General features: G+C 60.4%; 55 protein-coding genes (1 of these 55 only partly in view). 17 read left to right on the top strand and 38 right to left on the bottom strand.

Going from position 1 to position 56,412, the window contains the following annotated elements; translation table 11 throughout:
* The 3 genes from htpG to H096_RS08310 form a co-directional block, all read right to left on the bottom strand.
* Window positions 1-1,904, bottom strand: partial view of a molecular chaperone HtpG gene (htpG, locus tag H096_RS08320; protein ID WP_033897702.1) — the 5' portion only. The gene continues 1 nt to the left of window position 1, outside the view; 1,904 of the gene's 1,905 nt are visible here — the first part of the coding sequence; it begins with the start codon at window positions 1,902-1,904; only part of the stop codon is in view: it crosses the left edge, with 2 bases visible at window positions 1-2.
* A gap of 89 nt (window positions 1,905-1,993) precedes the next feature.
* On the bottom strand, window positions 1,994-2,446 hold the full coding sequence (locus H096_RS08315) for a PaaI family thioesterase (RefSeq protein WP_033897636.1): 453 nt from the start codon (window positions 2,444-2,446) through the stop codon (window positions 1,994-1,996).
* A complete protein-coding gene (locus H096_RS08310; RefSeq protein ID WP_033897635.1) occupies window positions 2,443-2,919 on the bottom strand; it encodes a PaaI family thioesterase in 477 nt (158 codons plus the stop codon). Before H096_RS08310 ends, H096_RS08315 begins: the two co-directional genes overlap by 4 nt.
* A 156-nt stretch (window positions 2,920-3,075) precedes the next feature.
* Here H096_RS08310 and H096_RS08305 point away from each other — a divergent pair, with 156 nt between their 5' ends.
* Window positions 3,076-3,327, top strand: coding sequence for a hypothetical protein (locus H096_RS08305; RefSeq protein ID WP_010211724.1), 252 nt, complete (start codon window positions 3,076-3,078; stop codon window positions 3,325-3,327).
* Between the two features lie 91 nt (window positions 3,328-3,418).
* Here H096_RS08305 and H096_RS08300 read toward each other — a convergent pair whose 3' ends face one another.
* From H096_RS08300 to sdhC, 11 genes are all read right to left on the bottom strand, one after another.
* Window positions 3,419-4,156 carry a DUF599 family protein gene (locus tag H096_RS08300; RefSeq protein ID WP_033897634.1) on the bottom strand — a complete coding sequence of 246 codons (738 nt, stop codon included), beginning with the start codon at window positions 4,154-4,156 and terminating at the stop codon, window positions 3,419-3,421.
* A 144-nt stretch (window positions 4,157-4,300) separates the two neighbouring features.
* The gene (gene brnQ / locus H096_RS08295) at window positions 4,301-5,614 is read right to left on the bottom strand and encodes a branched-chain amino acid transport system II carrier protein (protein WP_033897633.1); all 1,314 of its coding nucleotides are present in this window, start codon (window positions 5,612-5,614) and stop codon (window positions 4,301-4,303) included.
* 309 nt (window positions 5,615-5,923) lie between these two features.
* The gene (gene sucD / locus H096_RS08290) at window positions 5,924-6,805 is read right to left on the bottom strand and encodes a succinate--CoA ligase subunit alpha (protein ID WP_010166265.1); all 882 of its coding nucleotides are present in this window, start codon (window positions 6,803-6,805) and stop codon (window positions 5,924-5,926) included.
* Complete coding sequence (sucC, locus tag H096_RS08285) at window positions 6,805-7,971, bottom strand: ADP-forming succinate--CoA ligase subunit beta (protein ID WP_003210567.1); 1,167 nt, start codon at window positions 7,969-7,971, stop codon at window positions 6,805-6,807. Before sucC ends, sucD begins: the two co-directional genes overlap by 1 nt.
* Before the next feature lie 204 nt (window positions 7,972-8,175).
* Entirely contained in the window at window positions 8,176-9,612 is a 1,437-nt protein-coding gene (gene lpdA, locus H096_RS08280) for a dihydrolipoyl dehydrogenase (RefSeq protein ID WP_033897632.1), read from the bottom strand.
* Between the two features lie 99 nt (window positions 9,613-9,711).
* The gene (gene odhB, locus H096_RS08275; protein ID WP_016979561.1) at window positions 9,712-10,932 is read right to left on the bottom strand and encodes a 2-oxoglutarate dehydrogenase complex dihydrolipoyllysine-residue succinyltransferase; all 1,221 of its coding nucleotides are present in this window, start codon (window positions 10,930-10,932) and stop codon (window positions 9,712-9,714) included.
* A gap of 44 nt (window positions 10,933-10,976) precedes the next feature.
* Entirely contained in the window at window positions 10,977-13,808 is a 2,832-nt protein-coding gene (locus H096_RS08270) for a 2-oxoglutarate dehydrogenase E1 component (RefSeq protein WP_016979562.1), read from the bottom strand.
* Window positions 13,809-14,070: 262 nt separating this feature from the next.
* Window positions 14,071-14,775 (bottom strand): succinate dehydrogenase iron-sulfur subunit, encoded by a 705-nt coding sequence (locus H096_RS08265; RefSeq protein WP_003172807.1) that lies wholly within the window; start codon window positions 14,773-14,775, stop codon window positions 14,071-14,073.
* A gap of 11 nt (window positions 14,776-14,786) precedes the next feature.
* Window positions 14,787-16,559: a succinate dehydrogenase flavoprotein subunit gene (sdhA, locus tag H096_RS08260; protein WP_016979563.1), complete on the bottom strand. Its 1,773-nt coding sequence runs from the start codon at window positions 16,557-16,559 to the stop codon at window positions 14,787-14,789.
* Between the two features lie 3 nt (window positions 16,560-16,562).
* Window positions 16,563-16,931 carry a succinate dehydrogenase, hydrophobic membrane anchor protein gene (sdhD, locus tag H096_RS08255; RefSeq protein ID WP_016974690.1) on the bottom strand — a complete coding sequence of 123 codons (369 nt, stop codon included), beginning with the start codon at window positions 16,929-16,931 and terminating at the stop codon, window positions 16,563-16,565.
* Complete coding sequence (gene sdhC / locus H096_RS08250) at window positions 16,925-17,299, bottom strand: succinate dehydrogenase, cytochrome b556 subunit (protein ID WP_016979564.1); 375 nt, start codon at window positions 17,297-17,299, stop codon at window positions 16,925-16,927. Before sdhC ends, sdhD begins: the two co-directional genes overlap by 7 nt.
* A 364-nt stretch (window positions 17,300-17,663) precedes the next feature.
* On the opposite strand from sdhC, the gene gltA reads away from it, so the two are divergent.
* Window positions 17,664-18,953, top strand: coding sequence for a citrate synthase (gene gltA / locus H096_RS08245; protein ID WP_003210575.1), 1,290 nt, complete (start codon window positions 17,664-17,666; stop codon window positions 18,951-18,953).
* 156 nt (window positions 18,954-19,109) lie between these two features.
* On the opposite strand, the gene H096_RS08240 is transcribed toward gltA, so the two are convergent.
* From H096_RS08240 to H096_RS08230, 3 genes are all read right to left on the bottom strand, one after another.
* Window positions 19,110-20,768: a cation acetate symporter gene (locus tag H096_RS08240; RefSeq protein ID WP_028615711.1), complete on the bottom strand. Its 1,659-nt coding sequence runs from the start codon at window positions 20,766-20,768 to the stop codon at window positions 19,110-19,112.
* Window positions 20,765-21,076, bottom strand: a complete 312-nt coding sequence (locus H096_RS08235; RefSeq protein ID WP_016972153.1) for a DUF485 domain-containing protein — start codon at window positions 21,074-21,076, stop codon at window positions 20,765-20,767. The genes H096_RS08240 and H096_RS08235 overlap by 4 nt, the downstream gene beginning before the upstream one ends.
* Window positions 21,077-21,293: 217 nt before the next feature.
* Entirely contained in the window at window positions 21,294-22,145 is an 852-nt protein-coding gene (locus H096_RS08230) for a glycine betaine ABC transporter substrate-binding protein (RefSeq protein WP_025857941.1), read from the bottom strand.
* A gap of 332 nt (window positions 22,146-22,477) precedes the next feature.
* Here H096_RS08230 and H096_RS08225 point away from each other — a divergent pair, with 332 nt between their 5' ends.
* Window positions 22,478-24,031 carry a glycosyl hydrolase family 17 protein gene (locus H096_RS08225; protein WP_033897631.1) on the top strand — a complete coding sequence of 518 codons (1,554 nt, stop codon included), beginning with the start codon at window positions 22,478-22,480 and terminating at the stop codon, window positions 24,029-24,031.
* Between the two features lie 114 nt (window positions 24,032-24,145).
* Here H096_RS08225 and H096_RS08220 read toward each other — a convergent pair whose 3' ends face one another.
* On the bottom strand, window positions 24,146-24,514 hold the full coding sequence (locus H096_RS08220) for a hypothetical protein (protein ID WP_033897630.1): 369 nt from the start codon (window positions 24,512-24,514) through the stop codon (window positions 24,146-24,148).
* Window positions 24,515-24,750: 236 nt separating this feature from the next.
* On the opposite strand from H096_RS08220, the gene H096_RS08215 reads away from it, so the two are divergent.
* Both H096_RS08215 and H096_RS08210 read left to right on the top strand, forming a co-directional pair.
* Window positions 24,751-26,049 carry a serine/threonine protein kinase gene (locus H096_RS08215; protein WP_033897629.1) on the top strand — a complete coding sequence of 433 codons (1,299 nt, stop codon included), beginning with the start codon at window positions 24,751-24,753 and terminating at the stop codon, window positions 26,047-26,049.
* Complete coding sequence (locus tag H096_RS08210) at window positions 26,042-26,830, top strand: VacJ family lipoprotein (protein WP_033897628.1); 789 nt, start codon at window positions 26,042-26,044, stop codon at window positions 26,828-26,830. Before H096_RS08215 ends, H096_RS08210 begins: the two co-directional genes overlap by 8 nt.
* Window positions 26,831-26,882: 52 nt before the next feature.
* On the opposite strand, the gene H096_RS08205 is transcribed toward H096_RS08210, so the two are convergent.
* Complete coding sequence (locus H096_RS08205; RefSeq protein ID WP_033897627.1) at window positions 26,883-27,797, bottom strand: DUF808 domain-containing protein; 915 nt, start codon at window positions 27,795-27,797, stop codon at window positions 26,883-26,885.
* 134 nt (window positions 27,798-27,931) lie between these two features.
* Here H096_RS08205 and H096_RS08200 point away from each other — a divergent pair, with 134 nt between their 5' ends.
* Window positions 27,932-28,540 (top strand): TetR/AcrR family transcriptional regulator, encoded by a 609-nt coding sequence (locus tag H096_RS08200; protein ID WP_033897626.1) that lies wholly within the window; start codon window positions 27,932-27,934, stop codon window positions 28,538-28,540.
* Between the two features lie 128 nt (window positions 28,541-28,668).
* On the opposite strand, the gene H096_RS08195 is transcribed toward H096_RS08200, so the two are convergent.
* Window positions 28,669-29,109, bottom strand: coding sequence for a heme-binding protein (locus tag H096_RS08195; protein ID WP_033897625.1), 441 nt, complete (start codon window positions 29,107-29,109; stop codon window positions 28,669-28,671).
* Between the two features lie 256 nt (window positions 29,110-29,365).
* On the opposite strand from H096_RS08195, the gene gcl reads away from it, so the two are divergent.
* The 8 genes from gcl (at window position 29,366) to H096_RS08155 (ending at window position 38,688) form a co-directional block, all read left to right on the top strand.
* Window positions 29,366-31,141, top strand: coding sequence for a glyoxylate carboligase (gene gcl / locus H096_RS08190; protein ID WP_033897624.1), 1,776 nt, complete (start codon window positions 29,366-29,368; stop codon window positions 31,139-31,141).
* A gap of 10 nt (window positions 31,142-31,151) precedes the next feature.
* Complete coding sequence (hyi, locus tag H096_RS08185; protein WP_033897623.1) at window positions 31,152-31,934, top strand: hydroxypyruvate isomerase; 783 nt, start codon at window positions 31,152-31,154, stop codon at window positions 31,932-31,934.
* A 15-nt stretch (window positions 31,935-31,949) separates the two neighbouring features.
* On the top strand, window positions 31,950-32,840 hold the full coding sequence (locus H096_RS08180) for a 2-hydroxy-3-oxopropionate reductase (RefSeq protein WP_033897622.1): 891 nt from the start codon (window positions 31,950-31,952) through the stop codon (window positions 32,838-32,840).
* 191 nt (window positions 32,841-33,031) lie between these two features.
* Window positions 33,032-34,312, top strand: a complete 1,281-nt coding sequence (locus H096_RS08175; RefSeq protein WP_033897621.1) for a glycerate kinase — start codon at window positions 33,032-33,034, stop codon at window positions 34,310-34,312.
* Window positions 34,302-35,717, top strand: coding sequence for a pyruvate kinase (pyk, locus tag H096_RS08170; RefSeq protein ID WP_033897620.1), 1,416 nt, complete (start codon window positions 34,302-34,304; stop codon window positions 35,715-35,717). Before H096_RS08175 ends, pyk begins: the two co-directional genes overlap by 11 nt.
* 129 nt (window positions 35,718-35,846) lie before the next feature.
* Entirely contained in the window at window positions 35,847-36,722 is an 876-nt protein-coding gene (locus tag H096_RS08165) for an urea transporter (RefSeq protein ID WP_033897619.1), read from the top strand.
* Between the two features lie 31 nt (window positions 36,723-36,753).
* Window positions 36,754-37,578: an ion transporter gene (locus H096_RS08160; RefSeq protein ID WP_033897618.1), complete on the top strand. Its 825-nt coding sequence runs from the start codon at window positions 36,754-36,756 to the stop codon at window positions 37,576-37,578.
* Window positions 37,579-37,683: 105 nt separating this feature from the next.
* Window positions 37,684-38,688 (top strand): sulfate ABC transporter substrate-binding protein, encoded by a 1,005-nt coding sequence (locus H096_RS08155; RefSeq protein WP_033897617.1) that lies wholly within the window; start codon window positions 37,684-37,686, stop codon window positions 38,686-38,688.
* 129 nt (window positions 38,689-38,817) lie between these two features.
* Here H096_RS08155 and H096_RS08150 read toward each other — a convergent pair whose 3' ends face one another.
* The gene (locus tag H096_RS08150) at window positions 38,818-39,432 is read right to left on the bottom strand and encodes a DUF5666 domain-containing protein (protein ID WP_033897616.1); all 615 of its coding nucleotides are present in this window, start codon (window positions 39,430-39,432) and stop codon (window positions 38,818-38,820) included.
* A gap of 171 nt (window positions 39,433-39,603) precedes the next feature.
* Between H096_RS08150 and H096_RS08145 the strand changes: the two genes are divergently transcribed.
* Entirely contained in the window at window positions 39,604-40,800 is a 1,197-nt protein-coding gene (locus H096_RS08145; RefSeq protein ID WP_033897615.1) for an MFS transporter, read from the top strand.
* Between the two features lie 8 nt (window positions 40,801-40,808).
* On the opposite strand, the gene H096_RS08140 is transcribed toward H096_RS08145, so the two are convergent.
* The 3 genes from H096_RS08140 to H096_RS08130 form a co-directional block, all read right to left on the bottom strand.
* Window positions 40,809-42,356, bottom strand: a complete 1,548-nt coding sequence (locus tag H096_RS08140) for a M10 family metallopeptidase C-terminal domain-containing protein (RefSeq protein ID WP_033897614.1) — start codon at window positions 42,354-42,356, stop codon at window positions 40,809-40,811.
* A 305-nt stretch (window positions 42,357-42,661) separates the two neighbouring features.
* Window positions 42,662-43,066: a type II toxin-antitoxin system HicB family antitoxin gene (locus H096_RS08135; RefSeq protein ID WP_033897613.1), complete on the bottom strand. Its 405-nt coding sequence runs from the start codon at window positions 43,064-43,066 to the stop codon at window positions 42,662-42,664.
* A gap of 11 nt (window positions 43,067-43,077) precedes the next feature.
* The gene (locus H096_RS08130) at window positions 43,078-43,266 is read right to left on the bottom strand and encodes a type II toxin-antitoxin system HicA family toxin (protein ID WP_016978508.1); all 189 of its coding nucleotides are present in this window, start codon (window positions 43,264-43,266) and stop codon (window positions 43,078-43,080) included.
* A 191-nt stretch (window positions 43,267-43,457) separates the two neighbouring features.
* Between H096_RS08130 and H096_RS08125 the strand changes: the two genes are divergently transcribed.
* On the top strand, window positions 43,458-44,339 hold the full coding sequence (locus tag H096_RS08125; protein ID WP_033897612.1) for a LysR family transcriptional regulator: 882 nt from the start codon (window positions 43,458-43,460) through the stop codon (window positions 44,337-44,339).
* A 22-nt stretch (window positions 44,340-44,361) separates the two neighbouring features.
* Here H096_RS08125 and phnP read toward each other — a convergent pair whose 3' ends face one another.
* From phnP to phnC, 13 genes are all read right to left on the bottom strand, one after another.
* A complete protein-coding gene (phnP, locus tag H096_RS08120) occupies window positions 44,362-45,111 on the bottom strand; it encodes a phosphonate metabolism protein PhnP (protein WP_033897611.1) in 750 nt (249 codons plus the stop codon).
* Window positions 45,102-45,674: a phosphonate metabolism protein/1,5-bisphosphokinase (PRPP-forming) PhnN gene (gene phnN / locus H096_RS08115; RefSeq protein WP_033897610.1), complete on the bottom strand. Its 573-nt coding sequence runs from the start codon at window positions 45,672-45,674 to the stop codon at window positions 45,102-45,104. The genes phnP and phnN overlap by 10 nt, the downstream gene beginning before the upstream one ends.
* Entirely contained in the window at window positions 45,674-46,819 is a 1,146-nt protein-coding gene (locus tag H096_RS08110; protein WP_033897609.1) for an alpha-D-ribose 1-methylphosphonate 5-triphosphate diphosphatase, read from the bottom strand. Before H096_RS08110 ends, phnN begins: the two co-directional genes overlap by 1 nt.
* Window positions 46,809-47,531, bottom strand: coding sequence for a phosphonate C-P lyase system protein PhnL (gene phnL / locus H096_RS08105; protein WP_033897608.1), 723 nt, complete (start codon window positions 47,529-47,531; stop codon window positions 46,809-46,811). Before phnL ends, H096_RS08110 begins: the two co-directional genes overlap by 11 nt.
* On the bottom strand, window positions 47,528-48,337 hold the full coding sequence (gene phnK / locus H096_RS08100; RefSeq protein ID WP_161630236.1) for a phosphonate C-P lyase system protein PhnK: 810 nt from the start codon (window positions 48,335-48,337) through the stop codon (window positions 47,528-47,530). The genes phnL and phnK overlap by 4 nt, the downstream gene beginning before the upstream one ends.
* Window positions 48,298-49,140, bottom strand: coding sequence for an alpha-D-ribose 1-methylphosphonate 5-phosphate C-P-lyase PhnJ (locus H096_RS08095; protein ID WP_033897606.1), 843 nt, complete (start codon window positions 49,138-49,140; stop codon window positions 48,298-48,300). Before H096_RS08095 ends, phnK begins: the two co-directional genes overlap by 40 nt.
* On the bottom strand, window positions 49,133-50,209 hold the full coding sequence (locus H096_RS08090; RefSeq protein WP_033897605.1) for a carbon-phosphorus lyase complex subunit PhnI: 1,077 nt from the start codon (window positions 50,207-50,209) through the stop codon (window positions 49,133-49,135). The genes H096_RS08095 and H096_RS08090 overlap by 8 nt, the downstream gene beginning before the upstream one ends.
* Window positions 50,209-50,799 (bottom strand): phosphonate C-P lyase system protein PhnH, encoded by a 591-nt coding sequence (gene phnH / locus H096_RS08085; protein WP_033897604.1) that lies wholly within the window; start codon window positions 50,797-50,799, stop codon window positions 50,209-50,211. Before phnH ends, H096_RS08090 begins: the two co-directional genes overlap by 1 nt.
* Window positions 50,799-51,236, bottom strand: a complete 438-nt coding sequence (gene phnG, locus H096_RS08080; protein WP_033897603.1) for a phosphonate C-P lyase system protein PhnG — start codon at window positions 51,234-51,236, stop codon at window positions 50,799-50,801. The genes phnH and phnG overlap by 1 nt, the downstream gene beginning before the upstream one ends.
* 11 nt (window positions 51,237-51,247) lie before the next feature.
* A complete protein-coding gene (gene phnF, locus H096_RS08075) occupies window positions 51,248-51,952 on the bottom strand; it encodes a phosphonate metabolism transcriptional regulator PhnF (RefSeq protein ID WP_167351257.1) in 705 nt (234 codons plus the stop codon).
* Between the two features lie 36 nt (window positions 51,953-51,988).
* Entirely contained in the window at window positions 51,989-52,771 is a 783-nt protein-coding gene (gene phnE, locus H096_RS08070; protein ID WP_033897602.1) for a phosphonate ABC transporter, permease protein PhnE, read from the bottom strand.
* Between the two features lie 161 nt (window positions 52,772-52,932).
* Complete coding sequence (gene phnD / locus H096_RS08065; protein WP_033897601.1) at window positions 52,933-53,934, bottom strand: phosphonate ABC transporter substrate-binding protein; 1,002 nt, start codon at window positions 53,932-53,934, stop codon at window positions 52,933-52,935.
* A 32-nt stretch (window positions 53,935-53,966) separates the two neighbouring features.
* A complete protein-coding gene (gene phnC, locus H096_RS08060; RefSeq protein ID WP_033897600.1) occupies window positions 53,967-54,800 on the bottom strand; it encodes a phosphonate ABC transporter ATP-binding protein in 834 nt (277 codons plus the stop codon).
* 244 nt (window positions 54,801-55,044) lie between these two features.
* Here phnC and H096_RS08055 point away from each other — a divergent pair, with 244 nt between their 5' ends.
* Complete coding sequence (locus H096_RS08055) at window positions 55,045-55,728, top strand: DUF695 domain-containing protein (RefSeq protein ID WP_241495488.1); 684 nt, start codon at window positions 55,045-55,047, stop codon at window positions 55,726-55,728.
* 151 nt (window positions 55,729-55,879) lie between these two features.
* Here the strand turns inward: H096_RS08055 and H096_RS08050 are convergent, their stop codons facing one another.
* Complete coding sequence (locus H096_RS08050) at window positions 55,880-56,371, bottom strand: histidine phosphatase family protein (protein WP_082461482.1); 492 nt, start codon at window positions 56,369-56,371, stop codon at window positions 55,880-55,882.
* Between the last annotated feature and the right edge of the window lie 41 nt (window positions 56,372-56,412).

The raw sequence follows: 56,412 nt of genomic DNA, 5'->3' as shown, positions 1-56,412 counted from the left end.
CAAACCGACAGTTCAACCAACAGCTTGTTCAGGCGGCGCACATAGGCGGCCGGGTCTTTCAAGCTGTCGCCAGCGGCCAGGGCCGCTTGGTCGAAGAGGATGTGCGACAGGTCGCCAAACCGCTCTTCGCTTTGCTCGCCGTCGAGTTTCTCGATCAACGGGTGAGCCGGGTTGAATTCGAAGATCGGCTTGGAATCCGGCACCTTCTGGCCGCTGGCTTCGAGGATCTGGCGCATCTGCATGCCCAGGTCCGCTTCACCGATAGCCAGGATCGCCGGGGAGTCGGTCAGACGGTGGGAAACCCGCACTTCGCTGACCGCCTCGCCCAGGGACGCCTTGATCCGCTCAACCAGGCCTTCTTTGGACTTGGCGACTTCTTCGGCTTCTTTCTTCTCCTCTTCGGAGTCCAGGTTACCCAGGTCCAGGTCACCACGGGCCACGTCGACGAACGACTTGCCGTCGAACTCGTTGAGGTAGCTCATCAGCCACTCATCGATACGGTCGGTCAGCAGCAGCACTTCGATGCCTTTCTTGCGGAAGACTTCCAGGTGCGGGCTGTTCTTGACCTGGGCGTAGGTTTCGCCGGTCAGGTAGTAGATCTTGTCCTGACCTTCCTTGGCGCGTGCCAGGTATTCGGCCAGGGACACCACTTGCTCGCCGCCTTCTTCGTGAGTCGAAGCAAAACGCAGCAGGCCGGCGATTTTTTCCTTGTTGGCAAAATCTTCCGCTGGGCCTTCTTTCATGACCTGGCCGAAGTTTTTCCAGAAGCCTTTGTATTGCTCAGGCTCGTTCTTCGCCAGTTTTTCCAGCATGTCGAGGACACGCTTGGTCAGCGCCGACTTCATGGAGTCGATGATCGGGTCTTTCTGCAGGATTTCCCGCGACACGTTCAGCGACAAATCGTTGGAGTCGACCACGCCTTTGATAAAGCGCAGGTACAACGGCAGGAAGGATTCCGCCTGGTCCATCACGAACACGCGCTGCACATAGAGTTTCAGGCCTTTCGGCGCTTCACGCTGGTACAGGTCGAACGGGGCGCGGGCCGGTACATAGAGCAGCGAGCTGTATTCCAGCTTGCCTTCGACCTTGTTGTGGCTCCAGCTCAGCGGGTTTTCGTAGTCGTGACCGATGTGCTTGTAGAACTCCTGGTATTCCTCGTCCTTGATCTCGGTACGCGGACGGGTCCACAGCGCGCTGGCGCGGTTGACCACTTCCCATTCCTGGGCAGGAGCCTCTTCGCCTTCGGCAGCCGCTTGTTCTTTCGGCAACTCGATTGGCAGGGCGATGTGATCGGAGTACTTCTTGACGATGTTGCGCAGGCGCCAGCCATCGGCGAATTCGTCTTCGCCGGATTTGAGGTGCAGGACGATGCGGGTACCACGGTCTGCCTTGTCGACAGTGGCGATTTCGAATTCGCCCTCGCCTTTAGACGACCAGTGCACGCCTTCGCTGGCGTCGAGGCCGGCACGACGGCTGAACACTTCCACTTGGTCAGCCACGATGAAGGCCGAATAGAAGCCCACGCCGAACTGGCCGATCAGGTGCGAATCTTTCTTCTGATCACCCGACAGGTTCTTCATGAAGTCGGCCGTACCGGATTTGGCGATGGTGCCCAAATGGGTAATCGCGTCTTCGCGGTTCATGCCGATGCCGTTGTCTTCGATCGTGACGGTCTTGGCGTCCTTATCAAAGCTCACACGGATTTTCAGTTCGGCGCCACCTTCCAGCAACTCAGGCTTGGACAGGGCTTCGAAACGTAATTTGTCGACAGCGTCAGAGGCGTTCGAGATCAATTCGCGAAGGAAAATTTCCTTGTTGGAATACAGCGAATGGATCATGAGGTGCAGCAGTTGCTTCACCTCGGTCTGGAAGCCCAGGGTTTCCTTTTGAGTTTCCACACTCATGGTCATCAAACTCCAATTGGATGGCAGTGGCCGCGCCCTTGAGGGTTGGCGGCGGGTTGTCATCAAAGTTGGGGGCTAAGACCAGGATTTCAAGGGCGGCCCTGTTCCTCGATCTTGAAATGCGCCCGAGCGGTGGCGATCGGCTCAGCCGCCGTGCTTTGCCAGGCGGTGATCGCCACGTTCGCCACCCGTCGGCCCTGGCGCCACACCTGGCATTTGGCGTAGGTGTCGCGAAACTGCCCGGCGCGCAGGTAATCCAGGGAAAAATCGATGATTTTCGGGATGCCCGGCGCGCCCGTGAACACCAGCAGGTGCAGCGCCGCCGACAGCTCCATAAAGCCTGCGATCACGCCGCCGTGCAGAGCCGGCAATATGGGGTTACCAATATTGTCCTTGTTGGCCGGCAGGCGGAACAGCAGCTCATCCCCCAGCCGCGTGCACTCAATGCCGATGAGCTTGGCGTAGGGAATCAGATCGAGCAGCGCCTCGTAATCGCCACGCTCATGGGCCTGCTCCAGGCGGGTCTTGAATCGGTGCGTCATACCTGCTCTCCCTTGACCGTACTGCCCAATCCTTGGGTGCCCTTGAGGCGCTTGCCCATGCGCATGAACGTGCCCACCACATGGGCAATGGGTTGCTGGGGGTCGTCCTGATAGGCGAAGCCACGGGTGAAGATCACGTCGGTGGTCACCCGGTAGCATTGAGCGAACCCATACACGGGTTTGTGGGGTGCCGCGGGATGCATGTAGTCAACGCGCAGGTCGAGGGTCGGACACACTTCGAATTCCGGCAGCACACACAGGGTGGCCATGCCGCAGGCGGTGTCCATCAGGGAGGTCAGCGCGCCGCCATGGATCACGCCCGACTGGGGATCACCGACCAAATGCGCCGCGTAGGGCATGATCAAGGTGATGCCCTCCTCGCTGGCCTGATGAGCGGTAATGCCCAGCACCTGACAATGGCGCAAGGCTGAAACAAAGCGCGTCGCGCGCTCTAACAGGGGATTTTCGGTCATTCGTTCCAGACTCTTATTAGTGTTGATTCGCGGAAGGGGTGGGCGGGCAAAAGTTCCGGTTAGTCAGGGATTTATATATCTATGGAATAAAAGGAACTAATGCCGAACCGCCATGCTCGAAAGGCCAGTAGATATCTTCAATAAGGAGAAACACCCATGCGCAAGACTTTAGCTATTTCCATGATGCTCGCCGCTGCCCTCGGTCTCGCTGCCTGCGACAAAAAATCCGAAGACAAAGCCCAAGACGCCGCCGCGCACTCTGAGCAAGCTCAGAAAGATATGGCGAAGGCTCAGGATAAAGTGAACGACGCTGCGAAAGAAAACGCCGATGCTGCCAAAGCTCAGGCTGAATCGAACGAAGCCGCCGCAAAAGAAGCAGCACCTGCTACCCCTGCCACCGGTTCTTGAGACCGCGGCTTGAAATAGCTTGGCTGCAAAAAGAAAGCCCGCTTAGATAGCGGGCTTTTCTTTGTCTGGCGTTTTTATTTAAAGGCCTTAGTTAGCCCACTTCTTTAGCCGGCTCCGGCGGCGGCGTGTCCGTCTGCGTATACACCATCACTTGCAGCACGTCGGAATGAAACTCCCGACGGTACAGCACCAACACCACCCCACTGCTCATCAACATGAACAACCAAGGACTGACAAACCACGCCAGCATGGTCATGCCGAAGTAATAAGAACGCAGGCCGAAGTTGAACTGGTTGGCCGCCATGGAAATCACACGCGCCGCGCGCAGGGCAAACGCATTGCGCTCCTGCTCCGACACATGCCGCTCACCGATCATCGGCGCCGAGCCCACCAGCACCGCCGCGAAGTTGTACTGGCGCATGCACCAACTGAACGTGAAGAACGCATAGACAAACACCAGCGCCAGGCACAACAGCTTGATCTCCGACATGCCCTGGGACGCCTGCTGCACCATGGGGATATCCGCCAGTAACGACACCGCGCGCTCTGAGGCGCCGAGCACGGTGAGAATGCCAGCGAGGATGATCAAGGTGCTGGAGGCGAAGAACGAGGCATTGCGTTCCAGGTTGCCGATCACACTGGCGTCGGCGATGCGGTTGTCGCGCAGCAGCATGCGGCGCATCCAGTCTTCGCGATACAGGTGCAGCACACTGGCCAGGCAGGCCGTGTCGCGGGCTTTCCAGGTGGCATAACGGGTGTAGCCACCCCAGCACAGGACGAACCAGAGCGCGGCAAGCAGATGGATCTGATTGGTTTCGATAAACGACATGCGGGTCCTTATGACGAGCGCGTTTCAACTTGAAGTTTTCCTCACCCCTTCGACGTTAGCCCAAGCTAAAAGACACTGCCTGACGCCCAAAAAAAATGCCCCGTATCGATTGATACGGGGCATTTCGGCAGAGCCTTCAGCGGATCAAGCGATCGCTTCGCTGCGCTTGCCAAGCATCCGATCAATCACAACGGCCACCACCAAAACCATCACCGACGGCACCAGCCAGGCCAGGCCTTGCTCGCTCAGCGGCAGGTTGGTCAGTTGCGCCGGCAACCAGTCTGCGAAACCGGCGCCCTTGAGTGCGTCGATGCAACCAAAGATGAACGACACCAGCATCACCGGACCGACAATGCGGCCCTGCTCCTGCCAGAAGTCTTTGCAGAAGCTCAAGGCCACCAACACGATGCACGGCGGGTAGATCGCTGTGAGCACCGGAATCGAGAACGCGATCAGCTTGGTCAGGCCCAGGTTGGACACGAACAGCGAGAACAGCGCCAGGATCACCACCAGCGTCTTGTAGGACAGCGGCAGGATACGGCTGAAGTACTCGGCGCACGCGCAAGTCAGGCCCACAGCAGTGACCAGGCATGCCAGGGAGATCAGCACGGCCAGGAAGCCGCTGCCCAGGGAGCCGAAGGTGTGTTGTACGTAAGCATGCAGCACCGCAGCGCCGTTGCTCGCGCCCGCGGCAACCGCATGGCTGCCCGAACCCAGGCGGAACAGGCTGACATACACCAGCGCCAGGCCCACACCGGCAATCAGGCCCGCGATGATCGCGTAGCGGGTGATCAGCTTCGGCGACTCGACGCCACGGGAGCGAATGGCGTTGACGATCACGATGCCAAACACCAGGGCGCCCAGGGTATCCATGGTCAGGTAACCATTGATGAAGCCTTGGGAGAACGGTGCAGCCACGTATTCCGGGGTGGCGACGCCCACTTCACCGGCCGGCAAGGCAAAGGCGGCGATACCGAGGACGGCCAGCGCGATGATCTTCAGCGGTGCGAGGAAGCGACCGACGGTGTCCAGCAAACGCCCTGGGTACAGGGAAACGAAGAACACCACCAGGAAATACACCGAGCTGTAGAGGAACAGCGCCAGCGGGCTTTCGCCGGTCAGCGGCGCCAGGCCCACTTCAAAGGACACGGTCGCGGTACGCGGGGTGGCGAACAGCGGCCCTACCGCCAGATACGCCGCCGCCGCCAGCAGGCCACCGGCGATCTTGCCGATCGGGCTGCTCAACGCATCCATACCGCCACCGACCTTGGCCAGGGCGATCACGGTGACCACCGGCAAACCCACTGCGGTGATCAGAAAGCCCAACGCTGCCATCCAGACATGAGGTCCGGACTGCAAACCAACGATAGGCGGGAAGATGATGTTGCCGGCGCCCACGAACAGGGCAAACGTCATAAAGCCCAACGCCAGGACATCCTGGCTTTTCAACACTTTCATTTCGGGAAATACCACACTACTGAATCGGAATTTAGAGAGGGATTCCCTATGGATGAGGGAAATACTGCCGGCCCTTATGGGAGCCGACCGGTCTAGCGCGGGGCTTCCTTTTGGGATGCGCACGCATAAAGAGGCGGGTAGGTTACAGAATCGGGCTGACAAACGCACTGTTGCGGGGCGGACTGTCCGATAAGCGACATCTTAATGTCGCGTTTTCATACTTAAATGATGGATCAGCAAACCGCAGAAAGCACAAAGGCCACCCGAAGGTGGCCTTTGTGTGGATGAAGCGTCAGCTAAGCGCGTGGCTTACTTGACAGCCCAACCGGTCAGCTCGGACAAAGCCTTGCCGATGTCTGCCAGCGAACGCACGGTTTTAACGCCTGCGTCTTCCAGGGCAGCAAACTTCTCGTCTGCAGTACCCTTGCCGCCAGAGATGATTGCGCCAGCATGGCCCATGCGCTTGCCAGCAGGGGCAGTCACACCAGCGATGTAGGAAACAACCGGCTTGGTCACGTGTGCCTTGATGTAGGCAGCCGCTTCTTCTTCAGCCGAACCGCCGATCTCACCGATCATGACGATCGCTTCGGTCTTCGGGTCTTCCTGGAACAGTTTCAGGATGTCGATGAAGTTCGAACCTGGGATCGGGTCACCGCCGATGCCGACGCAAGTCGACTGACCGAAACCGGCGTCAGTGGTCTGCTTCACAGCTTCGTAGGTCAGGGTGCCGGAACGGGAAACGATACCGACTTTACCTGGCAAGTGAATGTGACCTGGCATGATGCCGATCTTGCATTCGCCTGGAGTGATCACGCCTGGGCAGTTAGGGCCGATCAGGGTAACACCCAGCTCGTCGCACTTAACTTTAGCGTCCAGCATGTCCAGGGTAGGAATGCCTTCGGTGATGCAGACGATCAGCTTGATGCCGCCGAATGCCGCTTCCAGGATCGAGTCCTTGCAGAAAGGAGCTGGAACGTAGATCACGCTGGCGGTGGCGCCAGTGGCAGCTACAGCATCTTTCACGGTGTTGAACACTGGCAGGCCCAGGTGTTCGGTGCCGCCTTTGCCCGGAGTTACGCCGCCAACCATCTTGGTGCCGTATTCGATGGCTTGCTGGGTGTGGAAACTACCTTGCGAACCGGTAATACCCTGGCAGATAACTTTGGTGTCTTTATTGATCAGGACGCTCATTACTTGCCCTCCGCAGCTTTGACAACTTGTTGAGCAGCGTCGGTCAGGCTGGTAGCCGCGATGATGTTCAAACCGCTTTCTGCCAGTACTTTAGCGCCCAGTTCAGCGTTGTTACCTTCAAGGCGGACAACAACCGGGATTTTAACGCCGACTTCTTTCACTGCACCGATGATGCCTTCGGCAATCATGTCGCAACGAACGATGCCGCCGAAGATGTTGACCAGTACTGCAGCGACGTTGGAGTCGGACAGGATGATCTTGAAGGCTTCGGTAACGCGTTCTTTGGTAGCACCACCGCCCACGTCGAGGAAGTTGGCTGGTTTGCCGCCATGCAGGTTGACGATGTCCATGGTACCCATGGCCAGGCCAGCACCGTTGACCATGCAACCGATGTTACCTTCCAGGGCTACGTAGTTCAGTTCGAACTTGGCAGCGTGCGCTTCGCGCGGATCGTCTTGCGATGGATCGTGGAAAGTCTTCAGCTTAGGCTGACGGTACATGGCGTTGGCGTCGATGTTGATCTTGGCGTCCAGGCAGTGCAGATCGCCGTCGGCCTTGATCACCAGCGGGTTCACTTCCAGCAGGGCCAGATCGTGATCCTGGAACAGTTTGGCCAGACCCACGAAGATCTTGGCGAACTGGGCAACTTGCTTGCCTTCCAGACCCAACTGGAAAGCCAGCTCGCGACCCTGGAATGGCTGAGCGCCAACCAGTGGATCGATAGTGGCTTTCAGAATTTTTTCTGGGGTTTCTTCGGCGATCTTCTCAATGTCCACGCCACCTTCGGTGGAAGCCATGAACACGATGCGACGGCTCGAACGGTCAACGACAGCGCCCAGGTACAGCTCTTTAGCGATATCAGTGCACGATTCAACCAGGATCTTGGTGACTGGCTGGCCATTGGCATCAGTCTGGTAAGTCACCAGACGCTTGCCCAGCCACTGCTGTGCGAAGGCCTTGGCGTCTTCTTTGCTGCGAACCAGCTTAACGCCGCCCGCTTTACCGCGACCACCAGCGTGGACCTGGGCTTTGACAACCCACTCAGTGCCGCCGATTTTGTCGCAAGCTTCTGCTGCTGCTTCCGGGGTGTCTACTGCGTAGCCCTTGGAAACTGGCAGGCCGTATTCAGCGAACAGCTGCTTACCCTGATACTCGTGAAGATTCATGCTTTTTACCGTCTTCGTTAGGTACTGCGCATTCGGCGCTGCGCTCATTATGAGTGCCGCGCCACCTGTGACTGCTGCTTGCGCAACTTGCGGGGCTCAAGGCCCGTAAAGCTGCGCAAGGCTGCGTCCAGCGGATATTCCGCGGTGAGTCTTGCGCGCAAGGCTCACGACGGGCAACTCCGCCGTGGTTTCTTATTATCTCGCTTAGCGCTTCTTGCGGTTGGCGATGTGGATGGCGCCGCCATTCACAGCCAACGCTGCTTCGTGCAACGCTTCGGACAGGGTCGGATGGGAGAAGACCATCATGCCCAGGTCCTCGGCACTGGTGCCGAATTCCATACCGATCGCGCCTTGCTGAACCAGTTCTGCAGCGCTCGGGCCAATCACGTGGACGCCCAATACGCGGTCAGTCTTGGCATCAGCGATGACTTTGACAAAACCACCGGTGTCGTTGGCTGCCATGGCACGGCCAGAAGCGGCAAACGGGAAGGTGCCGACGTTAACTTCAACGCCTTCAGCTTTCAACTGCTGTTCGTTCTTGCCGACCCATGCAATTTCCGGGTGGGTGTAGATAACCGATGGGATCAGGTCGTAGTTCATCTGGGTCTTGTGGCCCTTGATGCGCTCGACAACCATGATGCCTTCTTCGGAAGCCTTGTGCGCCAGCATCATGCCGCGAACCACGTCGCCGATGGCGTAGACGCCAGGCACGGTGGTTGCGCAGTGATCGTCAACGTGCACGTAGCCGCGCTCGTCGAGGGTCACGCCGCTGTCGGAAGCCAGCAGGTCGGTGGTCACTGGACGGCGACCCACGGCTACGATCAACTTGTCGAAAGTGATGGTTTTTTCGCCATCCTTGTCGGTGTAGTTGACGACAACTTCTTCACCGTTGACTTTCGAACCGGTCACGCGAGCGCCCAGCTTGATGTCCAGACCTTGTTTGGTCAGGGTTTTCAGCGCTTCTTTGGAGACAGCGGTGTCGGCAGCCAGCAGGAACGTGTCCAGGGCTTCCAGCACAGTCACTTCGGAACCCAGGCGGGACCATACCGAACCCAGTTCCAGGCCGATCACGCCAGCGCCGATCACGCCCAGGCGCTTAGGCACAGCCTGGAATTCCAGGGCGCCGGTCGAATCAACAATCACGTTCTGGTCAACGGGAGCAGGCGGGATGTCGATTGGACGCGAACCTGGGGCCAGGATCACGTTCTCGGCTTCGATGATTTCGGTCGAGCCGTCTGGCTTGGTGATTTCAACTTTCTTGCCAGCCAGCAGCTTGCCGTGGCCTTGCAGGGAAGTCACGCCGTTGGCCTTGAACAAGGTGGCAACGCCGGAAGTCAGGCCTTTAACGATGTTGGCTTTACGGCCGACCATTGCTGGCACGTCCATGGTCACGCCAGCATGGTTGATGCCGTGGATCGCGAAACCGTCTTGGGCTTCGTGGAATTTCCAGGAGCTGTCCAGCAGCGCCTTGGAAGGAATGCAACCGACGTTCAGGCAAGTACCGCCCAGCGCCAGTTTGCCTTCCTTGTCGGTGTATTTTTCGATGCAAGCAGTCGAGAGGCCCAGTTGTGCGGCCTTGATGGCAGCAACGTAGCCGCCAGGACCTGCACCAATCACTACAACGTCAAATTTCTGCGTCATGAAAATAGTTCCTCTATTCAGCGACAAGCTTCAAGCGACACGTTGCAAGCCAAGCTGCTTTTTCCTACAGCCTGTAGCTCGCAACGTGCAGCTGCGTCTTTAGATGTCCAGCAGCAGACGAGCCGGGTCTTCCAGCAGGTTCTTGATGGTCACCAGGAAAGTCACGGCTTCTTTACCATCGATCAGGCGGTGATCGTACGACAGCGCCAGGTACATCATTGGGCGGATCACGACTTGGCCGTTGATGGCCATCGGACGCTGGATGATGTTGTGCATGCCCAGGATTGCGGCTTGTGGCGGGTTGACGATCGGCGTCGACATCATCGAACCGAAGGTACCACCGTTGGTGATGGTGAAGGTACCGCCGGTCATCTCGTCGATGGTCAGCTTGCCGTCACGGGCTTTCTTGCCGAAGCCGGCGATGCCGCCTTCGATTTCAGCCAGGCTCATCAGCTCGGCGTTACGCAGTACCGGCACCACCAGGCCACGGTCGCTGGATACGGCTACGCCGACGTCTGCGTAGCCATGGTAAACGATGTCGCCGCCGTCGATGGAAGCGTTGACAGCCGGGAAGCGTTTCAGCGCTTCGGTGGCCGCTTTCACGAAGAAGGACATGAAGCCCAGGCGTACGCCGTTGTGGGACTTCTCGAACAGATCCTTGTACTTCGAACGCAGGGCCATGACTTCGGTCATGTCGACTTCGTTGAAGGTGGTCAGCATCGCCATGTTCGACTGTGCTTCAACCAGACGCTTGGCCACGGTGGCACGTACGCGAGTCATCGGTACACGCTTCTCGGTGCGGTCGCCAGCGGCGAACACTGGAGCAGCGGCAGCCGGGGCAGCAGCCTTGGCAGGTGCGGCAGCTGGAGCGTTTTTCTTGGCTTCAACAGCAGCAACCACGTCTTCCTTGGTGATGCGACCGTCTTTGCCGGTGCCTTTGACGGACGCCAGGTTGATGCCGTTCTCTTCAGCCAGCTGACGGGCAGCCGGTGCAGCGATCGGGTCTTCAGCGCCAGCAGCCGGAGCGGCGGCAGGGGCAGCGGCGGCTGCCGGTGCTGCAGCAGGAGCAGCGGCAGCAGCGCTGCCCTCTTCGATCGAGCCCAGTACCTGGTTCGACAGAACGGTAGCGCCTTCTTCAGCAACGATTGCGCCCAGCACGCCGTCAGCTTCGGCCAACACTTCCAGCACGACTTTGTCGGTCTCGATGTCGACGATCAGGTCGTCACGCTTTACAGCGTCGCCTGGTTTCTTGTGCCAGGTGGCAACGGTGCCATCGGCAACCGATTCCGGGAATGACGGGGCTTTGATTTCGATAGCCATTATCTGTGGGTCCTTAAAATTCGGTTTCAGTCAGCGCGAAGGCGTTAAACAGTGAAAGCATCTTGCAGCAGTTTTTCCTGCTGCTCGGCGTGCATCGACGCATAACCACACGCAGGTGCTGCAGAAGCATCACGACCGGCGTACTCCAGGTTCAGCGCCTTGTTGTGGTTACCCATGCTGCGACGCAAATGATGCTGGCTGCTGTACCACGCGCCCTGGTTCATCGGTTCTTCCTGGCACCACACCACGTTGGTGAGGTTGGTGTAAGGCGCGATGGCCTCCATCAGGTCGTCTTCCGGGAACGGGTAAAGCTGCTCGATACGCACGATGGCGATGTCTTCGCGGCCTTCGGCACGGCGTTTTTCCAGCAAGTCGTAATAGACCTTGCCGCTGCACAGGACCAGGCGAGTCACTTTTGCCGCGTCCAGCGTGTCGATTTCTGGAATCACGGTCTGGAACGAACCATCCGCCAGATCTTCCAGGGTCGAGATGGCCAATTTATGACGCAACAGCGACTTCGGTGTCAGCACTACCAGCGGCTTGCGCAGCGGGCGGATCACCTGGCGACGCAGCAAGTGGTAGATCTGGGCCGGGGTAGTCGGCACGCACACCTGGATGTTGTGCTCGGCGCACAGCTGCAGGTAACGCTCCAGACGGGCCGAGGAGTGCTCAGGACCCTGACCTTCATAACCGTGTGGCAGCAGCATGGTCAGACCGCACAGGCGACCCCACTTGTGCTCGCCGCTGGTGATGAACTGGTCGATCACAACCTGGGCGCCGTTGGCGAAGTCGCCGAACTGGGCTTCCCAGATCACCAGCGCGTTTGGCGTGGTGGTCGAGTAACCGTATTCGAACGCCAGAACCGCTTCTTCGGACAGGAACGAATCGTACAGGTCGAAACGTGGCTGGCCTTCGTACAGGTTCTGCAACGGGATGTAGGTGCCCGCGTCTTTCTGGTTGTGCAATACCGCGTGACGGTGCGAGAACGTACCACGGCCGATGTCCTGGCCGGTCATGCGGATCGGGTGACCTTCGAACGCCAGGGTCGCGTACGCCATGGTTTCGGCGTAACCCCAGTTGATCGGCAGGCCGCCGGCTTGCATCTTCTGACGGTCTTCGTAGATCTTCGCCACTTGGCGCTGAACCACGAAGCCTTCAGGAATTTCCAGCAGCTTGGCGGACAATTCCTGCAAGGTTTTCAGATCGAACGACGTATCGTGACGCGCAGTCCAGGCGTGGCCCAGGTACGGACGCCAGTCGACGAACAGTTCTTTGTTCGGCTCTTTGACCAGGCTTTTTACAACATGCAGACCATTGTCCAGCGCGTTGCGGTATTCATCGACCTTGGCCTGAACACGCGCATCGTCAACCACGCCGGCCTTGGTCAGGCTTTCGGCGTACAGCTCACGGGTGGTGCGCTGCTTGGTGATCTGCTGGTACATCAACGGCTGGGTGCCGCTTGGTTCGTCGGCTTCGTTGTGACCGCGACGGCGGTAGCAGACCAGGTCGATCACCACGTCACGCTTGAACTGCATGCGGTAGTCAATGGCCAACTGGGTCACGAACAACACGGCTTCCGGATCATCGCCATTCACATGGAGGATCGGCGCCTGGATCATCTTGGCAACGTCGGTCGCGTACTCGGTGGAGCGCGCGTCCAGCGGGTTGCTGATGGTGAAGCCAACCTGGTTGTTGATGACGATGTGAACGGTACCGCCAGTCTTGAAGCCGCGGGTCTGCGACATCTGGAACGTTTCCAGGACCACGCCTTGACCGGCGAATGCCGCGTCACCGTGGATGGAAATCGGCAGGACCTTTTCACCGGTGGTGTCGTTACGACGATCCTGGCGAGCACGGACCGAACCCTCGACCACTGGAGAAACGATTTCCAGGTGGGATGGGTTGAAGGCCATGGCCAGGTGAACTTCACCGCCGGTGGTCATCACGTTGGACGAGAAACCCTGGTGGTATTTAACGTCACCGGAACCCAGCTCGACCTTCTTCTTGCCTTCGAACTCGTCGAACAGCTCACGCGGGTTCTTGCCGAAGGTGTTGACCAACACGTTCAGGCGACCACGGTGGGCCATGCCGATCACGATTTCCTTGGTGCCGTAGGAACCGGAACGCTGGATCAGCTCGTCGAGCATCGGGATCAGGCTTTCGCCGCCTTCCAGACCGAAACGCTTGGTGCCCGGGTATTTGGTACCCAGGTATTTTTCCAGGCCTTCGGCAGCGGTTACGCGCTCAAGCAAGTGGCTGCGTACGTCTGCGGACAAAACCGGACGACCGCGCACACCTTCCAGGCGATGCTGGAACCAGTGGCGTTGCTCGGAATCGGTGATGTGCGTGAACTCAGCGCCGATGGTGCGGCAATATGTCTGCTGCAACGCTTCGTGAATTTCGCGTAGGCTCGCTTCCTCTTTGCCGATGAACAGGTCGCCGGCACGGAAGGTCGTATCAAGATCGGCATTGGTCAAGCCGTAATGATTGATCGACAGGTCAGCAGGTGCAGGACGCTTCCAGAGCCCCAGCGGGTCAAGCTGGGCCGCCTGGTGGCCGCGCATCCGGTAGGCCTGGATCAGTCGCAGTACTTCAACTTGCTTCTTCTCGTGCTCACTGCTCACGCTGCCGGCGGAAACCGGTTGGGCGCGGCGCTGGTTCTTTGCCAGCAGCACAAACTGATCGCGAATTGTGGCGTGCGATACATCGGTGGCAGCGTTGCCGTCTGAAGACAACGTCTGAAATTTGGTGCGCCATTCTTCTGGCACAGCGTTAGGGTCGTGCAGGTAGAGCTCATAAAGCTCTTCCACATAGGCAGCGTTACCACCTGAAAGATAGCCGCTGTTCCACATGCGCTGCATCACGCTTTCTTGCATGCTTGGTCACCCTCGATTTGGGGACACCACCGGCGAAAACACCGAGTTTGCTTGCAAAAGGCCAAGTGCAGCGACCAAAACAAGCCACTTAGGATCACGCTGATAGTTCGGGTACCAACCCGAATGCCCCTGCTTGTCTCATTTCTTCAAAATAAGAGCCGCGGCTTTGTAAGTCGCTGCTCAAGTTAAAACTACGGCGCCGGTTGAAGCCTGCGCCGTAGCATTTACGGGCACAACGGTCCTGCTTTTACTACAACGTCAGTTACACGCCGCTCTGCAGCAGCATGTTACGGATGTGACCAATGGCCTTAGTCGGGTTCAGGCCTTTGGGACATACGTTGACGCAGTTCATGATCCCGCGGCAGCGGAATACGCTGAACGGGTCATCCAGCGAAGCCAGACGCTCGGACGTCTTGGTATCACGGCTGTCTGCCAGGAAGCGGTACGCTTGCAGCAGGGCAGCTGGACCCAGGAACTTGTCCGGGTTCCACCAGAAGGACGGGCAAGAGGTCGAGCAGCAAGCGCACAGGATGCACTCGTACAGACCGTCGAGCTTCTCGCGCTCTTCCGGGGACTGCAGACGCTCGATGGCCGGAGCCGGCGTGTCGTTCTGCAGGAACGGCTTAACTTTCTCGTATTGCTTGTAGAAGATGCTCATATCGACGACCAGGTCACGGATAACCGGCAAACCTGGCAGAGGACGAACGATCAGCTTGTTGCCTTTGACCACGGCGGACAGCGGCGTGATGCACGCCAGGCCGTTTTTGCCGTTGATGTTCATGCCGTCGGAACCGCACACACCTTCACGGCAAGAGCGACGATAGGAGAAACCTTCGTCCTGCTCTTTGATCAGTGCCAATACATCCAGCACCATCAGGTCTTTACCACCGGTATCGACCTGGAATTCCTGCATGAACGGCGCAGCGTCCTGATCAGGGTTGTAGCGATAAACACTGACTTTCAACATGGCAGCCACCCTTAGTAAGTCCGAATCTTCGGTTCAAACGTCGGAACCGTCTTCGGCGAGAAGTTCACGGCACGCTTGGTTACGCGCTTGTCACCCGGGAAGTACAGGGTGTGGCACAACCAGTTTTCGTCGTCGCGGTCTTCAAAGTCTTCACGGGCGTGGGCACCACGGGATTCTTTACGAACCTCGGCAGCGATTGCGGTCGCTTCGGCCACTTCCAGCAGGTTTTGCAGTTCAAGGGCTTCGATACGAGCGGTGTTGAACGCCTGGCTCTTATCGTTGATCTTGACGTTGGCGATACGCTTGCGCAGATCAGCCAGCTGGGCGATGCCCTTCTGCATGTATTCGCCGGTACGGAACACACCGAAGTAGTTCTGCATGCAGCTTTGCAGCTCGCGACGCAGGGTCGCCACGTCTTCGCCGTCGGTGCGCTCGTTCAGAGCGTTCAGGCGAGCCAGGGCAGCTTCGATGTTGGCGTCGGTGGCGTCATCGTATTCGATGCCGTCGGTCAGCGCTTTTTCCAGGTGCAGGCCAGCAGCACGGCCGAATACCACCAGGTCGAGCAGCGAGTTGCCGCCCAGGCGGTTGGCACCGTGTACCGATACGCAAGCCACTTCGCCTACGGCGAACAGACCGTGGATGATTTCGTCCTGGCCTTCGGCGTTCTGGGTGATCGCCTGGCCGTGGATGTTGGTCGGCACGCCGCCCATCATATAGTGGCAAGTCGGAACAACCGGCACCGGAGCAACCACCGGGTCAACGTGAGCAAAGGTCTTGGACAGCTCGCAGATACCTGGCAGACGGCTGTGCAGCACTTCTTCGCCCAGGTGATCGAGCTTGAGCAGTACGTGGTCGCCATTCGGGCCACAGCCGTTGCCGGCGATGATCTCTTTAACCATCGAACGGGCCACAACGTCACGACCGGCAAGGTCTTTCGCGTTCGGAGCATAACGCTCCATGAAACGCTCGCCGTGCTTGTTGATCAGGTAACCACCTTCACCACGGCAACCTTCTGTAACCAGTACACCAGCGCCGGCAATACCGGTCGGGTGGAACTGCCACATTTCGATGTCTTGTACCGGTACGCCAGCACGCAGTGCCATGCCGACGCCGTCACCGGTGTTGATCAGGGCATTGGTGGTAGAAGCGTAGATACGGCCTGCACCGCCCGTCGCCAGCACGGTAGCCTTGGCGCGGATGTAGGTGGTTTCACCGGTTTCGATGCAGATAGCGATTACACCGACAAATTCGCCCTGGGCGTTTTTCACCAGGTCGACAGCGTAGTACTCGTTCAGGAACGTGGTACCGGCTTTCAGGTTGCCCTGATAAAGGGTGTGCAACAGCGCGTGACCGGTACGGTCGGAAGCGGCGCAGGTACGGGCAGCCTGCCCGCCTTTACCGTAATCCTTCGACTGACCGCCGAATGGACGCTGGTAGATGCGGCCTTGCTCGGTACGGGAGAACGGCAGACCCATGTGATCCAGCTCGAACACCGCGGCCGGGCCTTCCTGACACATGTATTCGATAGCGTCCTGGTCACCGATATAGTCGGAACCCTTGACGGTATCGTACATGTGCCAGCGCCAGTCATCGTTCGGATCGGCAGAAGCGATGGCGCAGGTGATGCCACCCTGGGCCGACACGGTATGGGAACGGGTCGGGAACACTTTGGTGATCACGGCAGTCTTGTGACCGCCCTGGGCCAGCTGCAGCGCAGCGCGCATGCCAGCACCGCCGCCACCAATGATGATGGCGTCGAATGAAATAGTTGGAATGTTAGCCATGAATCAGATACCCCAAAGAATCTGCACACCCCAGACGAAGTAAGCGAACATCGCGACGCCGCAGACTGCCTGGAAGAGAAAACGTACTGCAGTCGCGGACTTGCCCAGCGCCATCGGCGTCAGGTAGTCGGTCGCGATGGTCCACATGCCGACCCAGGCGTGTGCGCCCAGGGCTACAAGGGCCAGCAGACTGAAGATTCGCATCGCATTGTGGGAAAACAGGCCATGCCATTGCTCATAGCTGATGCCTGGATTTGCGACGAGGTATCCGATCAGGAAAATGAAATAAGCCGCGAGAACGACCGCAGACACACGTTGTGCCATCCAGTCATAGAGGCCCGAACGCGAAAGGTTCGTAACGCTGGTTACCATATCCAAACTCCTGCCAGAACGATCAGCACCACGGAAATGGCGATGATGATTTTCGAGCCCAGGCGGCCGCCTTCCAGCGTCTCACCGATACCCGCATCCATGATCAAGTGGCGCACACCGGCTACCAGGTGATACAGCAGAGCGGACAGGAGGCCCCATGCTACGAACTTGGCCAGCGGGCTGGTCAAGCATGCCTTCACCTCGGCGTAACCTTCCTCGGAACCCAGGGATTTGCTCAATGCATAAAGCATGATGCCCAAGCCCAGGAACAGGATGATGCCGGAAACACGGTGCAGGAACGACGTAACGCCGGTGATGGGGAGTTTGATGGTCCTTAGGTCTAGGTTTACAGGTCGTTGGCTATTCACGGCTTTTTTTCACACTGAAGAGCCCCTAACAATCAGGGCAAAGTTGTTGGGGAGTGCACTGGTCAGGTAAGCACCACCCAGGGAGTGCGACCCCCAATGAAAGCAAGCCCAAAAGCCCTTGGCGGTCGGTGGCCGAGTATAGACAGTTAGGTTACTAATGACAACGCGCTCACCTCACCCTAATAGCGGATTGCGCTGACGGGATAAAAGGCGTAAATGGCAGTCAATTTCGAGGAAAAAGTACGGTTAAAGCCTTCTGGTGCAAGACTTTAGGCAAATTGACATCTGGATTTATATCAATATAGTGGTGCGGGCCCTGCGTGGGGGGTCTGTCTGATGATTTGAAGCATAAATAGGAGGCCACATGGCTGACAAAAAAGCGCAGTTGATCATCGAGGGCGCAGCCCCCGTCGAGCTGCCCATTTTAACCGGCACCGTTGGTCCCGATGTTATCGACGTACGGGGCCTGACGGCCACGGGCCGTTTCACATTCGACCCAGGCTTCATGTCGACCGCCTCTTGCGAGTCGAAGATCACCTATATCGACGGTGATAATGGCATTTTGCTGCATCGCGGCTACCCGATCGAGCAGCTTGCTGAACAGTCGGACTATCTGGAAACCTGCTACCTGCTGCTAAATGGCGAATTGCCAACAGCCGAGCAGAAAGCCCAGTTCGTCAGCACCGTGAAGAACCACACCATGGTTCACGAGCAGCTGAAGACCTTTTTCAACGGCTTCCGTCGCGACGCCCACCCGATGGCCGTCATGTGCGGTGTGGTCGGCGCCCTGTCGGCCTTCTATCACGACTCCCTCGACATCAATAACCCGCAGCATCGCGAAATTTCCGCGATCCGCCTGGTTGCAAAGATGCCGACCCTGGCCGCAATGGTTTACAAGTACTCCATGGGCCAGCCCATGATGTACCCGCGCAACGACCTGACGTACGCGGAAAACTTCCTGCACATGATGTTCAACACCCCGTGCGAGATCAAACCGATCAGCCCGGTGCTCGCTGCCGCGATGGACAAGATCTTCATCCTCCACGCCGACCACGAGCAGAACGCATCGACCTCTACAGTGCGCCTGGCGGGTTCTTCGGGTGCCAACCCGTTCGCCTGTATCGCCGCCGGTATCGCCGCACTGTGGGGCCCTGCCCACGGCGGTGCGAACGAAGCCGTATTGACCATGCTCGATGAAATCGGCGATGTCTCGAACATCGACAAGTTCATCGCCAAGGCCAAGGACAAGAACGATCCGTTCAAGTTGATGGGCTTCGGTCACCGGGTCTACAAGAACCGCGACCCGCGCGCCACCGTGATGAAAAAGACCTGCGACGAAGTGTTGAAGGAACTGGGCATCAAGAACGATCCGCAACTCGAACTGGCCATGCGCCTGGAAGAGATCGCCCTGACCGACCCGTATTTCATCGAACGCTCGCTGTACCCGAACGTCGACTTCTACTCGGGGATCATCCTCAAGGCGATCGGCATTCCAACCAGCATGTTCACCGTGATCTTCGCCCTGGCGCGGACCGTGGGCTGGATCTCCCACTGGAAAGAAATGCTCTCCAGCCCGTACAAGATTGGCCGCCCGCGCCAGCTGTACACCGGCTACGAGTCGCGTGACATCACCAAGTTGGAAGATCGCAAGTAAGCCTCGCTTAGTTGCACTGAAAACGGCCTCCCTTAGTGGAGGCCGTTTTTATTTGTGCAGGATTTGAGAAACAGTTTTGTCAGATCAATCTCTAATTTATAGACAAAAAAATACCCCGGCCTTTCGACCGGGGTATTTTCCTATCCAGCTATTACCTTAGTGAGACACCGCCCCACTCGATCCCAGACCAGTCTGCGAACGCACAAACTGTGGGAAGTACAGCGCACGCTCTTTCTCTGCCGCCGCCGACTTGTCGGTGATGGAGAAGAACCAGATGCCGACGAACGCAATGATCATCGAGAACAGCGCCGGGTACTCATAAGGGAAGATGGCTTTTTCATGGTGCAGGATCGACACCCAGATGGTCGGGCCCAGCACCATCAGGCCAACGGCACTGATCAAGCCCAGCCAGCCGCCAATCATCGCGCCACGGGTGGTGAGGTTTTTCCAGTACATGGAAAGCAGCAGCACCGGGAAGTTACAGCTGGCGGCAATGGAGAACGCCAGGCCAACCATGAACGCAATGTTCTGGCTTTCGAACAGGATACCCAGGCCGATAGCCAGCACGCCCAAGGCGACAGTGGTGATCTTCGAGACGCGAATCTCATCCTTGTCGTTGGCCTTGCCTTTCTTGATCACGCTGGCGTACAGGTCATGGGACACCGCCGACGCACCGGCCAGGGTCAAGCCGGCAACCACCGCAAGGATGGTGGCGAAGGCCACGGCCGAGATGAAGCCCAGGAAAATACTGCCACCCACCGCGTTGGCCAGGTGCACCGCCGCCATGTTGTTACCGCCCAGCAAGGCGCCTGCGGCATCCTTGAACGCCGGGTTGGTGCTGACCAGCAGAATCGCGCCAAAGCCGATGATAAAGGTCAGGATGTAGAAGTAACCAATGAAACCGGTGGCGTAGAACACGCTCTTGCGGGCTTCTTTCGCGTCGCTGACGGTGAAGAAGCGCATCAGGATGTGTGGCAGGCCAGCGGTACCGAACATCAGCGCAAGCCCGAGGGAGAAGGCTGAAATCGGGTCTTTCACCAAGCCGCCGGGGCTCATGATCGCCTCACCTTTAGGGTGAACCTTGATCGCCTCGGAGAACAGGGCATTGAAGTCGAAGTTGACGTGCTTCATCACCATCAGTGCCATGAACGAGGCACCGGACAGCAACAGCACCGCCTTGATGATCTGTACCCAGGTGGTCGCCAGCATGCCGCCGAACAGGACATACATCACCATCAAGATGCCGACCAGGATCACCGCAACGTGATAGTCCAGGCCAAACAGCAGCTGAATCAGCTTGCCCGCACCCACCATCTGCGCGATCAGGTAGAACGCCACCACCACCAGCGAACCACAGGCCGAGAGGCTGCGGATCTGAGTCTGGCCCAGGCGATAGGACGCCACGTCGGCAAAGGTGTACTTGCCCAGGTTACGCAGGCGCTCGGCGATCAGGAACAGAATGATCGGCCAGCCCACCAGGAAGCCGATCGAGTAGATCAGGCCGTCATAACCGGAGGTGTAGACCAGCGCGGAAATCCCCAGGAAGGACGCCGCCGACATGTAGTCACCGGCAATCGCCAGGCCGTTCTGGAAACCGGTGATCTTGCCGCCGGCCGCATAGTAGTCGGCCGCCGATTTGTTGCGCTTGGAGGCCCAGTAGGTGATGCACAGGGTGGCGCCGACAAACGCGACAAACATCACGATGGCCGAAACGTTCAGGGGTTGCTTGTGCACTTCGCCGGTCAATGCGTCCGCCGCCCAAACGGCTGGAGCAAAGAGCGAAGCGCCGAATATCGCCAGTAGACGCCGGATCATTGCGCAGCCTCCTTGAGAATCGCATTGTTCAGGTCGTCAAACTCGCCATTGGCCCGGCGCACGTAGATGCCGGTCAGGATGAAGGCAGACACAATCAGCCCGACGCCCAGGGGAATGCCCCAGGTAATCGACGAACCGGGGCTGAGCTTGGCCCCCAGTACTTGTGGCCCGTAGGCGATCAACAGGATGAAAGCGGAGTAAAGCCCTAGCATGATCGCCGAGAGAATCCAGGCGAACCTTTCCCTTTTTCTCACCAGCTCCTTGAAACGCGGGCTGTTTTGAATCGAGAGGTAAATGCTGTCGTTCATTGTTTTTATCCTCGCAGCACAGCTTTTTTATTATTGGAACGTATCCACTGTATGCGGCTGCCGTAGAGGTTCCAGACGACCTTAGTATTAGAACGACATCGGGGTTGCCGCCAGTTTTGCAGTGATTGAATTGACAGCCTCTGACCCAGAAACGACAAAGCCCGCCTGGCGAAAACGCCAGGCGGGCTTGCAAGGTACTATTTAGACGCTTCGGGGGTTATTTACCGGTCCACTCGGCGACACGCTCAGGGTGCTTGGCGACCCAATCCTTGGCGGCGGCATCAGGCTTGGCGCCTTCTTGAATCGCTAGCATGACTTCGCCGATTTCGTCCTTGGAGGCCCACTGGAATTTCTTCAGGAAGGCTGCGACTTCCGGCGCTTTCTTCTCCAGGCCCTTGCTGCCGATGCTGTTGACGGTTTCAGCAGCACCATAAATCCCTTTTGGATCGTCCAGGAAACGCAGTTTCCACTTGGCGAACATCCAGTGTGGCACCCAACCGGTGACCGCAATGGATTCCTGTTTGTCTTCGGCACGGGTCAACTCGGCGATCATCGCCGCGCCCGAACTGGCTTGCAGCTTGTAATCGAGGCCGTATTGCTTGATGGCTTCGTCGGTCTTGAGCATCACGCCAGAACCTGCGTCGATGCCGACGATCTTGTTCTTGAAGGTGGTGTCGGTCTTGAGGTCTTCGATGGACTTGGCTTTGACATATTCCGGCACGATCAGGCCGATCTTCGCATCCTTGAAGTTGGGGCCGTAGTCGACCACCTTGTCCTTGTTCTTGGCCCAGTATTCACCGTGGGTGACCGGCAGCCAGGCGGAGAGCATGGCGTCAAGCTTGCCGGTGGCCACGCCCTGCCACATGATCCCGGTGGCAACGGCTTGCAGTTTCACGTCATAACCGAGCTTGGCCTTGATCACTTCTGCCGCCACGTGGGTGGTGGCCACGCTGTCGGACCAGCCGTCCACATAGCCGATGCTCAGGGTCTTGCTGTCGGCGCTGGCCAGTGTGGAGCTCATCGCAACTACCAGAGTGGCAGCTGCGCCCAAGAGTCGTCGCATCTTCATAGTACTTCCCCGAAAGTGCTGCGCCCGGCGAATGCCGAGCGACGTCAACCTGTTGTTATGTGGTGCACCGCGCCCCCTTCACGCGCATCGATCCGGTTGCAGTGACATCAGTGGAGTGCTGACACTTCGATCATCAACCTGCCGGGGCCTTCGACCTGCTCTGTCAGCGACCTCATACAAGCAGGAAACGACATCACATAGCCAGTAGGACGCTTTGTAGGACTTGACGTCAAAATCCCGCCCGAACTTTGCATGTCAAAATTATGCAGCCCCACTGGGACGGGGCAAATCCGGGTAAGATGCGCGCCTTTGCTCCTACAGTTAAGCCGACCATGCCCGCGACTGCCCGCTTCCCCGCCCTGCCCTATTTTTTCGCCTTGATCCTCGGCCTGCTGGCCCTGATCGGTTACTGGTATGGCCTCGGCCGGCCGGTGGTATTGCCCGACGTCGCCAGTGCCACGCACAAGATGCAGTGCGCGTCCTATACCCCTTTCGATAAAGACCAATCGCCGTTCGACCAGCCATTCACGCTGCGTCCGGAGCGCATGGACGCTGACCTCGCCCTGCTGGCGACCCGCTTCGAGTGCATCCGCACCTATTCCATGACCGGCCTGGAAGCTTTGCCGGACATGGCGCGCAAGCACGGGCTGAAAGTGATGGCCGGCGCCTGGGTCAGCAGTGACCCGGTCGCAACCCAAAAGGAAATCGACGAACTGAGCGCCTCGGCCAACGCCCATCCGGACGTGGTGACCTCAGTGATCGTCGGCAACGAAGCGCTGCTGCGCAAGGAAGTCACCGCCGCACAGCTGGTGAAGCTGATCCAGACCGTCAAAAGCCAGATCAAGCAGCCGGTGACCTACGCGGACGTGTGGGAGTTCTGGCTGCAACACCCGGAAATCGCCCCGGCCGTGGATTTCCTCACCATCCACTTGTTGCCGTACTGGGAAGATGACCCGTCCGGCATCGACCAGGCCCTCAAGCACGTGGGCGATGTGCGCCAGACCTTCGGCAACAAGTTTGCCCCCAAGGACATCCTGATCGGTGAAACCGGCTGGCCAAGCGAAGGCCGCCAGCGTGAAACCGCCGTGCCGAGCCGGGTCAATGAAGCGAAATTCATGCGTGGTTTTGTCGCCATGGCCGAGGCCAATGGCTGGCACTACAACCTGATCGAAGCCTTTGACCAGCCGTGGAAACGTGCGAGCGAAGGCGCCGTGGGCGGTTACTGGGGCCTGTTCGATGCGGATCGCCAGGACAAGGGCATCCTCGCCGGGCCGGTGACCAATGTGCCGTACTGGCCGCTGTGGCTGGGCGTCGGCGGGATGATCTTGCTGGGCACCCTGGCATTGGGGGGTCGCGTACGCAGCACGCGTGCCGCGCTTGCCCTGCCGTTGTTGGGCGCCGTTGCAGCCTGCTCCATTGGCACCTGGACCGAGCTGACCCGCGTGACGGCACGTTTCAATGATGAATGGGTGTGGGCAGGTTTGCTGCTGGTGTTGAACCTGCTGGTGCTGGCCCATGCGGCCTTGGCCTTGAACGCGCAGGAAGGTTGGCGTGAGCGGGCGTTCAACTGGCTGGAGCAACGCGCAGGCTGGTTGGTGGCGATCGCTGGGTTCGCGGGCGCGGTGATGATGCTGGCGTTGGTGTTCGACCCGCGCTATCGCAGCTTCCCGAGCGCGGCGCTGGTGTTGCCGGCGTTGGTTTACCTGGTGCGTCCAGTGACAGGACCGCGCCGGGAGATTGCGCTGCTGGCCTTTATCATCGGTGCGGGTATTGCGCCGCAGTTGTACCGTGAAGGCCTGTTGAATCAGCAGGCGTGGGGTTGGGCGGTGGTTAGCCTGCTGATGGTTGTGGCTTTGTGGCGGTGCTTGCGGGTGCGTAAGGCTTAAACCTAACCTGTGGCGAGGGAGCTTGTTGCTCCCGCTGGGCTGCGCAGCGGCCCCAAAATCTTGGGAGCGCTTCGCACTCCAGCGGGAGCAAGCTCCCTCGCCACACATAGCTAATCAGACGCCGCGAGGCTTCCTGACCAACCGCAACCCCGCAATCACCACCGCAAACACCGCAAACGTGGTGTTGTACAACGCCAGCGCCGGCAACCCGAACACCATCCCCAGCACGGCCAACCCCCACCCCGCGCGACCCGGCACGAAAAACCCCAGCACCGCCGTGATCAACGCCGCCCAGCCCAGCACCTTGAAGTGGATCATCAAGCCCAGGTTCGAGCGTAACTGGCATTCCCAGCGGCTGGCCTCATCCGCGCAGATGCCCACCCACTGGCCATCTTCCATAAAGCCATAGCGCGCGCCATAACTGGCGGCCAGCCACAGCGGCAGGGCAATAAGCAGCAGAATCAACGGCAAACGACGGGACATGAGGCACTCCGATAGGCAAAAACGGCGCTCAGCTTAATGCGCCAGTGGGCGTTAGCAAGGTGCATACACACAATTAATGTTTACCTACACGTGTCAAAGTGTATCGTCTGGCTACTATTACCCCGATTCCGACGTTATTTTCCGACATTTCGTGCCGCGTGATGGCACTTCGGCGATAGGACGGCGGTCATAGCCTGCGAACTTCATCAAGCACGTTTCCTCCTAGGGATTAAGTCATGCTCCGTTCCTTGCGCTGTGCTGCCCTGCTGGGCAGCCTTTTTCTGAGTGCGTCAGCACTGGCCGTCGACATTGACCAAGCCAGCTATGGCTACCCTTTGACCAACCCGTTTGAAGCCACCATCGCCACCACCCCGCCTGACCTTCGGCCCAAATTGCCAAGCGATGACGAGATCAACCAGTCCGATTACACCCTGAACATGCGCCCCGAGCGCGAATTCAGCCTGCCGGACAACTTCTGGGCGGTGAAGAAACTCACCTACCGCATCGCCAAGCAAGATCGTGCCGCGCCGCTGATCTTCCTGATCGCGGGCACCGGTGCGCGCTTCGACAGCAGCATCAATGAATACCTGAAAAAGCTGTACTACCAGGCCGGCTACCACGTGGTGCAACTGTCGTCGCCCACCAGCTTCGACTTCATTAGCGCCGCCTCGCGCTTCGCCACGCCGGGGATCACCCAGGAAGACGCCGAAGACATGTACCGCGTGATGCAAGCCGTGCGCGCGCAGAACGCTTCGTTGCCGGTGACCGACTTCTACCTCACCGGCTACAGCCTCGGCGCCCTGGATGCGGCGTTCGTCAGCAAGCTCGACGAGACGCGCCGCAGCTTCAACTTCAAGAAAGTCTTGCTGCTGAACCCGCCGGTCAACCTCTACACCTCGATCACCAACCTCGACAAGCTGGTGCAGACCGAGGTGAAAGGCATCAACAACACCACCACCTTCTATGAGTTGGTGCTGAACAAACTGACCCGCTACTTCCAGCAAAAGGGCTATATCGACCTGAACGACGCCCTGCTCTACGACTTCCAGCAATCCAAGCAGCACCTGACCAACGAACAGATGGCCATGCTGATCGGCACTTCGTTCCGTTTCTCGGCAGCTGACATCGCCTTCACCTCGGACCTGATCAACCGCCGCGGCCTGATCATCCCGCCCAAATACCCGATCACCGAAAGCACCAGCCTGACGCCGTTCCTCAAGCGTGCGCTGCAGTGCGACTTCGACTGCTACCTCACCGAGCAGGTTATTCCGATGTGGCGCGCCCGCTCCGACGGCGGCAGCCTGTTGCAACTGGTCGACCAGGTCAGCTTGTACGCCCTCAAGGACTACCTGCACGCCAGCCCGAAAATCGCCGTGATGCACAACGCCGACGACGTGATCCTCGGCCCTGGCGACCTCGGCTTCCTGCGTAAAACCTTCGGCGATCGCTTGACCGTCTACCCGCTGGGCGGCCACTGCGGCAACCTCAATTACCGCGTCAACGCCGACGCCATGCTGGAGTTCTTCCGTGGCTAAATATCTTCTGCTGCTTGCCGCCTTGATGTGCGCAGGCGTGGCCAATGCCGACAACAGCAAGGCCCATGAACCAGTCAAGGTCGACTCCGATGGATTCAAGGAACCGCTGACCAAGCTCAAGTTCAACCCGGGCCTGGACCAGCGCGAGTTCGAGCGGTCGTCGCTCACCGCGCTCAACGTGTATGACCCACTGGAGTCGTGGAACCGTCGCGTGTACCACTTCAACTACCGCTTCGACCAATGGGTGTTCCTGCCGGTGGTCGACGGCTACCGTTACGTCACCCCGAGTTTCCTGCGCACCGGCGTGAGCAACTTCTTCAACAACCTGGGCGATGTGCCCAACCTGTTGAACAGCCTGCTGCAACTCAAGGGCCATCGTTCCCTGGAAACCACTGGCCGCCTGCTGGTCAACACCACTATCGGCATCGCCGGCCTGTGGGACCCGGCAACCGCCATGGGCCTGCCGCGCCAGAGCGAAGACTTTGGCCAGACCCTGGGCTTCTACGGCGTGCCCGGCGGCGCGTACCTGGTGCTGCCGATCTTCGGCCCATCGAACCTGCGCGACACCACCGGCCTGATCGTCGACTACGGTGCCGAGACCCAGATCAACTTCCTCAACGTCGCCGAAGTCAGCTCCAACCACCCGGAAATCTGGGCGTTGCGTGCGGTGGACAAGCGCTACCAGACCAGCTTCCGCTATGGTCAGATGAACTCGCCATTTGAGTACGAAAAGGTGCGCTACATCTACACGGAATCGCGCAAGTTGCAGATCGCCGAGTAAACGCCCACAAAAAAGGCCATTCGATTGAATGGCCTTTTTTATTGCCGCGCGATCAGGCCTTCGCGGTCTTCCAGAGCTTGCCCACCCCGCTGACCAGCGCCAGCACCGCGGCCCCGGCAATGATCCCCGCCACACCATTGAGCAGCACCGGCACCAACCAGGCCAACGCGCCTGCGCTCTGGCTCACGGTCTCGATCCAGTGATGCACCACCGGCACGCCATGGGTGAGAATCCCGCCGCCCACCAGGAACATCGCCGCGGTCCCGATCACCGAAAGGCTTTTCATCATGTACGGCGCCGCCCGCAGGATGGCGCCGCCGATGCTGCGCGCCGCCTGGCCAGGCTTCTGGGTGAGCCACAGGCCCAGGTCATCCAGCTTGACGATACCGGCCACCAAGCCATACACGCCCACGGTCATGACAATCGCGATGCCGGAGAGCACGATCACCTGCTGCATCAAGGGCGCATCGGCCACGGTGCCGAGGGTGATGGCGATGATTTCGGCGGAGAGGATGAAGTCGGTACGGATAGCGCCTTTGATCTTGTCCTTTTCGAAGGCCACCAGGTCGGTTGCCGGGTCCGCAACCGCTTCGACCAACTGCGCATGTTGCGCCTGGTCTTCGTCTTTGTTGTGCAGGAATTTATGCGCCAGCTTCTCGAACCCTTCGAAACACAGGTAGGCACCGCCGAGCATCAACAACGGCGTCACCGCCCAGGGCGCAAACGCACTGATCAACAAGGCGGCCGGCACCAGGATCAACTTGTTGACGAACGACCCCTTGGCCACCGCCCACACCACGGGAATTTCCCGCTCCGCACGCACACCGGAAACCTGCTGGGCATTGAGCGCCAGGTCATCACCCAGCACGCCGGCGGTCTTCTTTGCCGCCATTTTGGTCATCAGGGCAACGTCATCGAGTACCGCGGCGATATCGTCGATCAACACCAACAAGCTGCTTCCTGCCATGAATCGGGCTTCCGTAAGAGTGGGATGGCGCGAGCATAGCGCGGCGCAAGGCCCTGCGGGCAGATTGTTGAGGCTCGCGGATGGCCGGTGCTACCATGCGCAACCGCCAGTCTTGGCAAGGAAACTCCAGGTTTATGAGCACCATTCGCGAGCGCAACAAAGAAAAGATCCTGCGGGCGGCCAGCGAGGAGTTTGCCGACAAGGGCTTCGCCGCGACCAAAACCAGCGACATCGCCGCCAAGGCAGGGCTGCCCAAGCCCAACGTCTACTACTACTTCAAGTCCAAGGACAACCTCTACCGCGAGGTGCTCGAAAGCATTATCGAGCCGATCCTGGCGGCTTCCACGCCGTTCAATCCGGATGGCGAACCCTCGGTGGTACTGAGCAACTACATTCGCTCGAAAATCCGCATCTCCCGCGACCTGCCGTTTGCGTCCAAAGTCTTCGCCAGCGAAATCATGCACGGCGCCCCGCACCTCAGCGCGGACCAGGTTGAACAGCTCAACGCCCAGGCCAAGCACAATATCGCCTGCATCCAGAACTGGGTAGATCGCGGCCTGATCGCGCCGATCGACCCCAACCACTTGATGTTCAGTATCTGGGCGGCTACGCAGACCTATGCGGATTTTGACTGGCAGATCTCGGCGGTGACCGGGAAGGCCAAGTTGGATGAGGCGGATTATGAAGCGGCGGCGCAGACCATTATTCGGTTGGTGCTCAAGGGCTGCGAGCCGGATAAGTAACCTGTGGTGAGGGAGCTTGCTGTGGCGAGGGAGCTTGCTCCCGCTGGGCTGCGAAGCGGGCCCAAAAGCCGGCTCCAGCTGCGCTGTCGAACGGGAGCAAGCTCCCTCGCCACAAGCGCTCTATCAGGTCAAGCCGACACCCCCGCATCCGCCATCAACCCCACCCCCTCGATCGCCGTAATCGCACACTGCTCATCAATATCCGACGTATCCCCGCTGATGCCGATCGCCCCCAGCACCACGCCCTCCTGACTCCGAATCAATACCCCACCCGGCGCAGGCACCACGCTGCCCTGCCCCAAACTGTTCAACGCCGCGATAAACGCCGGTCGCTGCTGCGCGTCCAGCGCCAGCAGGCGTGAACCCTTGCCCAGGGCGATCGCGCCCCAAGCCTTGCCGATGGCGATTTGCGGGCGCAGCAGGCTGGCACCGTCTTCCCGCTGCAGGGTGATCAAGTGGCCGCCGCTGTCGAGCACGGCGATGGTCAGCGGTGCAGCAGAAATGGTGCGCCCTGCACTGAGGGCCTGGCTGGCCAGTTGGGTGGCGAGTTTCAAGGTTAAAGCGCTCATGCTGCCGTCCTTCTTTTGTTATTGGGAAAGCGATGGAGGTCTGAATGATCAGATGCTCGATCAAACAAATAGAACACAATGACTTTTAATTTTGTATACAATATTTTCGCACAAAGGCTCCATACGTCGAAAAAAGCGGTTCCGACGAACGCAAAGGCCAGTTTATAAAATGCATTGACCTACGCCGCTCGCCATGAATACACTTTGACCAGACACCACTTGTATACAATTACAAAACGCAATAGGCACCAATATCATGAGCAAAATGAGAGCAATCGAAGCCGCTGTCCTGGTGATGCGTCGCGAAGGTGTGGACACCGCCTTCGGTATCCCAGGCGCCGCAATCAACCCGCTGTATTCGGCCTTGCAGAAAGTGGGTGGCATCGATCACGTCCTTGCTCGCCACGTTGAAGGCGCCTCCCACATGGCCGAGGGCTACACCCGCACCAACGCCGGCAATATCGGCGTGTGCATCGGCACCTCGGGCCCGGCGGGCACTGACATGGTCACCGGCCTGTACAGCGCCTCGGCCGACTCGATCCCGATCCTGTGCATCACCGGTCAAGCGCCCCGCGCCCGGATGCACAAGGAAGACTTCCAGGCCGTGGACATCACCAGCATCGTCAAGCCGGTGACCAAGTGGGCGACCACTGTCCTGGAACCGGGCCAAGTGCCGTACGCCTTCCAGAAAGCCTTCTATGAAATGCGCTCCGGCCGCCCTGGCCCGGTACTGATCGACCTGCCGTTCGACGTGCAGATGGCCGAGATCGAATTCGACATCGACGCCTACCAGCCGCTGCCCCTGGCCAAGCCACTGGCCACCCGCGTGCAGGTGGAAAAAGCCCTGGCGCTGCTGGACCAGGCCGAACGCCCACTGCTGTTGAGCGGCGGCGGCGTGATCAACGCCGACGCCAGCGAGTTGCTGGTGGAATTTGCTGAACTGACCGGCATCCCGGTGATCCCGACCCTGATGGGCTGGGGCACCATTCCGGACGATCACCCACAGATGGTCGGCATGGTCGGTCTGCAGACGTCCCACCGTTATGGCAACGCGACGATGCTCAAGTCGGACGTGGTGCTGGGCATCGGTAACCGTTGGGCCAACCGCCATACCGGTTCGGTCGAGGTGTACACCGAAGGCCGCAAATTCATCCACGTCGACATCGAGCCGACCCAGATTGGCCGCGTCTTCACCCCGGACCTGGGTATCGTGTCCGACGCCGGTTCAGCCCTGACCATGTTCATTGAAGTGGCCCGCGAGTGGAAAGCCGCCGGCAAGCTCAAGGACCGCAGCGCCTGGCTCAATGACTGCCAGCAACGCAAAGCCACCCTGCACCGTAAGACTCACTTCGACAACGTGCCGGTCAAGCCACAGCGCGTGTATGAAGAAATGAACCAGGTGTTCGGCAAAGACACCTGCTACGTCAGCACCATCGGCCTGTCGCAGATTGCCGGCGCGCAGTTCCTGCACGTGTACAAGCCACGCCACTGGATCAACTGCGGCCAGGCTGGCCCATTGGGTTGGACCATCCCCGCCGCCCTCGGCGTGGTCAAGGCGGACCCGAGCCGCAAAGTGGTGGCGCTGTCCGGCGACTACGACTTCCAGTTCATGATCGAAGAATTGGCGGTGGGCGCACAGTTCAAGCTGCCGTACATCCACGTGGTGGTGAACAACTCCTACCTCGGCCTGATCCGCCAGGCCCAGCGCGGGTTTGAAATGGACTACTGCGTGCAGCTGTCCTTCGACAACCTCAATGCGCCGGAACTCAATGGCTATGGCGTAGACCACGTGGCCGTCGCCGAAGGCCTGGGTTGCAAGGCCCTGCGCGTATTCGAGCCAAGCCAGATCGCGCCGGCCCTGCGCCGCGCCGAGGAAATGATCGAAGAATTCAAGGTGCCGGTGATCGTTGAGATTATTCTGGAGCGCGTGACCAATATTTCCATGGGCACCGAGATCAACGCCGTCAACGAATTCGAAGATCTGGCACTGGTCGGCAACGATGCGCCGACCGCCATTTCCCTACTCGATTAAGGAGAACCTTATGCCGCGTTTCGCCGCCAACCTGTCCATGCTGTTTACCGAACAGGACTTTCTTGCCCGTTTCAAAGCGGCCGCCGACGCCGGCTTCCAAGGCGTCGAGTACCTGTTCCCCTATGAATTCAGCTCTGCCGAAATCAAGGCGCAACTCGACGCCAACGGCTTGACCCAGGTGCTGTTCAACCTGCCGGCCGGTGACTGGGCCAAGGGCGAACGCGGTCTGGCCTGCCACCCGGACCGGGTCGAGGAATTCCGTGCCGGGGTCAAGCTGGCCATCGCCTACGCCCAAGTGTTGGGCAATACCCAGATCAACTGCCTGGCGGGCATCCGGCCACAAGGCGTTGACGACGAAACCCTGGAAAAAACCTTCGTCGCCAATCTCAAGTACGCCGCTGAAAAACTGCAAGCCGTGGGCATCAAGCTGGTCATGGAAGCGATCAACACCCGCGACATCCCAGGCTTCTACCTGAACAACACGGCGCAAGCCCTGTCGATTTGCGAACAGGTCGGCAGCGCCAACCTGTTCTTGCAGTACGACATCTATCACATGCAAATCATGGAAGGCGACCTGGCCCGCACCATGGCCGCGCACCTGGGTGAGATCAACCACATCCAGTTGGCGGACAACCCTGGGCGCAACGAGCCGGGCACCGGTGAGATCAACTACCGCTTCCTGTTCGAACATTTGGACCGCATCGGCTACACGGGTTGGGTCGGCTGTGAGTACAAGCCGTTGACCACCACCGAAGCGGGTTTGGGTTGGTTGAAGACCCACAACGCCATCTAAACAGAGGATTTCTTCATGGCTAAAATCGGATTTATCGGCACCGGCATCATGGGTCAACCCATGGCCGCCAACCTGCAGAAAGCAGGTCACCAACTGTTCCTCTCCGAGCACCACGGCAAGGCGCCGCAAGCGCTGATCGACGCTGGCGCGGTGGCGCTGGCCAACCCGCAGCAGGTTGCGCAGGAAGCTGAGTTCATCATCGTGATGGTGCCGGACACCCCGCAGGTCGACGACGTACTGTTCCGCAAAGACGGCGTCGCCGCCGGCCTGTCGCCGAACAAAGTGGTGATCGACATGAGCTCGATCTCCCCCACCGCCACCAAGGCGTTCGCCGCCAAGATCAACGAGACCGGCGCGCAGTACCTGGATGCCCCGGTGTCCGGAGGTGAAGTCGGCGCCAAGGCCGGCACCCTGAGCATCATGATCGGTGGCGAGCCGCAGACCTTCGAACGCGCGCTGCCGTTGTTCCAGGCCATGGGCAAGAACATCACGTTGGTGGGCGGCAATGGTGATGGCCAGACCGCCAAGGTGGCCAACCAGATCATCGTCGCGCTGAACATCCAAGCGGTCGCGGAAGCGCTGCTGTTCGCCTCCAAGAACGGCGCCGACCCGGCCAAGGTGCGGGAAGCGCTGATGGGCGGTTTTGCTTCGTCGAAAATCCTCGAAGTGCATGGCGAGCGCATGATCAAGGGCACTTTTGATCCGGGCTTCCGCATCAACCTGCACCAGAAGGACCTCAACCTGGCGTTGGCCGGTGCCAAGGAACTGGGGATCAACCTGCCGAACACCGCCGGTACGCAGCAGGTGTTCAGCACCTGCACGGCGATTGGCGGCGGCAATTGGGACCACTCGGCGCTGATCAAGGGCCTGGAACATATGGCGAATTTCTCGATTCGCGAGAAGTAATACACGCCGCTCCTACCTTTGAAATGCGGTCGAATGTGGGAGCGGGCTTGCTCGCGAAAGCGGTGTATCCGTCAACATGGATGTTGGATGTCAGTCCGCATTCGCGAGCAAGCCCGCTCCCACATTTGATCGCATTCCAGTTCCTGAAATTGAAGCACCTCTAACAACAAAAAATCCCCGGGAGCCCGCTTATGTCGGTCGATCCGCAACATCTGCTTCGCGAGCTGTTTGCCACAGCCATCGACGCTGCCCACCCCCGGCAAGTCCTTGAACCCTACCTGCCCGCCGACCGCAGCGGCCGTGTGATCGTGATCGGCGCCGGCAAGGCCGCCGCCGCCATGGCGCTGGTCGTGGAAAACGTCTGGCAGGGCGAAGTCACCGGCCTGGTCGTCACCCGTTACGGCCACGGCGCGCCCTGCAAGAAAATCGAAGTGGTCGAGGCCGCACACCCGGTGCCCGACGCTGCCGGCCTGGCCGTGGCCGAGCGCGTATTGGCACTGATCAGCAACCTGACGGAAGACGACCGCGTGATCTTCCTGCTGTCCGGCGGTGGCTCTGCGCTGCTGGCGTTGCCCGCAGAAGGCATCACCCTGGCCGATAAACAGGCCATCAACAAAGCCCTGCTCAAGTCCGGCGCGACCATTGGCGAGATGAATTGCGTGCGCAAGCACCTCTCGGCCATCAAGGGCGGCCGACTGGCGAAAGCCGCATGGCCCGCCACCGTCTACACCTACGCGATTTCCGATGTGCCCGGCGACCAGGCCACGGTGATTGCCTCCGGCCCCACGGTCGGAGACCCGAGCACGTCGCAACAGGCGCTGGCGATTCTCAAGCGTTACAACATCGACGCCCCCGCCTCGGTACGCAGCTGGTTGCAGAACCCGGCCTCGGAAACCGTCAAGCCCGGCGACCCGGTACTCGCCCGCAGCCACTTCCAATTGATCGCCCGCCCCCAGCAATCCCTGGAAGCGGTGGCGGTAAAAGTCCGCCAGGCCGGTTTCAGCCCGTTGATCCTCGGCGACCTCGAAGGCGAAGCACGGGACGTGGCCAAGGTACACGCCGGTATCGCCCGGCAGATCGTGCAACACGGCCAGCCCTTGGCGGCGCCGTGCGTGATCCTCTCCGGCGGCGAAACCACCGTGACCGTGCGCGGCAATGGCCGTGGCGGGCGCAATGCGGAATTCCTGTTGAGCCTCACCGACAGCCTCAAGGGCCTGCCCGGCGTGTACGCCCTGGCCGGTGACACCGACGGTATCGACGGCTCGGAAGACAACGCCGGCGCGATCATGACGCCGTGCAGTTATTCGCGCGCCGAAGCCCTCGGGCTGTCGGCCAGCGATGAGCTGGATAACAACAACGGCTACGGCTATTTCGCTGCCCTCGACGGTTTGATCATCACTGAGCCGACGCGCACCAACGTCAACGACTTCCGCGCCATCCTGATCCTTGAGACTGCCAAACATGACGCCTGACAAGAAGGTCAAAATCCTCGCCACCCTGGGCCCGGCCACCGACGGTATCGACGACATCCGTGAACTGGTAGAAGCCGGGGTGAACATCTTCCGGCTCAATTTCAGCCACGGCGACCACGCCGACCATGCCCAACGCTACCAATGGATTCGCCAGGTCGAGCGCCAGCTCAATTACCCGCTGGGCATCCTCATGGACCTGCAAGGGCCAAAGCTGCGGGTTGGACGTTTTGCCGAGGGCAAGGTGCAACTGGTACGCGGCCAGGCGTTGCGCCTGGACCTGGACGAAACACCGGGCGACCAGCGCCGGGTCAACCTGCCCCACCCGGAAATCATCGCGGCGCTGGAACCCGGCATGGACCTGCTGCTGGACGATGGCAAGCTGCGCCTGCGGGTGATCACCAAACATGCCGACGCCATCGACACCACCGTGCTCAATGGCGGTGAATTGTCTGATCGCAAAGGCGTGAACGTCCCACAAGCCCTGTTGGAACTCAGCCCACTGACCGCCAAGGATCGGCGCGATTTGAGCTTCGGCCTGGAGCTGGGCGTGGATTGGGTGGCGCTGTCGTTCGTGCAACGCCCGGAAGACATTCGCGAAGCCCGCGAGCTGATCGGCGACAAGGCGTTCCTGATGGCCAAGATCGAGAAACCCTCGGCCGTGCAGCGCCTGCAGGAAATCGCCGAACTGAGCGACGCGATCATGGTGGCCAGAGGCGACCTGGGCGTGGAAGTACCGGCCGAGAGCGTGCCGCAGATACAGAAGGACATCATCAGCACCTGCCGCCAACTGGGTAAACCTGTGGTGGTGGCGACGCAGATGCTGGAGTCGATGCGCTTCTCACCGGCGCCGACCCGCGCCGAAGTCACCGATGTCGCCAATGCCGTGGCCGAAGGCGCGGACGCGGTGATGCTGTCGGCCGAAACCGCTTCCGGCGAATACCCGCTGGAAGCCGTGCAGATGATGAGCAAGATCATCCGCCAGGTGGAAAACGGCCCGGATTACCAGGCGCAACTGGATGTCAGCCGACCGAAGGCGGATGCCACGGTGTCGGACGCCATCAGCTGCGCGATCCGCCGTATCAGCAGCATCCTGCCGGTGGCGGTGCTGGTGAACTACAGCGAGTCGGGCAGCTCCACCCTGCGCGCGGCGCGGGAACGGCCGGTGGCGCCGATCCTCAACCTTACGCCCAACCTGTCCACGGCACGGAGGTTGAGCGTGGCGTGGGGCGTGCACTCGGTGGTCAATGATCGGCTGCGCCAGGTGGATGAGGTCTGTTCCACGGCGCTGGAGATTGCCCAGGCACAGGGCATGGCGGAGCGTGGGGATACGTTGGTGATTACGGCGGGGGTGCCGTTCGGGCAGCCGGGGTCGACCAATTCACTGCGGATCGAAACCCTACTCTAATCCTCTGTGGCGAGGGAGCTTGCTCCCGCTGGACTGCGCAGCAGTCCCATCTCTTAGGGCCGCTGCGCGGCCCAACGGGAGCAAGCTCCCTCGCCACAGGTTTTATGTCCATCCTTAGATAGTCAATCCATGCACAACCCCACCTGCCCCGACTGGGCTGAAGCCCTGCTCAACGGCTTCAGTCAGATCTTCCTGCAACGCCAACCGCTGTGCGGCCTGCTGTGCCTGCTGGCGATCCTGATCGGCGCGCCGACCTTGCTCGGCGGCGCGCTGTTGGGCGGCGTGGCGGGATTGCTCACAGCCCAGCGTCGCGGTTATCCCAAGACCGAGCGCCAGGCCGGGCTGTATAGCTATAACGGCGTGTTGTTGGGTTTGTTGATCAGCCAGCACTTCGCCTGGTCGGCCTTGCTGCCGCCGCTGATCCTGGCGTGCGGCGGCTTGAGTGCGATCCTGACGCGGCAATGGTTGAAACACGCCAGCCAGCCCAATGACCTGCCGGCCTACACCGCGCCTTTTGTCGGGCTGGGTTGGTTGCTGCTGGGCACCGTGCCAGAGAGTACCTTTGCTCTGAGCGAACCCGACACGTTGGCTATCCTCACTGCGCCTTTTACCGGCCTCGCGCAAATCATGTTGCTGGATCAGCCCGTATCAGGCGCGCTGATTGCGCTGGGCCTGTGGCTCGCCAACCGTCGCGCCGCCACTTGGGCCTTGATCGGCGCCAGTGTCGGCGTGCTGATTGCGCTGTGGCTGGACGAACCCGCCAGCGCCCTCCTCGGCCTGCACAGCTACAACCCGGCGCTGGCTGCCGTGGCGTTGAGCCAGGTACGTCGCCAGCCCTGGCTGCCGCTGCTCGGCATCCTGCTGGCAGTCGTCCTCACGCCCGGCTTTGCCGCCCTGCACCTGCCTGCGCTGACCGCGCCGTTCATCCTCGCCTGTTGGCTGGTGCGTGCGGGTGTTCGAGTGCTGCGCAAACCCTGCATGGACAGCCCCTTCGAATCCCCCTAGGCTTGCTCGATATCAGTTTCAGGCGGGATTTATGGACAGCAACAACGACTGGCGCCAGCGGCTCTACGTCATGATTTTCCAGAGTGACACCACCGCAGGACGGCGCTTTGACGGCATCCTGCTGCTGATCATCCTGGCCAGCCTGGTGATCGTGATGCTCGACAGCATCGACCAGATTCACCAGAACTATGCCGATGTGCTCGCCTATATCGAGTGGGGCTTCACCCTCGTCTTCCTGATCGAGTACGGGTTGCGGCTGTATTGCTCGCCCAAGCCGTTGCGCTACGCCTTCAGTTTTTATGGGTTGGTGGACTTGCTGGCCATCGTGCCCGGCATCCTCGCGTTGTATTACAGCGACGCGCAGTACCTGTTGATCATCCGCATCATTCGGATGTTGCGGATCTTCCGCGTGCTCAAGCTCAGCCCGTACCTCAAGCAGGCCAACTACCTGATGGCGGCGTTGCGGGGCAGCAAGCAGAAGATCGTGGTGTTCCTGGTCAGCGTGTGCACGCTGGTCACGGTGTTCGGCACCTTGATGTACGTGATCGAAGGCCCGGAGCACGGCTTTACCAGCATTCCGAAAGGCATCTACTGGGCCATCGTGACCCTGACTACCGTGGGCTTTGGCGACATCGTGCCGAAGACGCCGCTGGGCCAGGTGATTTCGTCTTTAGTGATGATCACCGGTTATTCGATCATTGCCGTGCCCACCGGAATTTTCACCGCTGAACTGGCGAGTGCCATGCGCGGTGAACAGCTGCAAACCGACTGCCCGGTCTGCAAGAAGAATAGCCATGAACCGAATGCCGCCTTCTGCTCGCGGTGCGGGAGTAACCTTTTCCGTAAACTGGAATAAGCAAAGTACGTTTTAATCTTTAAACGTCTATGCGCCGGCAGCTATAGTCGCTGGCATATTGCCCCTACTCAATCGACTACCTTCTCGAACAACAAGGAATGAGCAGTGAAAAAACTCGTTAGCGCCTCTCTCCTGGCCGCCGGCCTTGCCCTGGCGGGCGCCGTCCAGGCTGCCCCCGTCACACTGCTCAACGTCTCCTACGACGTGATGCGCGATTTCTACAAGGACTACAACGCCGCCTTCCAGAAGCACTGGGAAGCCGAGCACCCGAACGACAAGCTGACCCTGCAGATGTCCTTCGGCGGTTCCAGCAAACAAGCGCGCTCGGTGATCGACGGTCTGCCGGCTGACGTGATCACCATGAACATGGCCACCGACATCAACGCGTTGGTCGACAACGGCAAACTGGTGCCGGACAACTGGGTCACCCGCCTGCCGAACAACAGCGCGCCGTTCACCTCCGCCACCGTATTCATCGTGCGCAAAGGCAACCCGAAAGCCCTGAAGGACTGGCCGGACCTGTTGAAAGACGGCGTGCAGGTGATCGTGCCCAACCCGAAAACCTCGGGTAACGGCCGCTACACCTACCTGTCGGCCTGGGGTTATGTGCTGAAGAACGGCGGCGACGAAAACAAGGCCAAGGCCTTTGTCGGCAAACTGTTCAAGCAGGCGCCGGTGCTGGATACCGGCGGCCGTGCGGCGACCACCACCTTCATGACCAACCAGATCGGCGACGTGCTGGTGACCTTCGAGAACGAAGCGGAAATGATCGCCCGTGAGTTCGGCCGTGATCAGTTCGAAGTGATCTACCCAAGCGTTTCCGCCGAAGCCGAGCCGCCGGTGTCGGTGGTCGACAAAGTGGTCGAGAAGAAAGGCACGCGTGTAGCGGCCGAAGACTACCTGAAGTACCTGTGGTCGCCAGAAGGCCAGGAAATTGCGGCCAACAACTACCTGCGTCCACGTGACCCGAAAGTGCTGGCCAAGTACACCGACCGCTTCCCGAAAGTCGACTTCCTGTCGGTAGAGAAGACCTTTGGTGACTGGCGCACCGTGCAGAAGACTCACTTCAATGATGGTGGGGTGTTTGACCAGATTTACTCCGGCCAATAACCGGCGAAACGCAGTAACAAATGTGTGAGCGGGCTGGTTGCAGTGAGTGGGGCTGCTTCGCAGCCCAGCGCGGGGCAAGCCCGCTCACCACAACAAGCCTGCTCCCACATTGGGCTTTGTGTCTGGCAGTTACATTGGCGGTGTCACGCCATCTTTGCCGGCTGAGATGGCCTGCGCGGTAATGGTCCCATCCGCCCCCTGCGCTGCAAACAACACCACCTTCACCCCCGCCTTGAGCAAACTGCGATCCCCCGGTTCCAGGTTGACGATCGGCACATCCTCAGGCACCACGATCTTCTGTTCGCCGCCTTTGTACTTCACGGTTAACGTACGCCCTTTGCTGACGACCAAGTCGCCGACGGTGCCGTTGGTCATGCTGCTGCCTTCTTTTAAGTCAAACGCGCGATGCCCATCGCCCGTGCCGGCCATGGCCGGTGGGAAGACGTGCACTTCCAGTGCGGTCAAGGTGCCATCGGCGTTGGGCATGGCGGCGGAGCCAATGTAGCTGCCCGGCTTGATCTCATCGATCTTGGCCAGAGTGACCGCGCGCACCTGAGTGCTTGGGGTCAGGTGCACGATGACGTCTTCGCCGCTGTTGACCTTGACGTGCATCGCATCGCCTTCCATCGCGGTAATGGCCCCGCGCACGCCCACCCGCGGCGCTTCGGCAGCCTGGGCCAGGCCTACGGCCATCGCGGCGGCCAGGGTGGAAGCCAGGAGCATCTTGTTCAACGTGATCTTCATGGGATTTCCTGTTTCGGCAGTTGTTTCTGAATGTATCATTACCCTTCGCGCAGAAAGTTAACGATTCACTCATCATTACCGGGCATGAGTGTTATCACTGCCAGCGGCCTACCCGGGCTACGGTGTTGTCTTTAGGCTCGCCCCACTTTCCTTCGCATTTATGAGAACACCATGAACGCTACGTCCCACGCTACAACCACCATGACCCGGAGCATGGTGATGCTGTTTGCGTTTTGCTGCGGCGCCATCGTTGCCAACATCTACTATGCCCAACCGATCATCGAGCTGATCGCGCCGGATATCGGCCTCACGCCCGCCATGGCCAGCCTGATCGTCTCCTTGACGCAGATCGGCTACGCCCTGGGCCTGTTTTTCCTGGTGCCGCTGGGTGACCTGCTGGAAAACCGCAAGCTGATGATCGCCACCACCGTACTGGCCATCGCCAGTCTGTTGGGTGCGGCGTTTACCGAGCAGCCGAATCTGTTTCTGCTGGTGTCGCTGCTGATCGGCTTCAGTTCGGTGTCGGTGCAGATCCTGATTCCGCTGGCCGCGCACCTGGCACCCGCCGAGTCCCGTGGCCGCGTGGTCGGCAGCATCATGGGCGGCCTGTTGCTCGGCATCCTGCTGGCACGCCCCGTGTCCAGCGTGGTGGCGGACCACTTCGGCTGGCGCGCGATGTTCATGGCGGCGGCGGCGTTGATGGTATTCATCAGCGTGGTGTTGCTGATCACCATCCCCAAGCGCCAGCCTGATCACAGTGCCACCTATGGGCAGTTGCTGCGCTCCCTCGGCACCTTGTTGCGTGAGCAGCCGGTGCTGCGCCAGCGGGCGTTTTATCAGGGTTGCATGTTCGCTACCTTCAGCCTGTTCTGGACCGCCGCACCACTGGAGCTGGCGCGTAACCACGGCTTGAGCCAAAGCGAGATCGCGCTGTTCGCTCTGGTCGGCGCCCTGGGTGCCATTGCCGCGCCCATCGCCGGTCGCCTGGCCGATGCCGGTCACACTCACCGCGCGTCGTTGCTGGCCATGCTGTTTGCCGCGTTGAGCTTCCTGCCAGCCTTCGTGCACCCGTTGTACAGCGTGATCGGCCTGGCGGTGACCGGCGTGGTCCTGGACTTCTGCGTGCAGATGAACATGGTGCTGGGCCAACGCGCCATCTACGCCCTCGACGCCAACAGCCGCAGCCGCCTGAACGCGCTGTACATGACCAGCATCTTCATCGGCGGTGCCTTCGGTTCGGCGATTGCCAGCAGCGTGTATGAGCACGGCGGCTGGCTGGGTGTGATGCTGGTGGGCAGCGCGTTCCCCTTGATCGCGCTGCTGCGTTTCCTGAGTGCTTCACGCCCGGCTACGGTCGCCACTGCTTGAGGAGAGGTTCAAGACTGTTTTTTCTCCGCGGATGCTTGGCCGGCAGGCGATGTCAGCAGGCTCAGCAATTGTGAGAAAAAGGCCAGCAGGGTGATTGCGAACATCTGAATCAAGCCGGCAGCTTGCTCCTGTGTCTTATCCGTCAAAGGCGCGGGAGCGGGTGTCGGGACCGGAGGACGCGGCGCCGGAGTGGGAGCAGGTGCTGGTGTAGGTTTAGGGACAGGTGCAGGCTGAACCTCCGGCGCTTGCCCCTCCCACAGCACATCCGTTGGCTTGATTTCGCCCTTGCTCTTGAGCAACAGGTCCGGCTTACCCGTTCCCTTCAGGTCAATCGCCAGGCTTGAGAGGCCCGTACTCGGATCATGCTTGATCACCGCCTCCCCGGCGCGACCACTGAACCGATCGGTGAACACCAATGCTCGCACACCCGCCTCCTTCAAGGCGCCCGACACGTCGACCTTATCCGTACCGCTGGTGAAGTCCTCGATCATGTCCGGGTCGGTCGGCGTGGAATCGCTGGCCTTGTCGTAGACAAAGGTGTCGGCGCCGCCACCGCCTCTCAGGGAGTCGCCCTTCCCGCCGCCCTTGATCCGGTTTGCCGCCTCATTTCCCGAGATGTTGTCTCGCCCCGAGCCGCCAATCGCATTTTCAATCGTGCAACCCTTGGCAATGGACACATTGCCCTTCAACTCGCCCACATCAGAAAACGACTCGGCGTTCAGGTTGATGTTCTGGTCCTGGGAAAACCCGGAGAAATCCATCGTGTCGACACCACCACCGTCCCAGACACAGAAGACAGGTTTGTCCGCAGCGCTTTTGAGGCTCATCGCCTCGCGCTCGGTATTGGAGTTGAAGCCATAGGTGGTATCGGTTTTGCGGGTCTCATGATTGGCGCCGTAGAGGCGTTGAGCTGCCGCGATATCGTCCATCATCGGCGCGGAGGGATTCTGCCCCTTGAAGTCATGCCCCTTCTGATTCTGCTCCGACCAATAACTCATCACCGTACGCGCTTTGGTGTCTTCGGCGTAGACCGCGCCGTTCTGGTAATCAAAACCAAGCCCGTTGTAGTTCCCCGGATGATGCAGGCCGATGGCGTGGCCGACCTCATGGATAGCCGTCACCGAAAAGTGACTGCCCAATGCCGGTGCCCCACTTTCTCCTCGGGTGCCAATCGTGGCCGTTGTCTGGGTAGTGAAACGGCCAGGGAAGGTGGCCACCCCACGGTCACTGCCTGGGTTGTTGCGAATGTTGAGTGTGCCGTCCGCCCCGCCCGCCTGCTCGCGAAAGTTGATATTGGCCACATCCTGCCAGGACTGCACAGCCTGGCGAACACGTCGTTGCTGCTGCTGGGTGAAACTGCCATCCACCGTGTAATTCACATCGACTTTCGAATCGCCGTTGCGGTCATGAAAGCGCAGGTTTTCTCGCGTGAGTTGGCTGGCTGCCTGGTCCGTCGTGTAAGAGGGCTTGTTGCCAGCCCCCACGCCAAATGGGCCGGGGTCCGATACCGGCAGGTTATTCAGAGGACTCCTACTGCGAAGGTCATAAGTATTCATTGTGCGACGCCTTTGGTTTCAATAAAGAGAGTCGGCCAACTGATTGTTAGCCAACGGGTCCAGAGGGAAACTCGCACGCTGAAAAATCCGACACCACCGTAAAGTTAATACCAGCCGAAACACCCGAACGCCCTGAAACACTGGGCGATACAGCCAAGAATTCCTTTGCAATTTAAACACTCGACAACACAAAGGCCCGGGCGGCATCGCGTTGTTTTGGCAACAGAAAAACAGAATCTAAAAAAAAACTGCCCGCTCAAGTACGCTGTTTTCCCACCGACTAGGACACACCCCTTAACCCTTCCTCAGGACCGCACCAGCTTCTCCAGCGCAGCGTCCGCCAGGAAGGAAGAGCGGCTCTTGACCTTGTGTTCACGCACATACCGGTCGATGCGCTGGATGACGTAACCAGGCAAAGTCACGTTGACCTTCTCGGTCTTGCCCAGGTAGGGCGTGATGTCCAGCTCCAACATCCCCCAACCCATGCCGGCGTAGTCTTCGTGCGCGTGATGGTTGGCTACCGACGTCGGCATCGGAATCGGGCCGCCTTCTGCGGCAATCTCTTGCAGCATGATGTGCGCGATTTCCACTGCGGCGTTGTAGGCCTCTTCAAAACTGTCCCCGGCGGTGACCGCACCTGGGATATCGGGGATCTGGATACCGGTGGCGGTGAAGTCATCGCCCCATTCGATACAGATTGGGTATTGCATGAACGTTCTCCTTAAAACTGAAACAAGCCGGCGCGTTTCCTGATGCTTCTGACGGTGCCCAGCGGCAGGTCCTTCTTGGGATGCGGCACAGGGATGGTGTACGGGCTATAGCGGTGGGTAAAAATATGATGACTGCCCGTGACCCGATCCAGCACCCAGCCCGCCTCTTGCAGTTCCTTGATCAATAACCTGCTTTGCACCCGAGCCTCCTTGGCTTGGCCTGAATAAAAATAACCCCAGAGTTACCTTTACTCAAGCACAAAATACGCAGGTCTGACTGACGGCTGTTTTACTGGATATTGAAACCCCACCCGCTCGACACTGGAAACGCATGACACATCCGGGTCATCGCCTTAGGCTTGAACGCCGCCAAGCCCGACAGGAGCCACCGATGGACCGCCTCACCGCCATGGAAACCTTCGTCCACGTCGTCGAAACCGGGTCGTTCTCCGCAGCTGCCAAACGCCTGGGCATCGGCCAGCCCGCCGTGTCCAAGAGCATTGCGCAACTGGAGGCGCGCCTTGCCGTGCGGCTGGTGATGCGCTCCACACGGGGCCTGACCCCCACCGAGGCGGGCTTGGTGTACTTCGAACGGGCCAAGCGGGCTATCGATGAAGCCAATGCAGCCGACGAGGCCGCCCGTGGCGCCAGCGCCGGATTGACGGGCAACCTGCGGGTCAGCGCCGGCGTGACGTTCTCCCGCATGCGGATCATTCCTAACCTGGGCCCCTTCCTGGACCAACATCCAGGCCTGAACATCGACGTGTTGCTCGACGACCGACTCCTGAACCTGGTTGAAGACGGCATCGACGTCGCCCTGCGTATCGGCAACCTGAGTGATTCTGGCCTCACTGCTCGCCGGCTTGGCCAAAGTCCGTGCAGGGTATTCGGTACGCCGGCCTACTTCGAACGTTTCGGCGAGCCACAGAGCCCGGCGGATATCCTCAACCACCAGGCCGTGATCTACAGCCTCGGGGAAAGCCCGCTCTGGCCCTTCAAACAAGGCCTTCACGAACACACCATCGCCGCTCAAGGACGCTTGCGCGTCACCTCTTCCGAAGGTTTGCGCGCAGGTGTGCTCGCCCACCACGGCCTGGCGATGACGTCCGAATGGATGTTCTCGCCGGAATTGGCCAGGGGTGAGGTGAAGCCCGTATTGACCGATTGGGAACTTCCTCCAAAGGACCTGTGGGCGATATTGCCGACGGGGCGAATGCCGAGTGCCAAGGCCAAGGCATTTATCGAATACGTTGAAGGGTTATTGAGGAAGTAGCGTTCTGTGCAACCGTAGGCGTTCAGATAATCCGGCCATCCCAGCCGACCGTGACATGCCGTGGCAACTCACGCCGATGCTCCAGCAACCACGCATCCAACGTATGCCCCACATGGGTCAACACCCCCAGTTGCGCGCCAGTTTCCTCGATACTCTGCAACGCCAACGTCAGGTCATTGTGATTGCGCGGTGCTTGCGGCTGCGGCGGCATGGAGCAATCCAGTACCAGCACGTCCAGGGGTTCACGTTGCAGCCAAGCCAGGGTCGCAGGCGGCAGGCCGACCGTGTCGGTGAGGTAGGCAATGCGCCGTCCTTCGCCTTCCAGCAGGTAACCCAGGGTCAGTTTGGAATGCTGCAACGGCAACGCCGTGACGCTCAACTCGCCAAATTGGCGTGTTTCAAACTCGGCAAAAGGCTGGCTGAAATCGAGAATGCCCGGATGCTTGTACAGATCGGACAAGCCCTCCGGATCCGCCGGGCCGTGCACCGGAATCACCAGCCCCTGCCCCCAGCGCAGGTGCAGCAAACCCTGGGCATGATCAGCGTGATAGTGGGTCTGGAAAATCCCGTTGAAGCTGCGCGGCGGGAAGCGCTCGGTGAGGTCGGGCAAACCGCTGTCGATCAGCCAGCGTTGGTCGCCGCATTCGATCAGCGCGCTGCACGGGCGGCGGCGCAGGCTTGCGTCGCTGCGCGCCAGACCGCACGCGGGGCATTCGCAGCCGTACACCGGGACTTGCCGCGCGTCACCGGTGCCGAGCAGCGTCAGGCGCATGCCGAGTGCCCGTGGTCGAGGCAGCACAGCAGGCGCTCGACCGTATGTTCCAGCGGCCCGGAGTTGTCCAGCACGAACAACCCCGCCCCATGCCCCGCGATCAACTCAGCGGTGAACCGCGTATTGCGTGCCAGGCGCTCCTCGATATCCGCCAATGCCTCACGCCCGCGTGCGATCAAACGCTGGCGCAACACCGCCTGGTCCACCGTCAACAGCAACACCAGCGACGTCGGATAACGCGCGCGGGTCTGTGCCAAGTGCGCGCGGGAGCCGTTGACCAGCACGTCGTCACCCGCCGCCAGCCACGCGTCGATCTCCTTGGGAATGCCATAGGACAAGCCATTCGCCTGCCAGCTGAGGGCAAAGGCGCCCTCCGCCTGCAGCGCGGCGAACTGCTCCGGGCTGACCCCTTGCGCCGCCTCGCCCACTGCTTCCGCCGAGCGGGTGATAACGCGGCGCACGATACGGCAACCGCGCTCGGCCAACCGTGGGCGTGCGGCATCCAGCAGGCTGTCCTTGCCCGAGCCGGACGGCCCGATGAGATAGATCAACCTGCCTGCCATCAAAACACCCTCTTCGCTTGTCGCCATACTTGTTGCACCACCGGCAGCCCTTCGCGGCTGCGGGCCTGGACCAGGTCCGCGCGCAGGCCAATGGCGATTTCGCCGCGATCGCTGAGGCCCGCGGCTTTTGCCGGCGCCAGGCTGATCATCTTGACCGCTCGCGACAGGTCGCCGCCGTCCTGCTGGTCGGCCAGCACAAAGGCCGCCTGCAACAGGCTGGCCGGGTAATAGTCGCTGGAAAGTATATCCAGCAATCCCTCGGCCGCCAGGCCGGCGGCGGCCACATTACCCGAGTGCGACCCACCGCGCACCACGTTCGGCGCGCCCATCAACACTTTCATGTCCAGCGCCTGGCAGCCCTTCGCCGCTTCCAGGGTGGTGGGGAATTCGGCGATGGTCATGCCGTAGCCTGCCGACTCTTGCACGTGGGCCAGCGTCGCATCGTCGTGGCTGGCGACGGACAGTCCGCGCGCCAGGCAATGCTCGACGATGGCGGCGCGATAACGGTCGCTGTACGCCAGGGAGTTGGCCTTTTGCAACACGATGAACGCGTCCATGGTTTCGTCGTTCAGGTGGTACTTGCCCATGTAGTACTCACGGTACTTGGATTCAAGCACGAACTGGCGCTGGCCCGGCGAATGGTCCATCACCGACACCAGTTGCACCAGCGGGTTTTCCACCAGGTCGCGGAACACGCTGAGGGTGTCCGGGTGGCACAACTCGCAGCGCAGGTGCAGGTGGTGCTCGGCGCGGGTCAGGCCGGCACCTTCTGCCTGGGCGATGGCATCAAGCATCGCCGGCAGCTTTTTCATGCGGTTGCCCTTGGGGTTCACGTCGCCGATGGACACCGCGTCGAACACCGTGGTGATACCCGCCGCGATGATCTGCGCATCGTGGCTGAGCACGGCCGAGGTCGACGGCCAGTCCACGCCGGGGCGCGGGGTCATGTGTTTTTCCAAATTGTCGGTGTGCAGCTCCACCAGGCCCGGCAACAGGAAATCACCGCCCAGGTCCTGAGCCTGGGGCAACTGGCTGCGCCCTTCAGCGAGGTCGACGATCTTGCCGTCGCGCAGCACCACCGAGCCCAGGAACATGCGATCAGCCGTGACAATCTGGGCATTACTGAGGATCTGTTCAGCGGGCATTTGCGTATTCCTCTTGGGCAACAGGCGTGGGGGTCATGTCGAAATGGCGGTCGGCAACCGCTTCACGAGCGGCGCGGTCGTGGAAGATGCCGATCAGCGCCGCGCCGGCGGCCTTGACTTCGTTCATCAGCTCCAGCACCACCTGGCGGTTGTTGTCGTCCAGGGACGCGGTGGGCTCATCCAGCAGCATCACCGGCCAGTCCACCATGAAGCCGCGGGCGATGTTGACGCGCTGTTGCTCACCGCCGGAGAAGGTGCCGGGCGCCAACTGCCACAGGCGTTGCGGGATATTCAAGCGGGTCAGCAGGTGTTCGGCACGCGACTGCGCATTGGCCTTGGACCAGCCACGGGCCAACGCCGGCTCCATCACCACGTCCAGGCATGCCACGCGGGGGATTACCCGCAGGAATTGGCTGACGTACCCGAGGGTTTGCTGACGCACCTGCAAGATGTCACGCGGCTCGGCGCCGACCAACTCCAGCCACGCGCCCGCATGCTGCACACGAATGCTGCCACCCGCCGGCAAATAGTTACCGTACAAGGTGCGCAACAAGGTGCTTTTACCGGCGCCGGACTGGCCGTGCAGCACCAGGCATTCACCGCCCTGCACACTGAACTCGACGCCACGCAGCACGTTGAGCACCACGCCGTGTTGCTGATGCAGGGTGAAGGTTTTCGAGAGGTCACGGACCTCGATCAAGGCATTTGTCATGGCTGCAATACCGAAGACACCAGCAGTTGAGAGTAAGGGTGCTGTGGATCGTCGAGGATCTGGTCGGTGAGCCCGGTTTCCACCACACGGGAGCGACGCATCACCATCAGGCGGTCGGCCAACAGGCGCGCGACGGCCAGGTCGTGGGTGACGATCACCACCGCCAGATCCAGCTCACGCACCAAGCCGCGCAGCAGGTCGAGCAGGCGCGCTTGCACCGACACGTCGAGGCCGCCGGTGGGTTCGTCCATGAACACAAGCCGCGGGCTGGAGACGAGGTTGCGGGCGATTTGCAGGCGCTGCTGCATGCCGCCGGAAAAGGTGCGCGGCAAGTCATCAATGCGCTGCGGGTCGATTTCCACCTGGCTCAGCCAATCGAGACCGGCACCGCGCAGCTGCTCGTAATTGCGCACGCCCTGGGCCATCAGGCGCTCGCCGATATTGGCACCGGCCGACACGCCCATGCGCAAACCGTCGCGGGGGTTCTGCTCGACAAAGCCCCACTCGGTACGCAGCAAGGTGCGGCGCTCGGCTTCGCTGGCGCTGTACAAATCCAGCCATTCGCCGTCCTTGCTGCGGTAGCCGATGCTCCCCGCTTGCGGCGGCAGGCGCCCGCTCAACAGCGAGAGCAAGGTGGATTTACCCGAGCCGGACTCACCAACGATGCCCAGCACTTCACCGGGGTAAAGATCGAAACTCACGCCTTGGCAGCCCTTCTCCGGGCCGTACAACAGGGAGAGGTCACGCACTTGCAATAACGGCTGGCTCACTGGTTGTTCTCCTTGACGCGTTGCGCGCAATACCAGGTGTCGGAACAGACAAAACTCTGGGTGCCCGCATCGTCGAGAATCAGCTCATCGAGGAACGATTCATGGCTGCCGCAGATGGCGCAGTTGTGTTCCCACTTCTGTACTTCGAAGGGGTGGTCTTCAAAGTCCAGGCTGGTGACCTGGGTGTAGGGCGGCACCGCGTACAGGCGCTTCTCGCGACCGGCGCCGAACAGCATCAGCGCCGGGCTCATGTCGAGTTTCGGGTTGTCGAATTTGGGGATCGGCGACGGATCCATCACGTAGCGCTCGTCGACCATCACCGGGTAGGCGTAGCTGGTGGCGATATGGCCGAAGGTGGCGATGTCTTCGTAAAGCTTCACGTGCATCACCCCGTAATCATTCAGGGCGTGCATGGTGCGGGTCTCGGTTTCGGACGGTTCGATAAAGCGCAGCGGCTCGGGAATCGGCACCTGGTAGACCATGATCTGATCGGCCTGCAGCGGGGTTTCCGGGATGCGGTGGCGGGTCTGGATCACCGTCGCGTCCGGCGTGGCTTCGGTGGTGGCGACGCCTGCGGTGCGCGCAAAAAAGCGGCGGATCGACACGGCGTTGGTGGTGTCGTCGGCGCCCTGGTCGATGACTTTGAGCACGTCCTCCGCGCCGAGGATCGCGGCGGTCAATTGCATGCCGCCGGTGCCCCAGCCGTAAGGCAACGGCATTTCGCGGCCACCGAACGGCACTTGGTAACCGGGGATCGCCACGGCCTTGAGCAAGGCGCGGCGGATCATGCGTTTGGTCTGTTCGTCGAGGTAAGCGAAGTTGTAGGCGGCGTCATTCATGGCTCGGGCCCTCGGCCGGTTGGCGCAGTTTGCGGATCAGTTCCAGTTCGGACTGGAAGTCCACGTAGTGCGGTAATTTGAGGTGCGAGACAAAACCGGCCGCCTCGACGTTGTCGCAGTGGGCCAGTACGAATTCTTCACGCTGGGCCGGCGAGACGATCTCTTCGTTGTATTCCCCCGCGCGCAGCGAACGGTCCACCAGCGCCATGCCCATGGCCTTGCGCTCGGCATGCCCGAAGGCCAACCCGTAGCCGCGCGTGAACTGCGCCAGTTCAGTGGCTGAGCCGACGAACTGGTTGACCATCTCGCACTCGGTCACTTCGATGCTCCCCAGGCAGATGGGAAACCCCAGCTCTGGCGGGTCGATCCACACCTCGACGTCGCCGATGCGGATCTCGCCGGCAAACGGGTGATTACGGCCGTAGCCACGCTGGGTCGAGTAGCCCAGCGCCAACAGGAAACCTTCATCGCCACGGGCCAGGGCTTGCAGGCGTTCGGCGCGGCTGGCCGGGTATTCCAGCGGGTCGCGGGTGATATCGGCGACGCTGGCGTTGTCGTCGGTTTCGGTCTTGATCAGGCCTTCTTTGGCGAGCAGGCCGAGCACCCGTGGGCAGGCTTCGATGCGCGCATCCGGCGTAGTCTGCGGGCCGGGGTATTCACCTTCGGCCAGCAGCGAAAAATCCAGCAGCCGGTGGGTGTAATCGAAAGTCGGGCCAAGCAACTGGCCGCCGGGCACGTCCTTGAACGTGGCGGACAGGCGCCGGCTCAACGACATCTGCGCAGTGTCGATCGGCAAGCTCGGGCTGAAGCGCGGCAGCGTGGTGCGGTAGGCGCGCAGCAGGAAGATCGCTTCCACCAGGTCCCCCGCCGCTTGCTTGATCGCCAGCGCGGCGAGTTCTTCGTCGAACAGCGAACCTTCGGTCATCACCCGTGCCACAGCCAGGGGCAGTTGCTCGCGGATTTGCCTCACGCTCAGTTCAGGAATCGCGGTATCGCCCCGGCGTTTTTTCGCCAGCAGGCGGTGGGCATTGTCGATGGCCTGTTCGCCACCTTTGACGGCTACGTACATCAGGCACGCTCCTCTGCGACACGGCTGCTGCGCGGCAGGCCGATCAGGTGGTGGCCGGCGGCAAACAATACATCCAGGCCACGGGGGAAGGCTTCGCGACGCTGGCGCTCCAGCCAGAAGGCTTGCGGCACGGGCACCTGAACCTGGCGCGGGGCCTTGATGCCGGGGCCGCGCCAGAGCAGGCCGCGACCGGATTCCAGGTCGGTGAGCTGTACAAGCAGGGTGCAGGACTGGTCGGGATAGCGATCATTGCCGTGGTTGAAACCACTGAGGTCGAGCAGGTCTTGCTCACCGAGCAAGGCGAACACCGCGTCTTCACGGTTCGCCGTCAACGGGCAACCACAGTGGAACGCCAGGTTGGCGCGGATCAGCGGCGTGTCGAAGCTCGGCGCCAGCCACAGCGGCGTGTCCCCATCCAGCATCGCCAGGCACAGGGCATAGGTGGCGGGCGCCAGGCCATCGAGGCGCGGCGCGCAGGGCAGGTGCTGGATCAAACCGGGTTCGGCCAAGGTTTTTAGGGCGGCACGAAAACCGCGCTGGGCGTCCAGGACCGGGTCGACAAACGCCGGTTGCAACAGTTGCGCATTCATCAGTTTTCTCCTCGAACCAACGTGAAGAACTCGACCTTGGTCGCGGCGGTGTCGGCTTCTTTTTGCGCGCGTCGAGCGGTCTGTGTATTGGCCAGCGCGGTGATCAAATCGCTGAGCCAAAGACTTGGCTGCGTGCCTTGCAAGTGGGCATCGGCCAGGGCCGCCAATTCGGCGTGGGCCTTATCGCGCCCGGCCAGGTAGCTGTAGCCGGTGCGACCATCGGCCAGGCGCACCACGCAGCGGGTCACACTCATTTCGCCGACGTTGAACGGCGCGCCATTGCCGCCCATGCGGCCGCGCACCAGGGTCATGCCGATTTCCGGGGCGCGGATCAGTTGGTATGCCGCGTCTTTCAACGCGGCTTCGTGAGGTTGCAGTTCACTGAGTTGGGCGCGGGCGAGCACACCAATCCAATGCTGACGCGGGGACAGATTCATCAGGGTCTCCATCAGGTCACCACTTGGTACTGGAAGCGATCGGAACGGCTGGTGGACTGCGCCAGCTCCACCGGGCGGCCGTCGCGATCGCGGGAAAGGGTGAATACGGTGAGGGCCGGCAAGTGCCGAGGCATCATCAGCAGCGCGGCTTCATCACGGTTGGGCAAACGCGCACCGATCAGGCTTTGGGTGCGCGTCAGCGGCAGGTCGCGTTCGCGCAGGTACTGACGCAGCGAACCGCCGGTGTAGTCAGCCAGCAACGGCGCACGGCTGGCGCAGTAGCGATGGCGGATCAGGCTGACGGGCTGGTGGTCGAGCTTGCGCAGGGTCTGCAGCTCGATCATCGGCGCCATTTCGGCAATGCCCAAGTGCTGCGCCTCATCGCGGCTGGCGTAGCAGTAACGGCGCTTGAGCAGCACCGCTTCCACGCCCACGCCTTGGGCCGACAGCGACTGGCTGTAGGAGGTCTCGGCGCCCATCGGGTAGATCAAGGGGCGATCAAGTACCTGGGTGCCCTTGCCCTGGCGGCGCAACAGGCTGCCTTCGAATACCAGCTCGTCGATGGCGCGGCGCAGCGTGTGGCGGTTGACGCCAAAACGCTCGGCCATGTGCACCTCGCCAGGCAGGAAGTCGCCGGCGCTGTAGCTGCTCAATTCACGGCGCAGGATATCCGCGAGTTCGCGGTACACCGGCTCATCTTGTCTAGACAACTGCATGCTTAAAAAAAGCGCCGCGCGGGCACCCCTCCGACGTCAGATGAACTGCTTGCGCAGGCGTTGGGACAACACATCGATACAGCTCACCACCACGATGATCACCAGCAGCACCGCGCAGGTTTGTACAAACTGAAAGGCGCGGATGTTTTCCCAAAGGATCACGCCGATCCCGCCCGCGCCGACCATGCCGACCACCGTGGCCGAGCGCACATTGGCTTCGAAGCGGTACAGCGCGTAGCTCACCCACAGCGGCATCACCTGGGGGATCACGCCGTAGATCACTTCCTGCAAGGCACTCGCGCCAGTGGCACGCACGCCTTCCACCGGGCCTGGGTCGATGGCTTCGACGGCCTCGGCAAACAGCTTGGCGAGGACGCCGGTGGTGCTGATCCACAGGGCCAAAACGCCAGCGAAGGGACCGAGGCCGACGGCGACCACGAACAACATCGCGAACACCATTTCATTGATGGAACGGAAGGCGTCCATCACCCGGCGCAGCGGTTGGTGGATCCACCAGGGGGTGATGTTGTCGGCGCAGAGAATGCCCAGCGGCACCGAGCAGACAATCGCCAACACCGTGCCCCACAGGGCGATCTGCACGGTGACGATCATCTCCTTGAGGTAGGAGCGCCATTCGTGGAAGTCCGGCGGGAAGAAGTCGGCGGCGAAGGTCGCCATGTTTCCGGAATCGCGGTACAGCGCCAGCGGGTTCATCTCGGCGCCGTGCCAGGCCCAGGCCAGCAGGACCAGGAACAGGCCCCAGCCGAGGTATTGCGGCCAAGTGCGTTTGCCGACGGCTTCAGCGTGCAAGGTTGTCATGGGTCACTCTCAATAGCGGTGGGAACTGGATCTCTGTGGGAGCGGCGGTGCGACGATTCGACTTGCTCGCGAATGCGGTGTGTCATTCAATGCATCCGGCGACTGATTCACCGCTTTCGCGAGCAAGCCCGCTCCCACATAAACCCGGCTCCTACAGGGGGTTAGCCGTTAGCTGCGGTTTTTTTGTCGAGTTCGGTGATGCGCTGTTGCAACTTGGCCAGGTCAGCATCGATATCGGCGAGTTTCTTGGCCTTATCCGCCGCTTCCAGCTTGTCGTCCGCGCTGATCGTGGTGCGCTGCTTGAACAGCTCCAACTGGCGGATCGGCAACAGTTGGTCGTCGCTGGAGGCAAGGAACTTGCCCAGCTGCATGTTCTTCAGCACGGCCTTCTCTTCATCGGTGTCACCGTAGTGGGCGAAGAAGTCGCGGATCTTGGTTTTCTCGCTGTCGCTCAAGGCCTTGCTCCACACCATCGGGTCGGCCGGGATCAGCGGTGATTTCCAGATCACCTTGAGCATGGCGGCCTTGTCCGGCTGGGTGACTTCCAGGCGCTCCCAGCTTTCGGTGTTGAAAGTGGCGACGTCCAACTGCCCTTTGGCGACGCTCAAGGCGTTCACTTCATGGCTGGAGTTGAGCGTGCGCTTGAACGCCGTGGCGGCATCCACATTGTTCTTGGCAAACACGTAGTAACCCGGCACCAGGTAGCCCGAGGTGGAGTTCGGGTCACCGTTGCCAAAGGTCAGGTTCTTGGCGTTCTTGAGCATGTCTTCAACGTTGTTGATCGGGCTGTCCTTGCGCACGATCAGCACGCTCCAGTAACCGGCGGCACCGTTGGCGGCGGCGGTCTGGGCGAAGATCTCGCCGTTGGAGCGGTCCACCGCTTCCATCGCGGCCTTGTTGCCGAGCCAGGCCACGTCGACCTTGTTGAAGCGCATGCCCTGGATCAGCCCGGCGTAGTCGGAGGCGAAGGTGGCGTTGATGGTCAGGCCGGTCTTCTTGTGCATGTCATCCAGGAACGGCTGCCAGATGCTCTTGAGGTTCTGCGAAGACTCGGTGGACATGATGCCGAAGTTGATCGCCTTGTCGGCGGCATGGGCATTGCCCAACGCCACACTGGCCAGCAACACCGCAGACAGAAAGACGTGACCGATACGGTTCAACATGGAAAGGATTCCTGTGGGTCGTGAGTAAGGTTTCAAGCGCGCGCCAGGGCCAGCCGAGGGGTGACGGAGGTTTGGCGGGACTGGTCGGAAAACATCAGGCTGGTGTCGACGTCGGCACCGTACAAATCATTGAGGAAGTGGCTGCTCATCTCGCTGCCCTGACCGTCGAAATGAATACGGCCACCTTTGAGGGCCACGGCACGCGGGCAATAACGCATGGCGTAATCGACTTGATGCAGGGTCACCACCACGGTCTTGCCGTCGCGGCGGTTGATGTCGGCGAGGATCTCCATGACCTTGCGTGCCGACTCCGGGTCAAGCGAGGCGATAGGCTCATCGGCCAGGATCACCTCGGCGCGCTGGGTCAGCGCACGGGCGATCGCCACACGCTGCTGCTGGCCGCCGGACAAGGTCGAAGCCCGCTGCGCGGCCAAGTCAGCCAGGCCAACGCGCGCCAGGGACTCCAGGGCAAACGCCTTCTCTTCGGCATTGAACAAGCCGAGGTTGCCGCGCCAGCGCGGCATGCGGCCCAGGCAACCGAGCAGCACGTTGTCGAGCACGCTCAGGCGGTTGACCAGGTTGAACTGCTGGAAGATGTAGCCGATGTCTGCGCGCAGCCGCCGCACCTTGCCATTCAAGCGCCCACTGGCCTGCACTTCCCGGCCCAGCACCTTGACGCTGCCGCCATTGCTCTTGTCGCAACAGGCCAGGCCCGCCAAGTGGCGCAACAAGGTGGACTTGCCAGAACCGGAAGCGCCAATCAGCGCGACCATCTCACCTGGGGCAATGGTGAGTTCGAGGTCGACCAACGCGGATTTCTTCGCAAAGGTCTTGTTCAAGTGATCGACATGGATAGCGTGATTCATGGGCTTCTCTGTCTTGTTTGAACAGCCACGGGGTGGCTGCGTTTGAGTTCAAACGACAGTAGGCGCGGGAGGTGTCAGTGCTATTACTTGCACATGACTGGAGGGGGTCGGTTGGATGAAGGTTTTGTGAAAGGTTGAAGGTGGGTAGGCAGTGGTCTGCGGCGAAGACGTCTGGCACAATCGGCGCCATTAATTAGCCAGCATCCGCCGTCACAGGGCAGGCTCAAGCGTTTAGGGATGAACATTGAAAGACAAGCAAAGTAACAAGCACTCGCTCACATGGCTGGTGCTGGCAAGCGTACTGACCGCAGGCTGCGCAGGGCACCCTGCTGCACCCGTGGTCGAGCGCAACCCTTGCCTGGATGAAGGCCCGGTGCACAGCGTAGCGTTTGACCAGTGTGTGAATGATCGAGCGGCGGACCGAGCGGAAGCCCTCAGGCTCCTGCTGGACGATGCCAACCCCAACCCTCGCCAGCAAGCATTGGCCGAGCCTGGCCCTGACGACTACCAAGACGCCGACTTTCCAGACACACCCAACCCCATGCTTTACCAGGGTACAGACTCTGTCACGGCAGCTGAACGCCGGGCACTGCCCTACAAGATCAGAATCACCTGGAAGTACACCTCCAAAACCCTCAGGCCAGCGCCCCGAGACCTCTCCCGGATGGAACAGATGCGCAGCCTGATCGTGCCGTCCGTGCAGGAACAAGGGCTGGCGAAGTGGCTGTGCACGGTGACGGGTGGGCAGCAGGTGCAGTGGATTTTCTATGCCAAAAGCGAGGAAAGCTTCAGGGCCCAGGTGAATGCCGCGCTGGCCAAAAGCGGCCCCTACCCGCTGGCGTTCACGACCCATAAAGAACCTGCGCTGAGTGGTGAAATGGGCGGGGCTGAAACGGTCCGCATCACGCCCAAAACCTGTATGGAATGACGGGTGGCGAGCAGGCTTGCCCTGCGTTGGGTTGTGCAGCAGCCTCAACAAGGCGGCCGCGATAAGTCAGACAGAACGCGTGGGCAGGTTTTGGGGCCGCTGCGCAGCCCAACGCGGGCAAGCCCGCTCGCCACAGAGTTGTACGTAGCAATTAAATTGGGGCAGTCACTGGAAACGCCATGACGTTGAAATCGTCCAAAACCAGCATCTCTCCATTCGAAAGCTGCCAGTTAAAGAAGTCCGAAAAGTCTCCTCTGGCTAGAGCGCGAATCACCTTCGCCACAAATCCATGCGCGACCAGCAGTACAACACGCTCAGGATAAAGCGCTGCCAGTTCCACCAAACCTTGATGTACACGGGCAACCACATCTGCAATCGACTCACCGCCCGTTGGCCCAACCGCCCATTGGCGCGTTATGTTCTGCGCCCAGAGCTGCGGGTGCATTGCTTTTGCCTCAGCCTGTGTCAGCCCTTCGAACACACCGACGTCACGCTCGCGAAATTCGCCCATTGTTAATAGCTCAAGATTCAACTCACCGTTAAGAATTTGCGCGGTTTGCTGGGCTCTCACGCGCGGAGAGACAATTAACACCTCAATGCCGCTGGGCAGTTTCTTGCTGAGAGACGCAGCCTGTTCCCCAATGTCATCAACCTAAGCTGCAGCCCTGCCCAAGGCAAGCCCCC

Source organism: Pseudomonas sp. FH1, from assembly GCF_000510895.2.
In the GTDB taxonomy this organism is placed as follows: Bacteria; Pseudomonadota; Gammaproteobacteria; order Pseudomonadales; family Pseudomonadaceae; genus Aquipseudomonas; species Aquipseudomonas azotoformans_A.
The sequence above is the reverse complement of the archived record's forward strand: the minus strand, read 5'-3'. Positions and strand labels throughout refer to the sequence as shown.

Excerpts from the sequence above, each read along its gene's own strand:
- H096_RS08095 (WP_033897606.1), bottom strand. The coding sequence starts at position 49,140 with ATGAATGACGCCGCCTACAACTTCGCTTACCTCGACGAACAGACCAAA.
- phnH (WP_033897604.1), bottom strand. The coding sequence starts at position 50,799 with ATGAATGCGCAACTGTTGCAACCGGCGTTTGTCGACCCGGTCCTGGAC.
- H096_RS08225 (WP_033897631.1), top strand. The coding sequence starts at position 22,478 with ATGCCCGCGACTGCCCGCTTCCCCGCCCTGCCCTATTTTTTCGCCTTG.
- H096_RS08310 (WP_033897635.1), bottom strand. The coding sequence starts at position 2,919 with ATGACCGAAAATCCCCTGTTAGAGCGCGCGACGCGCTTTGTTTCAGCC.
- phnF (WP_167351257.1), bottom strand. The coding sequence starts at position 51,952 with ATGCAGTTGTCTAGACAAGATGAGCCGGTGTACCGCGAACTCGCGGAT.
- lpdA (WP_033897632.1), bottom strand. The coding sequence starts at position 9,612 with ATGACGCAGAAATTTGACGTTGTAGTGATTGGTGCAGGTCCTGGCGGC.
- H096_RS08265 (WP_003172807.1), bottom strand. The coding sequence starts at position 14,775 with ATGTTGAAAGTCAGTGTTTATCGCTACAACCCTGATCAGGACGCTGCG.
- H096_RS08145 (WP_033897615.1), top strand. The coding sequence starts at position 39,604 with ATGAACGCTACGTCCCACGCTACAACCACCATGACCCGGAGCATGGTG.
- sucC (WP_003210567.1), bottom strand. The coding sequence starts at position 7,971 with ATGAATCTTCACGAGTATCAGGGTAAGCAGCTGTTCGCTGAATACGGC.
- H096_RS08200 (WP_033897626.1), top strand. The coding sequence starts at position 27,932 with ATGAGCACCATTCGCGAGCGCAACAAAGAAAAGATCCTGCGGGCGGCC.
- H096_RS08195 (WP_033897625.1), bottom strand. The coding sequence starts at position 29,109 with ATGAGCGCTTTAACCTTGAAACTCGCCACCCAACTGGCCAGCCAGGCC.
- H096_RS08215 (WP_033897629.1), top strand. The coding sequence starts at position 24,751 with ATGCTCCGTTCCTTGCGCTGTGCTGCCCTGCTGGGCAGCCTTTTTCTG.
- sucD (WP_010166265.1), bottom strand. The coding sequence starts at position 6,805 with ATGAGCGTCCTGATCAATAAAGACACCAAAGTTATCTGCCAGGGTATT.
- H096_RS08300 (WP_033897634.1), bottom strand. The coding sequence starts at position 4,156 with ATGTCGTTTATCGAAACCAATCAGATCCATCTGCTTGCCGCGCTCTGG.
- H096_RS08205 (WP_033897627.1), bottom strand. The coding sequence starts at position 27,797 with ATGGCAGGAAGCAGCTTGTTGGTGTTGATCGACGATATCGCCGCGGTA.
- phnC (WP_033897600.1), bottom strand. The coding sequence starts at position 54,800 with ATGAATCACGCTATCCATGTCGATCACTTGAACAAGACCTTTGCGAAG.
- phnE (WP_033897602.1), bottom strand. The coding sequence starts at position 52,771 with ATGACAACCTTGCACGCTGAAGCCGTCGGCAAACGCACTTGGCCGCAA.
- sdhD (WP_016974690.1), bottom strand. The coding sequence starts at position 16,931 with ATGGTAACCAGCGTTACGAACCTTTCGCGTTCGGGCCTCTATGACTGG.
- H096_RS08165 (WP_033897619.1), top strand. The coding sequence starts at position 35,847 with ATGCACAACCCCACCTGCCCCGACTGGGCTGAAGCCCTGCTCAACGGC.
- H096_RS08150 (WP_033897616.1), bottom strand. The coding sequence starts at position 39,432 with ATGAAGATCACGTTGAACAAGATGCTCCTGGCTTCCACCCTGGCCGCC.
- brnQ (WP_033897633.1), bottom strand. The coding sequence starts at position 5,614 with ATGAAAGTGTTGAAAAGCCAGGATGTCCTGGCGTTGGGCTTTATGACG.
- sdhA (WP_016979563.1), bottom strand. The coding sequence starts at position 16,559 with ATGGCTAACATTCCAACTATTTCATTCGACGCCATCATCATTGGTGGC.
- H096_RS08090 (WP_033897605.1), bottom strand. The coding sequence starts at position 50,209 with ATGTACGTAGCCGTCAAAGGTGGCGAACAGGCCATCGACAATGCCCAC.
- H096_RS08175 (WP_033897621.1), top strand. The coding sequence starts at position 33,032 with ATGTCGGTCGATCCGCAACATCTGCTTCGCGAGCTGTTTGCCACAGCC.
- H096_RS08270 (WP_016979562.1), bottom strand. The coding sequence starts at position 13,808 with ATGCAAGAAAGCGTGATGCAGCGCATGTGGAACAGCGGCTATCTTTCA.
- H096_RS08305 (WP_010211724.1), top strand. The coding sequence starts at position 3,076 with ATGCGCAAGACTTTAGCTATTTCCATGATGCTCGCCGCTGCCCTCGGT.
- hyi (WP_033897623.1), top strand. The coding sequence starts at position 31,152 with ATGCCGCGTTTCGCCGCCAACCTGTCCATGCTGTTTACCGAACAGGAC.
- H096_RS08110 (WP_033897609.1), bottom strand. The coding sequence starts at position 46,819 with ATGCCCGCTGAACAGATCCTCAGTAATGCCCAGATTGTCACGGCTGAT.
- H096_RS08135 (WP_033897613.1), bottom strand. The coding sequence starts at position 43,066 with ATGCAATACCCAATCTGTATCGAATGGGGCGATGACTTCACCGCCACC.
- phnL (WP_033897608.1), bottom strand. The coding sequence starts at position 47,531 with ATGACAAATGCCTTGATCGAGGTCCGTGACCTCTCGAAAACCTTCACC.
- H096_RS08240 (WP_028615711.1), bottom strand. The coding sequence starts at position 20,768 with ATGATCCGGCGTCTACTGGCGATATTCGGCGCTTCGCTCTTTGCTCCA.
- H096_RS08220 (WP_033897630.1), bottom strand. The coding sequence starts at position 24,514 with ATGTCCCGTCGTTTGCCGTTGATTCTGCTGCTTATTGCCCTGCCGCTG.
- H096_RS08235 (WP_016972153.1), bottom strand. The coding sequence starts at position 21,076 with ATGAACGACAGCATTTACCTCTCGATTCAAAACAGCCCGCGTTTCAAG.
- phnN (WP_033897610.1), bottom strand. The coding sequence starts at position 45,674 with ATGGCAGGCAGGTTGATCTATCTCATCGGGCCGTCCGGCTCGGGCAAG.
- phnG (WP_033897603.1), bottom strand. The coding sequence starts at position 51,236 with ATGAATCTGTCCCCGCGTCAGCATTGGATTGGTGTGCTCGCCCGCGCC.
- phnP (WP_033897611.1), bottom strand. The coding sequence starts at position 45,111 with ATGCGCCTGACGCTGCTCGGCACCGGTGACGCGCGGCAAGTCCCGGTG.
- H096_RS08180 (WP_033897622.1), top strand. The coding sequence starts at position 31,950 with ATGGCTAAAATCGGATTTATCGGCACCGGCATCATGGGTCAACCCATG.
- H096_RS08315 (WP_033897636.1), bottom strand. The coding sequence starts at position 2,446 with ATGACGCACCGATTCAAGACCCGCCTGGAGCAGGCCCATGAGCGTGGC.
- H096_RS08125 (WP_033897612.1), top strand. The coding sequence starts at position 43,458 with ATGGACCGCCTCACCGCCATGGAAACCTTCGTCCACGTCGTCGAAACC.
- odhB (WP_016979561.1), bottom strand. The coding sequence starts at position 10,932 with ATGGCTATCGAAATCAAAGCCCCGTCATTCCCGGAATCGGTTGCCGAT.
- phnD (WP_033897601.1), bottom strand. The coding sequence starts at position 53,934 with ATGTTGAACCGTATCGGTCACGTCTTTCTGTCTGCGGTGTTGCTGGCC.
- pyk (WP_033897620.1), top strand. The coding sequence starts at position 34,302 with ATGACGCCTGACAAGAAGGTCAAAATCCTCGCCACCCTGGGCCCGGCC.
- H096_RS08140 (WP_033897614.1), bottom strand. The coding sequence starts at position 42,356 with ATGAATACTTATGACCTTCGCAGTAGGAGTCCTCTGAATAACCTGCCG.
- gltA (WP_003210575.1), top strand. The coding sequence starts at position 17,664 with ATGGCTGACAAAAAAGCGCAGTTGATCATCGAGGGCGCAGCCCCCGTC.
- H096_RS08230 (WP_025857941.1), bottom strand. The coding sequence starts at position 22,145 with ATGAAGATGCGACGACTCTTGGGCGCAGCTGCCACTCTGGTAGTTGCG.
- H096_RS08160 (WP_033897618.1), top strand. The coding sequence starts at position 36,754 with ATGGACAGCAACAACGACTGGCGCCAGCGGCTCTACGTCATGATTTTC.
- gcl (WP_033897624.1), top strand. The coding sequence starts at position 29,366 with ATGAGCAAAATGAGAGCAATCGAAGCCGCTGTCCTGGTGATGCGTCGC.